This is a genomic window from Bradyrhizobium sp. Y36, assembly GCF_002531575.1.
In the GTDB taxonomy this organism is placed as follows: domain Bacteria; phylum Pseudomonadota; class Alphaproteobacteria; order Rhizobiales; family Xanthobacteraceae; genus Bradyrhizobium.
In genome coordinates this window covers 396,602-453,326 of the sequence record NZ_NWTI01000003.1, presented here as the reverse complement: position 1 = coordinate 453,326, position 56,725 = coordinate 396,602, and the positions used below count along the sequence as shown (strand labels likewise).

At 64.8% G+C, this 56,725-nt stretch carries 54 protein-coding genes (1 of these 54 only partly in view); 37 read left to right on the top strand and 17 right to left on the bottom strand.

Features of this window, described 5'->3' with window-relative positions:
* Positions 1-142: 142 nt before the first annotated feature.
* The 3 genes from frc to CO669_RS08750 all read right to left on the bottom strand — a co-directional run bounded on the left by frc (position 143) and on the right by CO669_RS08750 (position 3,975).
* Positions 143-1,420, bottom strand: coding sequence for a formyl-CoA transferase (gene frc, locus CO669_RS08760; RefSeq protein ID WP_097659370.1), 1,278 nt, complete (start codon positions 1,418-1,420; stop codon positions 143-145).
* Positions 1,421-1,485: 65 nt separating this feature from the next.
* Positions 1,486-3,219 (bottom strand): oxalyl-CoA decarboxylase, encoded by a 1,734-nt coding sequence (gene oxc / locus CO669_RS08755; protein WP_097659369.1) that lies wholly within the window; start codon positions 3,217-3,219, stop codon positions 1,486-1,488.
* A gap of 60 nt (positions 3,220-3,279) precedes the next feature.
* A complete protein-coding gene (locus CO669_RS08750; RefSeq protein ID WP_164936202.1) occupies positions 3,280-3,975 on the bottom strand; it encodes a GntR family transcriptional regulator in 696 nt (231 codons plus the stop codon).
* A 351-nt stretch (positions 3,976-4,326) separates the two neighbouring features.
* Here CO669_RS08750 and CO669_RS08745 point away from each other — a divergent pair, with 351 nt between their 5' ends.
* The 11 genes from CO669_RS08745 to CO669_RS08695 all read left to right on the top strand — a co-directional run bounded on the left by CO669_RS08745 (position 4,327) and on the right by CO669_RS08695 (position 17,346).
* The gene (locus CO669_RS08745; protein ID WP_097659368.1) at positions 4,327-6,456 is read left to right on the top strand and encodes an acetate--CoA ligase family protein; all 2,130 of its coding nucleotides are present in this window, start codon (positions 4,327-4,329) and stop codon (positions 6,454-6,456) included.
* A 112-nt stretch (positions 6,457-6,568) separates the two neighbouring features.
* Positions 6,569-7,411: an IclR family transcriptional regulator gene (locus CO669_RS08740; protein WP_198963903.1), complete on the top strand. Its 843-nt coding sequence runs from the start codon at positions 6,569-6,571 to the stop codon at positions 7,409-7,411.
* A 104-nt stretch (positions 7,412-7,515) separates the two neighbouring features.
* The gene (locus CO669_RS08735; protein WP_097659366.1) at positions 7,516-8,484 is read left to right on the top strand and encodes a Bug family tripartite tricarboxylate transporter substrate binding protein; all 969 of its coding nucleotides are present in this window, start codon (positions 7,516-7,518) and stop codon (positions 8,482-8,484) included.
* The gene (locus CO669_RS08730) at positions 8,481-8,966 is read left to right on the top strand and encodes a tripartite tricarboxylate transporter TctB family protein (protein WP_097659365.1); all 486 of its coding nucleotides are present in this window, start codon (positions 8,481-8,483) and stop codon (positions 8,964-8,966) included. The genes CO669_RS08735 and CO669_RS08730 overlap by 4 nt, the downstream gene beginning before the upstream one ends.
* Entirely contained in the window at positions 8,966-10,465 is a 1,500-nt protein-coding gene (locus tag CO669_RS08725) for a tripartite tricarboxylate transporter permease (RefSeq protein WP_097659364.1), read from the top strand. The genes CO669_RS08730 and CO669_RS08725 overlap by 1 nt, the downstream gene beginning before the upstream one ends.
* A 55-nt stretch (positions 10,466-10,520) precedes the next feature.
* Positions 10,521-11,321, top strand: coding sequence for an NYN domain-containing protein (locus CO669_RS08720; protein WP_097659363.1), 801 nt, complete (start codon positions 10,521-10,523; stop codon positions 11,319-11,321).
* An 84-nt stretch (positions 11,322-11,405) separates the two neighbouring features.
* Positions 11,406-13,208, top strand: a complete 1,803-nt coding sequence (locus CO669_RS08715; RefSeq protein ID WP_097659362.1) for an adenine deaminase — start codon at positions 11,406-11,408, stop codon at positions 13,206-13,208.
* Between the two features lie 151 nt (positions 13,209-13,359).
* On the top strand, positions 13,360-15,150 hold the full coding sequence (gcl, locus tag CO669_RS08710) for a glyoxylate carboligase (RefSeq protein ID WP_097659361.1): 1,791 nt from the start codon (positions 13,360-13,362) through the stop codon (positions 15,148-15,150).
* A gap of 12 nt (positions 15,151-15,162) precedes the next feature.
* Positions 15,163-15,948, top strand: coding sequence for a hydroxypyruvate isomerase (hyi, locus tag CO669_RS08705; RefSeq protein WP_097659360.1), 786 nt, complete (start codon positions 15,163-15,165; stop codon positions 15,946-15,948).
* A gap of 12 nt (positions 15,949-15,960) precedes the next feature.
* Positions 15,961-16,848: a 2-hydroxy-3-oxopropionate reductase gene (locus CO669_RS08700; RefSeq protein ID WP_097659359.1), complete on the top strand. Its 888-nt coding sequence runs from the start codon at positions 15,961-15,963 to the stop codon at positions 16,846-16,848.
* Positions 16,849-16,962: 114 nt separating this feature from the next.
* Entirely contained in the window at positions 16,963-17,346 is a 384-nt protein-coding gene (locus tag CO669_RS08695; protein ID WP_097659411.1) for a DUF1236 domain-containing protein, read from the top strand.
* A 43-nt stretch (positions 17,347-17,389) separates the two neighbouring features.
* On the opposite strand, the gene CO669_RS08690 is transcribed toward CO669_RS08695, so the two are convergent.
* The 3 genes from CO669_RS08690 to CO669_RS08680 all read right to left on the bottom strand — a co-directional run bounded on the left by CO669_RS08690 (position 17,390) and on the right by CO669_RS08680 (position 19,030).
* Complete coding sequence (locus CO669_RS08690) at positions 17,390-17,767, bottom strand: VanZ family protein (protein ID WP_097659358.1); 378 nt, start codon at positions 17,765-17,767, stop codon at positions 17,390-17,392.
* 77 nt (positions 17,768-17,844) lie between these two features.
* Positions 17,845-18,453: a thiamine pyrophosphate-dependent enzyme gene (locus tag CO669_RS08685; protein ID WP_097659357.1), complete on the bottom strand. Its 609-nt coding sequence runs from the start codon at positions 18,451-18,453 to the stop codon at positions 17,845-17,847.
* A 10-nt stretch (positions 18,454-18,463) separates the two neighbouring features.
* A complete protein-coding gene (locus tag CO669_RS08680; protein WP_097659356.1) occupies positions 18,464-19,030 on the bottom strand; it encodes a thiamine pyrophosphate-binding protein in 567 nt (188 codons plus the stop codon).
* A 246-nt stretch (positions 19,031-19,276) separates the two neighbouring features.
* Here CO669_RS08680 and CO669_RS08675 point away from each other — a divergent pair, with 246 nt between their 5' ends.
* The 3 genes from CO669_RS08675 (at position 19,277) to CO669_RS35925 (ending at position 21,221) form a co-directional block, all read left to right on the top strand.
* Positions 19,277-20,326, top strand: a complete 1,050-nt coding sequence (locus CO669_RS08675; protein ID WP_097659355.1) for a hydroxyacid dehydrogenase — start codon at positions 19,277-19,279, stop codon at positions 20,324-20,326.
* Between the two features lie 114 nt (positions 20,327-20,440).
* A complete protein-coding gene (locus tag CO669_RS08670) occupies positions 20,441-20,890 on the top strand; it encodes a flagellar basal body rod protein FlgC (protein ID WP_097659354.1) in 450 nt (149 codons plus the stop codon).
* A 118-nt stretch (positions 20,891-21,008) separates the two neighbouring features.
* Entirely contained in the window at positions 21,009-21,221 is a 213-nt protein-coding gene (locus CO669_RS35925; RefSeq protein ID WP_174718872.1) for a hypothetical protein, read from the top strand.
* Between the two features lie 3 nt (positions 21,222-21,224).
* On the opposite strand, the gene CO669_RS08660 is transcribed toward CO669_RS35925, so the two are convergent.
* The 3 genes from CO669_RS08660 to CO669_RS08650 all read right to left on the bottom strand — a co-directional run bounded on the left by CO669_RS08660 (position 21,225) and on the right by CO669_RS08650 (position 24,725).
* Positions 21,225-21,800: a GNAT family N-acetyltransferase gene (locus CO669_RS08660; RefSeq protein WP_198963902.1), complete on the bottom strand. Its 576-nt coding sequence runs from the start codon at positions 21,798-21,800 to the stop codon at positions 21,225-21,227.
* 6 nt (positions 21,801-21,806) lie between these two features.
* Positions 21,807-24,164 (bottom strand): Orn/Lys/Arg family decarboxylase, encoded by a 2,358-nt coding sequence (locus CO669_RS08655; protein ID WP_097659352.1) that lies wholly within the window; start codon positions 24,162-24,164, stop codon positions 21,807-21,809.
* Between the two features lie 81 nt (positions 24,165-24,245).
* On the bottom strand, positions 24,246-24,725 hold the full coding sequence (locus tag CO669_RS08650) for an Lrp/AsnC family transcriptional regulator (RefSeq protein WP_198963901.1): 480 nt from the start codon (positions 24,723-24,725) through the stop codon (positions 24,246-24,248).
* A gap of 143 nt (positions 24,726-24,868) precedes the next feature.
* Between CO669_RS08650 and ald the strand changes: the two genes are divergently transcribed.
* Positions 24,869-25,984: an alanine dehydrogenase gene (ald, locus tag CO669_RS08645; protein ID WP_097659410.1), complete on the top strand. Its 1,116-nt coding sequence runs from the start codon at positions 24,869-24,871 to the stop codon at positions 25,982-25,984.
* A 141-nt stretch (positions 25,985-26,125) separates the two neighbouring features.
* On the opposite strand, the gene CO669_RS08640 is transcribed toward ald, so the two are convergent.
* From CO669_RS08640 to CO669_RS08630, 3 genes are read right to left on the bottom strand one after another with little or no spacing between them, the layout of a single operon-like run.
* Complete coding sequence (locus CO669_RS08640) at positions 26,126-28,036, bottom strand: flavin-containing monooxygenase (protein ID WP_097659350.1); 1,911 nt, start codon at positions 28,034-28,036, stop codon at positions 26,126-26,128.
* A complete protein-coding gene (locus CO669_RS08635; RefSeq protein WP_097659349.1) occupies positions 28,033-28,674 on the bottom strand; it encodes a TetR/AcrR family transcriptional regulator in 642 nt (213 codons plus the stop codon). Before CO669_RS08635 ends, CO669_RS08640 begins: the two co-directional genes overlap by 4 nt.
* Positions 28,671-30,164 (bottom strand): AMP-binding protein, encoded by a 1,494-nt coding sequence (locus CO669_RS08630; protein ID WP_097659348.1) that lies wholly within the window; start codon positions 30,162-30,164, stop codon positions 28,671-28,673. The genes CO669_RS08635 and CO669_RS08630 overlap by 4 nt, the downstream gene beginning before the upstream one ends.
* 171 nt (positions 30,165-30,335) lie before the next feature.
* Between CO669_RS08630 and CO669_RS08625 the strand changes: the two genes are divergently transcribed.
* The 7 genes from CO669_RS08625 to CO669_RS08595 all read left to right on the top strand — a co-directional run bounded on the left by CO669_RS08625 (position 30,336) and on the right by CO669_RS08595 (position 36,660).
* Complete coding sequence (locus tag CO669_RS08625) at positions 30,336-31,595, top strand: ABC transporter substrate-binding protein (RefSeq protein ID WP_097659347.1); 1,260 nt, start codon at positions 30,336-30,338, stop codon at positions 31,593-31,595.
* A 90-nt stretch (positions 31,596-31,685) separates the two neighbouring features.
* Entirely contained in the window at positions 31,686-32,588 is a 903-nt protein-coding gene (locus tag CO669_RS08620) for a branched-chain amino acid ABC transporter permease (protein WP_097659346.1), read from the top strand.
* Positions 32,585-33,604 (top strand): branched-chain amino acid ABC transporter permease, encoded by a 1,020-nt coding sequence (locus tag CO669_RS08615; RefSeq protein WP_097659345.1) that lies wholly within the window; start codon positions 32,585-32,587, stop codon positions 33,602-33,604. The genes CO669_RS08620 and CO669_RS08615 overlap by 4 nt, the downstream gene beginning before the upstream one ends.
* A 2-nt stretch (positions 33,605-33,606) precedes the next feature.
* Positions 33,607-34,362, top strand: a complete 756-nt coding sequence (locus tag CO669_RS08610) for an ABC transporter ATP-binding protein (protein WP_097659344.1) — start codon at positions 33,607-33,609, stop codon at positions 34,360-34,362.
* Entirely contained in the window at positions 34,359-35,072 is a 714-nt protein-coding gene (locus CO669_RS08605) for an ABC transporter ATP-binding protein (RefSeq protein ID WP_097659343.1), read from the top strand. Before CO669_RS08610 ends, CO669_RS08605 begins: the two co-directional genes overlap by 4 nt.
* Before the next feature lie 166 nt (positions 35,073-35,238).
* Positions 35,239-35,457: a hypothetical protein gene (locus tag CO669_RS08600; RefSeq protein ID WP_014496622.1), complete on the top strand. Its 219-nt coding sequence runs from the start codon at positions 35,239-35,241 to the stop codon at positions 35,455-35,457.
* 144 nt (positions 35,458-35,601) lie between these two features.
* Entirely contained in the window at positions 35,602-36,660 is a 1,059-nt protein-coding gene (locus CO669_RS08595; RefSeq protein ID WP_097659342.1) for a YeiH family protein, read from the top strand.
* A 138-nt stretch (positions 36,661-36,798) separates the two neighbouring features.
* On the opposite strand, the gene CO669_RS08590 is transcribed toward CO669_RS08595, so the two are convergent.
* The 5 genes from CO669_RS08590 to CO669_RS08570 all read right to left on the bottom strand — a co-directional run bounded on the left by CO669_RS08590 (position 36,799) and on the right by CO669_RS08570 (position 41,430).
* Positions 36,799-37,671 (bottom strand): ABC transporter ATP-binding protein, encoded by an 873-nt coding sequence (locus tag CO669_RS08590; RefSeq protein WP_097659341.1) that lies wholly within the window; start codon positions 37,669-37,671, stop codon positions 36,799-36,801.
* The gene (locus CO669_RS08585; RefSeq protein WP_097659340.1) at positions 37,668-38,579 is read right to left on the bottom strand and encodes an ABC transporter permease; all 912 of its coding nucleotides are present in this window, start codon (positions 38,577-38,579) and stop codon (positions 37,668-37,670) included. Before CO669_RS08585 ends, CO669_RS08590 begins: the two co-directional genes overlap by 4 nt.
* A complete protein-coding gene (locus tag CO669_RS08580; RefSeq protein WP_198963900.1) occupies positions 38,576-39,997 on the bottom strand; it encodes an ABC transporter substrate-binding protein in 1,422 nt (473 codons plus the stop codon). The genes CO669_RS08585 and CO669_RS08580 overlap by 4 nt, the downstream gene beginning before the upstream one ends.
* A gap of 181 nt (positions 39,998-40,178) precedes the next feature.
* The gene (locus CO669_RS08575) at positions 40,179-40,955 is read right to left on the bottom strand and encodes a Crp/Fnr family transcriptional regulator (RefSeq protein WP_097659338.1); all 777 of its coding nucleotides are present in this window, start codon (positions 40,953-40,955) and stop codon (positions 40,179-40,181) included.
* Positions 40,956-41,133: 178 nt separating this feature from the next.
* A complete protein-coding gene (locus tag CO669_RS08570) occupies positions 41,134-41,430 on the bottom strand; it encodes a gamma-butyrobetaine hydroxylase-like domain-containing protein (RefSeq protein WP_198963910.1) in 297 nt (98 codons plus the stop codon).
* A 210-nt stretch (positions 41,431-41,640) separates the two neighbouring features.
* Here CO669_RS08570 and CO669_RS08565 point away from each other — a divergent pair, with 210 nt between their 5' ends.
* The 15 genes from CO669_RS08565 to mmsA all read left to right on the top strand — a co-directional run.
* Positions 41,641-42,414, top strand: coding sequence for a ferredoxin--NADP reductase (locus tag CO669_RS08565; protein WP_097659409.1), 774 nt, complete (start codon positions 41,641-41,643; stop codon positions 42,412-42,414).
* Between the two features lie 102 nt (positions 42,415-42,516).
* Positions 42,517-44,259: a fumarate reductase/succinate dehydrogenase flavoprotein subunit gene (locus CO669_RS08560; RefSeq protein WP_198963899.1), complete on the top strand. Its 1,743-nt coding sequence runs from the start codon at positions 42,517-42,519 to the stop codon at positions 44,257-44,259.
* Between the two features lie 31 nt (positions 44,260-44,290).
* Positions 44,291-44,524, top strand: a complete 234-nt coding sequence (locus tag CO669_RS08555; RefSeq protein ID WP_007593252.1) for a 4Fe-4S dicluster domain-containing protein — start codon at positions 44,291-44,293, stop codon at positions 44,522-44,524.
* A 2-nt stretch (positions 44,525-44,526) separates the two neighbouring features.
* Positions 44,527-45,504: a HEAT repeat domain-containing protein gene (locus CO669_RS08550; protein ID WP_198963898.1), complete on the top strand. Its 978-nt coding sequence runs from the start codon at positions 44,527-44,529 to the stop codon at positions 45,502-45,504.
* A 114-nt stretch (positions 45,505-45,618) separates the two neighbouring features.
* The gene (locus CO669_RS08545; RefSeq protein ID WP_097659334.1) at positions 45,619-46,791 is read left to right on the top strand and encodes a fumarylacetoacetate hydrolase family protein; all 1,173 of its coding nucleotides are present in this window, start codon (positions 45,619-45,621) and stop codon (positions 46,789-46,791) included.
* A gap of 379 nt (positions 46,792-47,170) precedes the next feature.
* Positions 47,171-48,136, top strand: coding sequence for a galactofuranose ABC transporter, galactofuranose-binding protein YtfQ (gene ytfQ / locus CO669_RS08540; protein ID WP_097659333.1), 966 nt, complete (start codon positions 47,171-47,173; stop codon positions 48,134-48,136).
* A 113-nt stretch (positions 48,137-48,249) separates the two neighbouring features.
* On the top strand, positions 48,250-49,794 hold the full coding sequence (locus CO669_RS08535; protein WP_097659332.1) for a sugar ABC transporter ATP-binding protein: 1,545 nt from the start codon (positions 48,250-48,252) through the stop codon (positions 49,792-49,794).
* The gene (locus tag CO669_RS08530; protein ID WP_097659331.1) at positions 49,791-50,783 is read left to right on the top strand and encodes an ABC transporter permease; all 993 of its coding nucleotides are present in this window, start codon (positions 49,791-49,793) and stop codon (positions 50,781-50,783) included. The genes CO669_RS08535 and CO669_RS08530 overlap by 4 nt, the downstream gene beginning before the upstream one ends.
* Positions 50,780-51,760: a galactofuranose ABC transporter, permease protein YjfF gene (yjfF, locus tag CO669_RS08525; RefSeq protein WP_097659330.1), complete on the top strand. Its 981-nt coding sequence runs from the start codon at positions 50,780-50,782 to the stop codon at positions 51,758-51,760. The genes CO669_RS08530 and yjfF overlap by 4 nt, the downstream gene beginning before the upstream one ends.
* Complete coding sequence (locus CO669_RS08520; RefSeq protein WP_097659329.1) at positions 51,757-52,533, top strand: FadR/GntR family transcriptional regulator; 777 nt, start codon at positions 51,757-51,759, stop codon at positions 52,531-52,533. The genes yjfF and CO669_RS08520 overlap by 4 nt, the downstream gene beginning before the upstream one ends.
* Positions 52,530-53,456, top strand: coding sequence for a Gfo/Idh/MocA family protein (locus CO669_RS08515; RefSeq protein WP_097659328.1), 927 nt, complete (start codon positions 52,530-52,532; stop codon positions 53,454-53,456). The genes CO669_RS08520 and CO669_RS08515 overlap by 4 nt, the downstream gene beginning before the upstream one ends.
* A 2-nt stretch (positions 53,457-53,458) precedes the next feature.
* On the top strand, positions 53,459-54,538 hold the full coding sequence (locus CO669_RS08510) for an aldose epimerase family protein (protein WP_097659327.1): 1,080 nt from the start codon (positions 53,459-53,461) through the stop codon (positions 54,536-54,538).
* The gene (locus CO669_RS08505) at positions 54,538-55,416 is read left to right on the top strand and encodes an SMP-30/gluconolactonase/LRE family protein (protein WP_198963909.1); all 879 of its coding nucleotides are present in this window, start codon (positions 54,538-54,540) and stop codon (positions 55,414-55,416) included. The genes CO669_RS08510 and CO669_RS08505 overlap by 1 nt, the downstream gene beginning before the upstream one ends.
* 73 nt (positions 55,417-55,489) lie before the next feature.
* Complete coding sequence (chvE, locus tag CO669_RS08500; protein ID WP_097659325.1) at positions 55,490-56,563, top strand: multiple monosaccharide ABC transporter substrate-binding protein; 1,074 nt, start codon at positions 55,490-55,492, stop codon at positions 56,561-56,563.
* Between the two features lie 127 nt (positions 56,564-56,690).
* A protein-coding gene (gene mmsA, locus CO669_RS08495; RefSeq protein ID WP_097659324.1) for a multiple monosaccharide ABC transporter ATP-binding protein crosses the window boundary here: on the top strand, positions 56,691-56,725 show its 5' portion. The gene runs 1,543 nt beyond the window's last position; only the first 35 of its 1,578 coding nucleotides appear in the window; its start codon is at positions 56,691-56,693; the stop codon falls past the right edge of the window.

The following is a 56,725-nucleotide window of genomic DNA, read 5'->3' as shown; positions in this document are numbered from 1 at the left end:
GAAACTTCCTCGCAGCCGTTCTGCTCGCCGCCACCCGTCTATGGGCTAGGTTTGAGTCCACTACCTAGATCGAAGTAGATCTTCCTTCAAACAAAAAGGCCGCCGAAACCGGCGGCCCTTCGTCGTTCACTGACAGGTCCGATTACTCCGCGGCCTGCTTCTGCGGCGGGTCGAGTGCGCCGGATTTGTGAATCTCGGCGACCTGATGATCGCTGAAGCCGAGCACCGAGCGCAGGATCTCGTCGGTATGCTCGCCGAGCAGCGGGGAGCGCTCGACGTCGCTCGGTGAGTCCGACAGCTTGATCGGGTTGCCGACCGAGATGTACTTGCCGCGGGTGGGGTGGTCGACCTCGACCACGGTGCCGGTCGCGCGCAGCGACTGGTCCTCGGCGATCTCCTTCATCGACAGGATCGGGCCGCAGGGGATGTCGTCCTTGTTGAGGATCTCCATCGCCTCGAATTTTGTCTTCGTCATCGTCCACTGTTCGATGCGAGCAAAAATCTCGTTGAGGCGCGGCAGGCGGGCCGCCGGCTTGGCGTAGTTCGGGTCGGTCTTCCAGGTGGGCTCGCCGATCACGTCGCAGATCTTCTCCCAGACCGGAGCCTGGGTGATGAAGTAGATGTAGGCGTTGGGGTCGGTCTCGTAACCCTTGCACTTCAGGATGCGGCCGGGCTGGCCACCGCCGGAATCGTTGCCGGCGCGCGGCACGGCATCGCCGAACGGAATGCCTTCGCCGAACTGGCTGTATTCCTTGAGCGGACCGTGGGCGAGGCGCTGCTGGTCACGCAGCTTGACGCGGGCGAGGTTGAGCACGCCGTCCTGCATCGCGGCGGTGACGCGCTGGCCCTTGCCCGAATGCGTGCGCTGATAGAGCGCGGTGACGATGCCGAGCGCCAGATGCAGGCCGGTGCCGCTATCGCCGATCTGCGCGCCGGTGACGAGCGGCAGGCCGTCGCGGAAGCCGGTGGTGGAGGCGGCGCCGCCGGTGCACTGCGCGACGTTCTCATAGACCTTGCAGTCTTCGTACGGTCCGGGGCCGAAGCCCTTGATCGAGGCGACGATCATCTTCGGGTTGATCGCCTGGATCTTCTCCCAGGGGAAGCCCATGCGGTCGAGCACGCCGGGGCCGAAATTCTCCACCAGCACGTCGCACTTCTTGATCAGCTCGGTGAGGACTTCCTTGCCCTTGGGATTCTTGGTGTCGAGCGTGATCGAACGCTTGTTGTGGTTGAGCATGGTGAAATACAGGCTGTCCACGTTCGGGATGTCCTGCAGCTGGCCGCGGGTGATGTCACCCACGCCCGGACGTTCCACCTTGATCACGTCGGCGCCGAACCAGGCCAGCAGCTGCGTGCAGGTCGGTCCGGACTGAACGTGGGTGAAGTCGAGAATGCGAACGCCCGTGAGCGCTTTGGTCATGCTGTTGCTCCGTACTCTGTGTCTGCCCCTGCGCCCGGCAGGGAGTAAAGGGTTGAGGGGTGGACTTACTTCTTCTTCTGCAGAACGCTCTGCGGATTGAGGTTGCCGATGCGGCCGCTCTCCGAGCCCGCGGCCGGATCGATCACCGCATTGATGAGCGTCGGCTTGCCGGACTTCATGGCTTCGTTGACGGCGCGCTTGAGCTCGTCGGGCGAGGTGGCATTCACGCCGACGCCGCCGAACGCTTCCATCATCTTGTCGTAGCGCGCGCCCTTGACGAACACGGTCGTCGCGGGATCGTCGTTGGCGCCATTGACGTCGGTGCCGCGATAGATGCCGTCATTGTTGAAGATGACGACGCAGATCGGAAGGTTGTAGCGGCAGATGGTCTCGACCTCCATGCCGGAGAAGCCGAACGCCGAGTCGCCTTCAACCGCGAGCACGGGGTGACCGGTCTCGAGCGCAGCGGCGATCGCCTGGCCCATGCCGATGCCCATCACGCCCCAGGTGCCGACGTCGAGACGCTTGCGGGGCTTGTACATGTCGATGACGCCGCGGGCGAGGTCGAGCGTGTTGGCGCCTTCGTTGACGAGGATCGCCTCCGGGTGCTCCTTGATGACGTTCTTCAGAACGCCGAGCGCGCCGTGATAGTCCATCGGCGATTTGTTGTTCATGAGCTTCGGCGCCATCTTGGCGACGTTCTCGTCGCGCTTGGTGGTGATCGCCTTGGTCCATTCCGCCGGCGGGGCGGTCCAGCCCGTAGCGATGGCCTGGTTGAAGGCCGAAACGACCGAGCCGATGTCGCCGACGACGGGTGCGACGATCTCGACATTGGAGTCCATCTCACGCGGCTCGATGTCGACCTGGATGAACTTCTTCGGGGTTTCGCCCCAGCTCTTGCCCTTGCCGTGCGAGAGCAGCCAGTTCAGGCGTGCGCCGATCAGCATGACGACGTCGGAGTCCTTCAGCACCGTCGAGCGAGCCGCGCCGGCACACTGCGGATGGGTGTCGGGAAGGAGGCCCTTGGCCATGCTCATCGGCAGGAACGGCACGCCGCTCTTCTCGACGAAGCTCTTGATCTCTTCATCGGCCTGCGCGTAGGCCGCGCCCTTGCCGAGGATGATGAGCGGACGCTTCGCCGCCTTGAGCACGTCGAGCGCGCGCTTCACCGAAGCGGGCGAGGGGATCTGCGCAGGCGCCGCGTCGATCACCTTGACCAGCGACTTCCGGCCGGCGTCGGCGTTCATCACCTGGCCGAACAGCTTTGCCGGCAGGTCGAGATAGACGCCGCCCGGACGGCCCGAGACCGCAGCGCGGATGGCGCGGGCGAACGCGATGCCGATGTCCTGGGCGTGCAGCACGCGATAGGCCGCCTTGCACAGGGGCTTTGCAATCGCGAGCTGGTCCATCTCCTCGTAGTCGCCCTGCTGGAGGTCGACGATCTCGCGCTCGGAGGAGCCCGAGACCAGGATCATCGGGTAGCAGTTGGTGGTGGCGTGCGCGAGCGCAGTGAGACCGTTGAGGAAGCCGGGCGCGGAGACCGTGAGGCAGACGCCGGGCTTCTTGGTGAGATAGCCGGCGATGCCTGCGGCGTAACCGGCGTTCTGCTCGTGGCGGAAGGAGATCACGCGGATGCCGGCGGCCTGCGCCATGCGGCCCAAATCCGTGATCGGGATGCCCGGCACATTATAGATGGTGTTGATGCCGTTCAGCTTGAGCGCGTCGATGACGAGATGGAAGCCATCCGTCAGCTCCTGCTCGGTGCCCGGTGCCTCGGACTTGGTCGCGGTGTTCAGCATGGGCCTTGTCTCCCTGGTCTCAATACTGGGGCGAGTTTTTCGCCCTTCTGGTGAACGTTGCTAAGTGAAGAGTTCCTGACCGTGCGCTTCGACGTAAGCGGCAAGGCCGAGGGTGTGGTCGCGGGCGCGCTTCTCGGCGAGCTCGGTGTCGCGGGCCTCCAGTGCTTCGATCATGCCGAGATGCTCGGGCAGGGAGGTCGCGGTGCGGTCCTTGCGTCCGATCGTCAGCTGGCGATAGCCGCGCACGTGGAGCAGGAGGTCGTTGGTGAGGTCGACCAGGACAGGGGATTCCGACAGCGAGATCAGCGCCTGGTGGAAGGCGATGTTGGCCTTGGAATATTCCTCGACGTGATCCTCGGGCAGGCGGTCCTTGCCGAAATCCTTGAAGAAGTCGCGCAGCGCCGTGATGTCCTTCTTGCGTGCGGTCGTGGTGATGAGGCGCGCGGCCATGCTTTCCAGCGCCGCCCAGGCGCGGATCATGTCGACGATCTCGCTCTTGGTCCGGCGCACCACCATGATGCCGCGGCGCGGAACCGTCTTCACGAAGCCATCTTGTTCCAGCATCGCGATGGCTTCGCGGATCGGGGTGCGGCTGACGCCGAGGCGTTCGGACAACGCGCGCTCGTCGAGCATCACCGGCTCGGGCGTCGAGTAGATGTCCATCTTGAGGATGGCTTCCTTCAAGGCGTCATACGCCTTGTTCTTGAAGCTGCTCTCCGGGGCAATGCGAACGATTGCGATGTCTGCCTCGGCCATGTTCGGCAACGCCTTGGTTGGTTTCCGTAGTGACACGACGAATCTCCTCCAGTGGGAGTCGTCTTTTACAGGAATATTAACGGGAAAGTTTTTGGCATACCACATGCCAGAATGTCAAGGCGGCTATTTTTTGCGGCGTTCTAAGCAACGCTGCAGCTTGACAAGTTGGCTTCTGGCATACCAAATGCCATCGCCAGCCATTTTTGATCCAAGGCGGCGGAGTAATCTTCGGCTTTATGCCGCTCCGGCCCGCGACATGGAACAGAGCGCGGCGAATGGCAAGCATCACGGGCAGCCGCAAAACACGCGCGCGCTTTGAAAAGAACGAACTGAGGTCAAGGGAGAAGCCACATGTCCAATTCCAAAGATGCCGTCCGCAAGGTGCTTGACCAGGTCAAGGCGGACAACCGCACCAGCCTGACGGCCCCGGAAGGCAAGCTGGTCTGCGACGCCTACGGCATTCCGGTGCCGAAGGAAGGCGTGGCCAAGTCGGCGGGCGAGGCCGGCAAGATGGCCTCCTCGATGGGCTTCCCTGTCGTCATGAAGATCGTCTCGCCGGATATCCTCCACAAGACCGAAGCTGGCGGCGTCATCGTCGGCCTCAAGAATGCTGAGGACGCCGAGAAGGCGTACGAGACCATTCTGTCCAATGCCAGGAAGTACAAGGCTGACGCCAAGATCGAGGGCGTCCAGGTGCAGCAGATGCTGGCCGGCGGCACCGAGGTCATCGTCGGTTCGATCACCGACGGCTCGTTCGGCAAGCTGGTCGCCTTCGGCCTCGGCGGCGTGCTGGTCGAGGTGCTCAAGGACATCACTTTCCGCCTCGCGCCCGCGACCAAGGAAGACGCGCTCTCGATGCTCGACGGCATCCAGGCACATGAGATTTTGAAGGGCGTTCGCGGCGGCGAGGCGGTGAACCGTACTGCTCTGGCCGACGTCATCGTCAAGGTGTCGCAGCTCGTCACCGATTTCCCTGAGATCGTCGAGCTCGACCTTAACCCGGTGTTTGCGACGGCGAAGGGCGCCACCGCCGCCGACGTCCGCATCGTCGTCGACTTTGCCTATGTGCCGAAGCCCAAGCCGCGCCCGACCGAAGAGATCGTCGCGGCCATGAACCGTATCATGCAGCCGAAGGCGGTCGCCGTGGTCGGCGCCTCCGCCGAGGACGGCAAGATCGGCAACTCCGTGATGAAGAACCTCATCAACGGCGGCTACAAGGGCGACATCTACCCGATCCATCCCAAGGCCGCCGAGATCCTGGGCTACAAGGCCTACAAGAGCGTCAAGGACGTGCCCGGCGTGATCGACACGGCCGTGTTCGCGATCCCCGCCAAGTTCGTCGCCGCTGCACTCACCGAGTGCGGCGAGAAGAAGATCCCGGGCGCGGTGCTGATTCCGTCGGGCTTTGCGGAAGCCGGTGCGCCGGAGCTTCAGGCCGAGATCGTCGAAGTCGGCAAGAAGTACGACATCCGCTTGATGGGGCCGAACATCTACGGCTTCTATTATACGCCCGCCAATCTCTGCGCGACCTTCTGCACCGCTTACGACGTCAAGGGCCACGCGGCGCTGTCGTCGCAGTCGGGCGGCATCGGCATGGCCATCATCGGCTTCTCGCGCTCGGCCAAGATGGGCGTGTCCGCCATCGTCGGCCTCGGCAACAAGTCCGACATCGACGAGGACGATCTGCTCGCCTTCTTCGAGCAGGACCCGAACACCAACCTGATCGCGCAGCACTGCGAAGACCTCAAGGACGGCCGCGCCTTTGCGGAAGCCGCCAAGCGCGTCTCCAAGAAGAAGCCGGTCGTCGTGCTCAAGGCCGGCCGCACCTCGGCCGGCGCCAAGGCGGCGTCCTCGCACACCGGCGCGCTCGCCGGCAACGACAAGATCTACGAGGACGTGCTGGCGCAGTCGGGCGTGATCCGCGCCCGCAGCCTGCGGCAGCTGCTCGAATTCGCCCGCGGCGTGCCGGTGCTGCCGACGCCGAAGGGCGAGAACGTGCTGATCATCACCGGTGCCGGCGGCTCGGGCGTGCTGCTGTCGGATAGCTGCGTCGACAACGGCCTGTCGCTGATGTCGATGCCGCCGGATCTCGATGCGGCCTTCCGCAAGTTCATCCCGCCGTTCGGCGCGGCCGGAAATCCTGTGGATATCACCGGTGGCGAGCCGCCGATCACCTACGTCAACACGGTGAAGCTCGGCCTCTCGGACGAGCGCATCCATTCGCTGATCCTCGGCTACTGGCACACCATCGTCACGCCGCCGATGGTGTTCGCCCGCAACATGGTCGAGGTGAAGAAGGAGATGGAGGCCAAGGGCTTCGTGAAGCCGATCGTCGCCTCGCTCGCCGGCGACGTCGAGGTCGAGGAAGCCGCCGAATATCTCTACCAGAACGGCATCCCGGCCTACGCCTATTCGACCGAGCTGCCGGTCGAGGTGCTGGGCGCGAAGTACAAGTGGGCGCGCGGGGCAGGGCTGCTCTAAGCTGTCAACAGAAAACGTCGCCCCGGTGACGGCCGGGGCGACGTTTCCCACGATGCGGGAAAGTTTCACGGCACGAGCGTCAATCGTCTGACTGGCTGATATGCAGGTCGCGATGAGGAAAAACGTGATGCGCCGCAGGACCGTCGAGCCGAAATCCACGGCCGACCATGAGCCTGAGACACGCGACGGCGGCGTGCAGTCGGTTGACCGCGCGCTGTCGATCCTGGAGACGCTGGCCGAGGACGACGAGGGCTACCGCCTCAGCGACCTTGCCGTGCGCACCGGCCTGTCGGTCTCCACCGTGCACCGCCTGCTCGCAACGCTCGAAAGCCGCCGCTTCGTTCAGTTCGACCGCGCCGAATCCAAATGGCACGTCGGCTCGCGCGCCTTCACGGTGGGCGCGAGCTTTGCGCGGCGGCGCAATTTCTCCACGCAGGCGATTCCGTACCTGCGCAAGCTGCGCGATCTCACCCGCGAGACCGCCAACCTCGCCGTGGTCGACGACGAGTTCATCATTGTGCTGACCCGGATGGAGAGCCGCGAGATCATGCGCTCGCTGACCCAGGTCGGCGGCCGCGTCGCCATGGTGACGTCAGGCGTTGGCAAGGCGGTGCTCGCGACCTATTCCGACGAGGACGTCGGCGCCGTCATCCGCCATCACGGCATGCCCCGCCTGACCGAGAAATCGATCGTGCGGCCGAGCGACCTGTTCAAGGAACTCGAAAAGATCCGCAAGCAGGGCTTTGCGCTCGACGACGAGGAAGCCTGCATGGGCCTGCGCTGTATTGCGGCGGTGGTCTACAACGACTGCGCCGAGCCGCTCGCGGCGATTTCCGTCTCCGGCATGACCAGCCGGTTGACCGATCAGAGGTTGCCGGAAATCGGGCAAATCGTCCGGGATGTTGCCGCCGAACTGACGGCTGCCCTCGGCGGGGTGATCCCGACGCCCCGCTGACCCGAAACCCCTGGGGGTGGCTGGACAGCATCGGCCGTTTTGGTTGATATGCGACCAAACGACACAATGCGGCAAACGTCCGCATGAGCCTGGAGAGCGTCCTTATGTTCCATTTTTCCGCGCGCCTTGTCGGCGCAGCCGTCGCGCTGACCCTTGCGGCAGCGACGCCATCCCTGGCCCAGCAGCTCGAGCTCAAGGTGATGGCGCCGGCGGCTCCCGGCGGCGGCTGGGACCAGACCGCGCGCTCGATGCAGCAGGCGCTGGTGGCCTCCGGTGTCGCGCGCAGCGTGCAGGTCACCAACGTTCCCGGCGCGGGCGGCAGTGTCGGCATCGCGCAATTCGTCAACGGTGCCAAGGGCGACGGCAACCAGCTGATGGTCAACGGCTTCGTCATGGTGGGCGCGCTCGCCATGAACAAGTCGCCGGTCACGCTGGAACAGGTGACGCCGATTGCACGCCTCACCGAGGAAATCCAGGTGATCGTGGTGCCCGCGAATTCGCCGATCAAGACCGCGCAGGATCTGGCCGCTGCGGTCAAGGCCGATATCGCCAAGGTGACCTTCGCCGGCGGCTCGGCTGGCGGCGTCGATCATGTGATGGCGGCATTGTTCGCCGGCGCCGTCGGCGCCGATGCCAAGAAGATCAACTACATCCCGTTCTCCGGCGGCGGCGAGTCGCTCGCCGCGATCCTCGGCGGCAAGGTCACCGCCGGCATCTCGGGCCTCAGCGAATATGAAGGGCAGATCAAGTCCGGCAAGCTGCGCGCGATCGGCGTGACCTCCGAGAAGCGTATCCCGGGCAGCGACATCCCGACGTTCAAGGAACAGGGGATCGATCTCGTCATCGCCAACTGGCGATCGGTGGTGGCGCCTCCCGGCATCACCCCGGAGCAGAAGAAGACGCTGAGCGAGGCGATCGAGAAGATGGTGAAGTCGGACGCCTGGAAGGAGATCCTCAAGCAGAAGGGCTGGGAGGACGCCTATCTCGGCGGCGACGCCTTCGCCGACTTCCTGAAGAAGGAAACCGTGCGGGTCACCGACGTGTTGAAATCGGTCGGCCTCGTCAAGTCATGACCTCCGGCGATCCGGCTCAGCCGCCGCGGCGCGTCGACCGCGCCGGCATCGTCATCGCTGCATTGCTTGCAGGCCTTGCCGCGGTGCTGGTCTTCGACGCGCGCGGCCTGTCATCCACCACGATGTACGGCATGGGGCCGGAGGCGATGCCGATCGTGGTCGCCAGCGGCCTCGCGCTGCTCGCGATCGGCAATTTCATCGATGCGCTGCGGGGCAATCTGCCGGAGCGTGAGAGCACCGATCCGGTTCCGGTGTTCCTGATCCTTGTTGGTCTTGGGCTGCTGATCGCCATCATCGGCTTTGGCGGCGGCTTCATCCTGGCGACATCGGCGCTGTTCGTGACGACGTCGGCGGCTTTCGGACGCCGCGCCATACTGGTGGATTCCATCATCGCCCTCGTGATGTCGATCCTGATCTATCTCGCGTTCGACCGGTTGTTGACGCTGAGCCTTCCGACCGGCCCGCTGGAGCGACTGCTGTGATGGACACTTTTGCGGCGCTGGCGCACGGCATGGCCGTCGCCATTCAGCCGATGAACCTGCTCTATGCGCTGATCGGCGTGTTCCTCGGCACGGCCGTCGGCGTGCTGCCGGGCATCGGCCCGGCGCTCACCGTCGCGCTGCTGCTGCCCGTCACCTACAAGCTCGATCCCGGCGGCTCGCTGATCATGTTCGCCGGCATCTATTACGGCGGCATGTATGGTGGCTCGACCACGGCGATCCTGATCAACACGCCCGGCGAGAGCGCCTCGATGGCGACCGCGCTGGAAGGCAACAAGATGGCCAAGGCCGGTCGCGGCGGTCCCGCGCTTGCGACCTCCGCGATCGGCTCCTTCGTCGCCGGCACCATCGCCACCATCGGGCTCGCCTTCCTCGCGCCGTGGCTGGTCGATTTCGCGGTGCGCTTCGGCCCCGAGGACTATTTCGCGCTGATGTGCGTCGCCTTCGTCACGGTGTCGGCGACCTTCGGCGATTCTCCGATCCGCGGCCTGACCAGCCTGTTCATCGGCCTGACGCTCGGCCTTGTCGGCATCGACAAGCTGACGGGGCAGGCGCGGCTCGCGTTCGGTGTCCCCGAGCTGCTCGACGGCGTCGAGGTGACGACGCTGGCGGTTGGCCTGTTCGCGGTCGGCGAGGCGCTCTATGTGGCATCGCGCCGCCACCACACCGAGGAAAAGCTCGAGCCGGTGCGCGGCTCGCTGTGGATGACGAAGGAAGACTGGAAGCGGTCGTGGAAGCCGTGGCTGCGCGGCACCATGTTCGGCTTCCCGATCGGCGCGCTGCCGGCCGGCGGCGCGGAGATCCCGACCTTCCTGTCCTATTCGACCGAGAAACGGCTCACCAAATATCCGGACGAGTTCGGCAAGGGCGCGATCGAGGGCGTGGCGGGCCCGGAAGCCGCCAACAACGCGTCCGCCGCCGGCACGCTGGTGCCGCTGCTGACGCTGGGGCTGCCGACCTCGGCCACGGCCGCGATGATGCTGGCGGGCTTCCAGCAATACGGCCTCAACCCGGGCCCGCTGCTGTTCGCCGAACGGCCCGACCTGGTCTGGGGCCTGATCGCCAGCCTGTTCATCGCCAACGTGATGCTGCTGGTACTCAATTTGCCGCTGGTCGGCCTGTGGGTGCGTCTGCTCGCCATCCCGCAGCCCTGGCTCTATGCCGGCATCCTCGTGTTCGCGACCATGGGCACCATCGCGGCAAAGCCGTCGGTGGTCGAATTGTCGATGCTGTCAGGCTTCGGCGTGCTCGGGTTCCTGATGCGCCGGTTCGATTTTCCGATTGCGCCCGTCGTCGTGGGCCTGATCCTCGGCCCGATCGCGGAGAGCCAGTTGCGCCGCGCGCTCGCGATCAGCCTTGGCGATCCCATGACGCTGCTGCAGAGCCCGATCTCGGCGACGCTGCTCGGCGTCGCGCTGATCGCGCTGCTGGCACCCTTCGTGCTAAAGGGCCTCGGGCGATTCAAGGCGAACGAGGATTAACCGTTCTGCCGCGGGCGTCTTCTAAATGCTGCCTCCAGCTTGTTGAGGAAACGCCATGCCGTCGGAACTCCGCTCGCCCCGTCTCGCCGTCCTGATCGATGCCGACAACGCCTCCGCCAAGATCGCCGATGGGCTGTTCGAGGAGATTGCCAAGATCGGCGAGGCCAGCGTCCGCCGCATCTACGGCGACTTCTCCAATGCCAGATCCAAGGGCTGGGCCGACATCCTGTCGAAACACGCCATCATCCCGCAGCAGCAGTTCGCCTATACGACCGGGAAGAATGCGTCCGACATCACGCTGGTCATCGACGCCATGGACCTGCTCCACAGCGGCCGGTTCGATGGTTTCTGCCTGGTGTCATCCGACAGCGACTTCACCCGTCTGGCCGCCCGCATCCGCGAGCAGGGCGTCGATGTCTTCGGCTTCGGCGAGCAGAAGACCCCGGAAAGCTTCCGCCAGGCCTGCCGGAGATTCGTCTACACGGAGAACCTGCTTGCCAGCACGGCGACCACCCAGGACGCCTCCTCGAGGTCTGCGCCGCTGCAGCCGCCCGAAGCGGCCACGCCGATCATCAAGAAGGTCATCACCCAGATGGAGAGCGAGGACGGTTGGGTCGCGCTCCGTGAACTCGGGCAACGGCTCGCCAACTTGGCATCCGATTTCGATCCAAGAACGTTTGGTTTTCGCAAGCTGAGCGACCTCGTGCGAAAGACGAATTCGTTCGAGATCGATGAGACAAACGGTCGGTCGGTGAGGATCAGGGTCAAGGCCGCTGCAGCGCCGGCACCGACAGCACAGAAGTCGCGCAGACGTCCAAGGTCGAGGGCGGCAGCCGGTTCGGCGCCCAAGGCGTAAGCAGGGTGCGCCGCTACATTTGAGTTTGCCCGGTTTGACGCAGGGCGTAACTACCGTTCGGCCGTAACGCCAAGCGAGGTTCCCATGACCAAGCTCACTCGTTTCTCCGTCGCGCCGTTGCACAGCATGACACGTCGCCTCGCCGACGTCGCCTCGGCCCGCGTCGCGCCCGATCTCGTCATCACGGGCGCGCGGGTGCTCTCAACCTATTCGGAGCGCATCCATCCGGGACGGGAAGTCTGGATCACCGGCGGCCGCATCTCGGCGGTGAAGCCTGCCGGAGCCGCGAGGAAGATTTGGAGCGGCGTGCCGCTCTATGACGCGGCCGGCGGCATCATCGCGCCGGGCCTGGTCGATCCGCATATCCACATCGAATCCTCGATGGTGACGGCCTGCGCCTATGCCGAGGCTGCGCTGCTGAACGGCACCACCACGATTTTCTGCGACAGCCACGAGATCGGCAACGTCATGGATGTTGCCGGCGTCGAGGCGATGCTGGAGGACGCGCGCGAGGCGCCGCTGTCGATCTTCCTGACGGTGCCGAGCACGGTGCCCGCGACCTCGGCGGAGCTGGAGACCGCGGGCGGGGATCTCACGCCCGACAAGATCGCCGGCCTGTTCGACCGCTGGCCCGAAGCGGTGGCGCTCGGCGAGAAGATGGACTTCGTTCCGGTGACGATGGGCGACGAGCGCAGCCACGCCATCCTCGCCGCCGCCCTGAAACGCGGACGTCCCGTGTCCGGACACGTCTATGGCCGCGAATTCGTCGCGGCCTATGCGGCGTCAGGCGTCACCGACACCCATGAGGCGATCGACCGCGACATCGCCGACGATCTGCTCGACGCCGGCGTCTGGGTTTTCCTGCGCGGCGGCCCGCCGACCACGCCCTGGCACTCGCTGCCGCAGGCGATCCGCACCATCACCGAGCTCGGCGCCTCGCACAAGCGAACGGCGGTATGCACCGACGACCGCGATGCCGACGATCTCCTGATGTTCGGTCTCGACTGGGTGGTGCGCGAAGCCGTGAAGGCGGGGATGTCGCCGGAGCAGGCCTGGTCGATGGGCTCGCTCCATGGCGCGACGCGCTTCGGCATGGATGGCGACATCGGTGGCCTCGGCGGCGGCCGTCGTGCCGATCTCGTGCTGATGGACGATCAGCTCAAGCCGCAATGCACCTGGTATGGCGGCGAGCTCGTGGTCGAGCACGGCAAGATCACTGACAGCCTCGATCAGGCGCTGTCGCGGCGCTACCAATATCCGAAGGCGGCTTATGCGACGGTGAAGCTGCCGGACAAGGTCAAGCTGACGCCGGAGCTTCCGGCGAAGGCGTGTACCGTCAACGCGATCAAGACCGCGCTGCCCGGCATCACGCTGATCCATGAGAAGGTCAAGATCGAGCCCGCAAAGGACTGGCCGTCGCTGTTCGCCCGCTACGGCCTCTGCTTCGTCACGGTGGTCGAGCGTCACGGCAAGTCGGCCGGCAACGTCGCTTACGGTCTGCTGAAGGATTTCGGCCTGAAGCGCGGCGCGGTGGCCTCCAGCGTCGGGCACGACAGCCACAACATCATCGTCGCCGGAACCAATGAGGGCGACATGCAGGTCGCGATTGCCGCGATCAGGGAACAGCAGGGCGGCGTCTGCGTGGTCGCTGACGGCAAGGTGAGGGCGCTGGTGCCGCTGCCGATCGCGGGCCTGCTCTCCGACAAGCGCGTCACCGAGGTGGCCGAAGAGGTCAAGGCGCTGAAGAAGGAATGGGCCGAGGCCGGCTGCACCATCCCCTACATGGGCTTCAATTTGATTCCCCTATCGGTCATTCCGGAAATTCGCATCACCGACAAGGGCCTGGTGCTGGTGCCGCAGATGGCGCTGGCGCCGCTGTTCGAGTGAACTGCTTTCACGGATATCTCGATCTAACCGATTGAGACCGCCGCGATTTTTCTGCGGCTGCCGCATCGTGGAAAATAAAATCGATCTCGTTGAGATCGCATCTCTCGCGCCTGATGATCTCGCTCGCTGACGTAAACAAGCGAGGTCCGATATGGCGAAGGTGCGAGCTATCGATGCAGCCGTGCGCATCCTGGAGAAGGAAGGCATCTCGACCGCCTTCGGCGTTCCCGGGGCTGCGATCAATCCGCTTTATTCGGCGCTGAAGAAGCGCGGCTCGATCCGCCACATCCTGGCGCGGCATGTCGAGGGCGCCTCGCACATGGCCGAGGGCTATACGCGCGCCAAGGCCGGCAATATCGGCGTCTGCATCGGAACCTCGGGGCCGGCGGGGACCGACATGATCACGGGGCTCTATTCGGCGATCGCCGATTCCATCCCGATCCTCTGCATCACCGGGCAGGCGCCGCGGGCGCGGCTCTACAAGGAGGACTTCCAGGCCGTCGACATCGAGTCGATCGCAAAGCCGGTGACCAAATGGGCGGTGACGGTGCGCGAGCCGGCGCTGGTGCCGCGCGTGTTCAGCCAGGCGTTTCATGTGATGCGCTCGGGGCGGCCGGGGCCGGTGCTGATCGACATGCCGCTCGACGTGCAACTCGCCGAGATCGAGTTCGACGACGAGACCTACGAGCCGCTGCCGGTCTACAAGCCCGCGGCGACCCGCAAGCAGGTCGAGAAGGCGCTGGAGATGCTCAACGCCGCCGAGCGGCCGCTGATCGTCGCCGGTGGCGGCATCATCAATGCCGATGCCTCGGACCTGCTGGTCGAATTCGCCGAGATCACCAACGTGCCTGTCGTGCCGACGTTGATGGGGTGGGGCGCTATCCCCGACGATCACGTGCTGATGGCCGGCATGGTCGGCCTGCAGACCAGCCATCGTTATGGCAACGCCACGATGCTCGAATCCGATTTCGTGCTCGGCATCGGCAACCGCTGGGCCAACCGGCACACCGGCTCGGTCGAGACATACACCAAGGGCCGCAAATTCGTTCACGTCGACATCGAGCCGACCCAGATCGGGCGCGTGTTCAATCCTGATCTCGGCATCGTCTCCGACGCCAAGGCTGCGCTCGAACTGTTCGTCACCGTCGCCAGGGAGTGGCGGCGGTCAGGCAGGCTCCGCGAGCGCCAGGCGTGGCCCGCGGCCTGCCGCGACCGCAAGACGACGATGCTGCGCAAGAGCCATTTCGACAACGTCCCGATCAAGCCGCAGCGCGTCTATGAAGAGATGAACAAGGCGTTCGGCCGCGACACCACCTATGTCACGGTGATCGGCCTGTCGCAGATTGCGGGTGCGCAATTCCTCGGCGTCTACAAGCCGCGCAACTGGATCAATGCCGGGCAGGCCGGGCCGCTCGGCTGGACGCTGCCCGCGGCGCTCGGTGTGCGTGCGGCGTGTCCAGAGCGCGAGATCGTCGCGCTCTCCGGCGACTACGACTTCCAGTTCCTGATCGAGGAACTCGCGGTCGGCGCGCAGTTCAATCTGCCCTACATCCACGTCGTCGTGAACAATTCCTATCTCGGCCTGATCCGCCAGGCCCAGCGCGGCTTCGACATGGATTACCATGTCCAGCTCTCCTTCGAGAACATCAACTCCCCGGAGATCGGTGCCTACGGCGTCGACCATGTCGCGGTGGCAGAAGGCCTTGGCTGCAAGGCGATCCGCGTCACCGACCCGAAGGACACGCAGGCGGCGTTCGCGACCGCCCGCGAGCTGTTGGCGAAGCACCGCGTGCCTGTCGTCGTCGAGTTCATCCTCGAACGCGTCACCAACATCGCGATGGGCACCGAGATCGACAACATTGTCGAGTTCGAGGAGGTGCTGGACCTGCCACTCGACGAGGTCGGAACCAAGCAGCCCGGCGTGCTGCAGCCGGCGGAATAGGGAAGAAGCACCATGCCGAAATTCGCCGCCAACCTCACCATGCTCTTCAACGAGATGCCGTTCCTCGACCGCTTCACTGCTGCGAAGGCGGCTGGCTTCTCGGGGGTCGAATATCTGTTTCCCTATGATTTCGACAAGGCGCAGCTGCGCGAGCAGCTCGAGGCCCACGGGCTGACACAGGTGCTGCATAATCTCCCCGCAGGCAATTGGGCCGGCGGCGAGCGCGGCATCGCGATCCTGCCCGACCGCACCGCCGAATTCCGCGACGGCGTGTTCCGCGCCATCGACTATGCCAAGGCACTCGATTGCGAGCAGCTCAACTGCCTCGTCGGCATCGCGCCCGTCGATGCCGATCCGCGTGAGCTTCAGGAAACGCTGGTGGGAAACCTGCGCTTTGCGGCTTCGACGCTGGCGCGGGAGAACATCAAGCTGCTGGTCGAGCCGATCAACACGCTCGACATTCCCGGCTTCTTCCTCAACGGCACCGAGCAGGCAATTCAGCTCATCTCCGAAGTGCGCTCGAGCAATCTTTTTGTCCAGTACGACATCTACCACATGCAGATCATGGAGGGCGACCTCGCCCGCACCATGCAGGAATATCTGCCTGAGATCGCCCACATCCAGCTCGCCGACAATCCCGGCCGGCATGAGCCCGGCACCGGCGAGATCAACTATCCCTTCCTGTTCCGCCATCTCGACGCGATCGGTTATCGCGGCTGGATCGGTTGTGAGTACAAGCCGCGCACCACGACGCTGGAAGGTCTCTCCTGGCATGCGGCACAGACGTTCGAGACGTGAGGATAACCTGACATGATCGACATCGGCTTCATCGGACTTGGCACCATGGGACGGCCGATGGCCGGCCATCTTCTGGCCGCGGGCCATCGCGTGCTCCTGCACGACGTCGCGCCTGTTGCACCCGAGCTGATCGCGGCGGGCGGCATTGCCTGCAAATCGGCCAAGGAGGTCGCGGAGGAGGCGGACGCCGTCATCATCATGGTGCCGGATACGCCGCATGTGGAAGCGGTGCTGTTCGGCAAGGACGGCGTTGCCGGCGGCATCTCCAAGGGCAAGATCGTCGTCGACATGAGCTCGATCTCGCCGCTGGCGACGAAGGAGTTCGCCAGGAAGATCGAGGCGCTGGGCGCGGACTATCTCGATGCGCCGGTGTCGGGCGGAGAGGTCGGCGCAAAGGCTGCGAGCCTCACCATCATGGTCGGCGGCCCGGAGCGGGCCTTCGGCACCATGAAACCGGTCTTCGACAGGATGGGCAAGAACGTCACCCATGTCGGCGCCAATGGTGACGGTCAGACCACGAAAGTCGCCAACCAGATCATCGTCGCACTGACCATCGAGGCAGTGAGCGAGGCCTTGCTGTTCGCATCCAAGGCCGGTGCTGATCCTGCGCTGGTGCGCAAGGCGTTGATGGGCGGCTTTGCCTCCTCACGCATCCTCGAGGTGCATGGCGAACGCATGGTGAAGCGCAATTTTGATCCGGGTTTCCGCATCGAGCTGCACCAGAAGGATCTCAATCTCGCACTCGAAGGCGCGCGTGCGCTCGGCCTGTCGCTGCCGAGCACGGCGGTGGCGCAGCAATTGTTCTCGTCGTGCACCGCGCATGGCGGCAAGGGTTGGGATCACTCGGCAATGGTGCGAGCGCTGGAACTGATGGCGGGTCACGAGATCGCCGCCGGCTGAACTGTTACGCGGTAACAGTCTCCTGATTTGCTACATCCTTTGGCACGCCGGAACTGGAACAATGATCCGGCCCCGCGGTTGAAGGCGCAGGACAATCACTGGAGACAAAACAACATGAAAACCCGTCTTGCGATTTCGTTGGCTGCCGCGGCGCTGCTGGCGTCGAGTGCAGCCTTTGCCCAGTCGACGACCGAACAGGGCGCCCGGGACGGCGCACGAGCGGGCGGCGACATCGGTGGCCCGATCGGCGCGATGGTCGGCGGCACCGTCGGCGCGGCCGTCGGCGCCGGCCTCGAAATTCCGAATGCGGTTCTTGGCGGCATTCCTCGCAGCGATTCCGTCGTGGTCGAGGAGCGTGTCGTCGTCGGCGAGCCGCTGCCGCCGACCGTGGTGCTGCGCCCTGTGCCGAATTACACCGAGTATCGCTATGCGGTCGTGAATGATCGCCGCGTGATCGTGGAGCCGCGGACCCGCCGCGTCGTCAAGATCATCGACTGATCGGCTGCGTTCTAGCTGTCGGGATGATGGGCCCTGCGGAGTGTCACTCCGCGGGGCCTTCGCTCGTGACGGCGGGGCCAGCGCGAAAGCGCGAGAACAGCCAATCGGCGCCGGCCGCGAGCGCAAAGCCGGTGCAGGCGGTGAGCGCGTCGACCAGGAAATCCTCCAGCCGGGCGTGGCGACCCGGTGCCCAAAATTGCATCAGCTCGAGCGCGCCGATCAGGACCACGGCGGCCGCCGCGACCAGCACGCGCCGGCGCCGATAGGCAAGGCCGAAGGCCAGGCCCACCAGGATGAATGCGAGTGCATGCTCGCCGTCCTGGCCGAGGTCGGAATGAGGCCGCAGGCCGGGGGGACCGAGGGTGGCGAAAGTCACGGCGGCCGCAAGCAGCCAGGCAATGGATCGAACCAAAATGGACATCCGTTGCGCTTAGCACGGATCGGCGGGGGGCCGGTACCGTCCTTGCATCAGATCGCCGTGTAGTTAATGACGAAACGTTAAAGTGGCTCGCGTACGCCGAGCCCGTGCATGAAGCGCTCCCGGATCTGGACGGGATCCCGCCGCGTGGCGCCGACGCCGGGCTTGTCGTCGATGCGGACGGCGATCAAATGGGGCTCGGTGGCGGCCATGGCCGCGTCGATCAGCCGTTCGAAATCCTCCTCGTCCGCGGCCCAGGCGCTGTTGGCAAGGCCAGAGCCGGTGGCGATGGCAACGATGTCGGCGACGCTGGCCGCGGGCGTCGGCTGTGCCCCGGTAATCTGGTAGATGCCGTTGTCCATCACGATCATGATCAGGTTCTTCGGCTTCAATGTCGCAATGGTCGAGAGCGCGCCGAGCTGCATCAGCAGCGAGCCGTCGCCTTCGAGCGCGAAGACGCGGCGGTCGGGCTGCGCCAGCGCCACGCCGAGCGCGATCGGGAAGGCGAGACCCATGCTGCCCAGCATGTAGAAATTCTGCGGACGGTGGCCGGCGGCCCAGAGGTCGAAATTGGTGTTGCCGATGCCGCCGATCACGGCTTCCTCGTGCTTGAGCCTGGCGATCAGGCGCGAGGTCACGTCGAAGCGGTTCATCACCTTGGTGTTGCGATTGTCCATTTTCGAGCTCATTTGGCGCGCCTCACTTGTCGAACGTCTTGCCGCCGGTGAGCAGCGGATTGAGGATCAGGGCCACGGGCGCCTGGGTCGTGACAGCCTGCTTGATCGAGCGGTCGGCGATGAATTCGAGCTCGTCGAGCCGGGTGATGGTGTGGTGCTCGAGCGCCAGCGAGTCCAGCACCGGGCGCATGGTGCGGCAGACCAGCGACTGGCCGTAGTTGAACTCGCCGAGCGTGCCGCGCTCGGAGACGAACATGATCAGCGGGATCTGGTAGGGCACCGCAAGCGAGGCCAGCACGTTGGCCAGCGTGGCAAAGCCCGAGGTCTGCATCAGCACCGCGCCGCGCCGGCCGCCCATCCAGGCGCCCGAGACGATGCCGACTGCCTCTTCCTCGCGGGCGGTGGCGAAGGTGGTGAAGAAGGGATCGGCGTGCAGGCTCTTGATCAACGGGGTCAGCACGCGGTCGGGCACGTAGGGAACGAGGCTGATCTCGTTCCGTTTCAGGGTTTGCAGGACGATGCCGTGCCAGCTCCCGTCACTGGATCCTTGTGCCGCCTGGGGCGAAGTCTGCTGTTGCGCAATCGCCATTGCGTTCTCCCTTGCGCCGCGCATGCTTCTTCTTCGGCCGTCGCGGCTGTCGGCCGAACTTGACGGAGCGGGCGGGATTGTCAACATGTCCGGGCCGGCACCGTGATCTGCGCCAAAGGGGCTGCCGTGGCCGGCACCGCTATGTCATAAGCGGCAATAATCAATGAGAGAACGGGAGGGACGCATGGACGGGGCGCGGTATGCGCTGGCCTTGCGGGTCTCCTCGAGAGAGCCGGAAGGGTCCTGATGTCCGTCAATAGCAAGCGCGTCTTCTACGTCAAATACCTGGCCAATCCGATCTATGTCGACATCCTGAAGGCGCGGCCTGACGTTCGGCTCGATCGCATCGAGAACGAGAGCCCCGAAGATGTCTACGCGCCGATCCTGAGCGCGGCGCATGTCTACCAGATCGGCGCGGCCCGCGACGAGCTTGCTCCGCATTTCCATGTCGATGCCGCCCTGCTGAAGCGGACGCCGAACCTGCTGCTGGTCTCCAGCAACGGCGCGGGCTTCGACCCCGTCGATGTCGAGGCCTGCACCAATGCGGGGGTACTGGTCGTCAACCAGTCCGGCGGCAACGCCCATTCGGTGGCCGAGCATGCGCTGGCGATGATGCTGACGCTGTCCAAGCGCATCATCCAGTCCGATCGCCGCCTGCGCCGGGAAGCCAACGTCAACCGCAACGACCTCGTCGGCAACGAGGTCGAGCACAAGACCGTCGGCATCATCGGTCTCGGCAATGTCGGCCGCCGCATTGCCGCCCTGTGCAAGGGGCTGCTCGGCATGAAGGTGCTGGCCTATGACCCCTATCTGTCCGCCGAGGTGATGGCCGAGCGGGGCGGCGAGAAGGTCGAGCTCGACGAGCTGTTGCGCCGCGCCGATTTCGTTTCGATCTCCTGTCCGCTCGACAAGGGCAGCCGCAACATGATCAGCACGCGCGAGTTTGCGCTGATGCAGCCGCATGCCTACTTCATCACCACGGCGCGCGGCTTCATCCACGACGAGGATGCACTGCTCCAAGCGCTGCGCGACAAGCGCATCGCCGGCGCCGGCCTCGACGTCTGGTCCAAGGAGCCGCCGCCACCGGAGCATCCGCTGCTCCAGTTCGACAATGTGCTGGCGAGCCCGCACACCGCGGGCGTGACCGTCGAAGCACGCCAGAACATGGGCCGCATCGCGGCCGAGCAGGTGCTGGACACGCTCGACGGCAAGCGCCCGCCGCGCATCATCAATCCCGAGGTCTGGCCGGCTTACGCGGCCCGTTTCAAGCAGGCCTTCGGGGTGATGCCGGGGTAGCGGCGCAGAGGTCAGCGCGCTCCGATCGTTGGTTACCGCGACGGAAAGGCAAAGCGCCGCATCTTATCGATCGGGGCAATGAACGCGTATCACTTGTCCTGTAATCGAAAGTCCATGAGCATATTCTCGATTGCGACATCCGGACTTTCTGCGGCGAGTTTGCGTGTGAACGTTGCCGCGAGCAACATCGCCAACGTTCAGACGACCGGCCCGCTGCCGGCGTCGGCCGGATCGAGCTCATCGGCCGTGACAGCGGGTTCGGGCATCGCTCCGACGTTTCCCGCGGCTTACGTGCCGTTGCGCGTCGATCAGGTCTCCCAATCGAGCGGCTCGACGCCCGGCGGCACGATCGCGACCGTATCGACGGTTTCGCCGAGCTATACCGCACAATCCGATCCAGGCGCTCCCTTCGCAAACCAGGATGGTCTGGTCGCAGCGCCGAATGTCGATATCGCCAACGAGTTCGCTCAACTGGCGGCCGCAAAGTACAGCTTCATTGCCAATGCGAAGGTCATTCAGGCCTATTCCGAGACGGAAAAGTCGCTGCTCGACATAACCGCATAAGCTCGGACTGCTGCCTGAATGGGCAGCGGGAACCTCGCTGTCCTTGATCCGCGTCAAAATCTCCATCCCCCAAGAGCCTAAATGGGATTAGAGTGCTGCCGGGGCAGCAGGAGGTCCCATGTCCACTTATGTCGTCAGGTTCATGAAGGACGTGCTCGGGGAGTACGGCCGGCAGAGCGAGGTCTGTCAGGGCACGCTCGAGATCGACGCCGCCGACGAGGACGAGGCCAGGGAGCGGGCGAAGGCGCGGTTTTGCAAGGACCAGGCGTTGTGTCACTGGTCGCTGCATGCCGATCGCATCCACGTCAGACCGGCTGACTTTCCCTCGTAGGGCCTACCGGCCGGGTGTCGTTGCCGGCGGCGGCGCGGTGACGCCCGCGCCGAGCGAGCGCTGCACCATGACGGTGTCGGACCAGCGGCCGTGGCGATAGGCGACGCCGCAGAGCAGCCCAGTGCGCGCAAAGCCGAACTTCTCGTGCAGCGCCAGCGAGGGCGCGTTGTCCGCATCGATATAGCCGATCATCTGGCGGAAGCCGGCCGCCGCGCAGGCGTCGATCAATTCCTGCAGCAGCAGCCGCCCAACCCCGCGGCCGAGATGGGCGTGATGGACGTAGATCGAGTGCTTGGCCGTGTAGCGATAGGCTGGTCGCTTGCGGAACAGCACGGCGTAGGCATAGCCGACCACCTCGCCGCGAAAGGTGGCGACCAGATGCGGCAGGCGGGTCTGCCTCAGGTTCTTGCGCCGGTCGCGCAAATCGTCCGGCTCGGGTGCGCCGGTTCCCTCGACATCGCGCGACACCCCATTGCGGACGTGATGGCGGTAGATCGCCAGCATCGCTTCGACGTCGCTCTCGCGTGACGGCCTGACCAGGACGGGTTCGTCACCCGCGCGCACGGCTGTTTCGCTCATCGGCACCTACTCGGCAACGACGTAAGTATAGAGTCCAATGCGACCGCTCGCATCGACCTCCTTGTAGACGCCCTGGATCTCGACGTCGAAGCCGGGAAACGTGTTGAAGCAGGTCTCGAACATCTTGAGGTAATCGATCATCGGTTTGGCCCGCTCGGTCAGGCGCTCGCCGGGCACGATGGTGGCGATGCCGGGCGGATAGACCACGAAAGGCGTGGTGGCGATGCGTCCCGTGATCGCCTCGATCGGCAGATAGTCGACGTCGTTGCGGAACAGATAGCGCGCGGCATCGCGGGGCGACATCGCGATCTCGGGCATGTGCTCAGGCATGAATTGCTTCGCCTGGAGCATGCTGACATTGGCGCCGCGGAAGAAGCGATGCATGTCGCCGCAGAGGTCGCGTAGCCGCACACCAGCATAGCGCGCCTGCCGCCGCTGGTGGAATTCCGGGATCGCGTCCGCCAGCAGCGCATTGTCGTCATGCAGCCTCTTGAATGCGACGAGGCCGGAGATCAGCGTGCCGGCCTTGCTCGCCTCGACACCGGGCGTCAGCAGGAACAGCAGGGAATTGAGGTCGTTCTTCTCGGGGACGATGCGGTTCTCGCGCAAATATTGGGCGACAACGGGTGCGGGGATGCCGTGCTCGGCATAGGCGCCGGTCGCACGGTCGAACCCGGGGGTGAGCAGCGTCAGCTTGTTCGGATCGGTCATGGCAAAGCCTTCCGCGAGATCGGGAAAGCCGTGCCAGTTGGTATCCGGAGAGAGTTGCCACAGCGCGGGATTGGTGGCGAGCTCGTCGGTTGAGAGCGTCTCCCAGGCGACGTTGTGCACGGCGCCCGGGCGGCTGACGTCGGGGATGGCGACCCGGTCGGGAACGAAGGGTTCGAAGAACCAGCGACGATCGGGATTCTGCTCCTTCTCCTCGAACTCCCGTCGCATCGCGCGGATCTTCTTGCGCAGCTCGATGCCGAGGCGGATCGTGTCGTCCCACAGCACTTCGCCGGAGCGGCCCTTCATCATCTGCGCGCCGACGTCGAGAGAGGCGAACAATGGATAGAATGGGGACGTGGAAGCGTGCTGCATGAAGCTTTCGTTGAAGCGGCGGTGTTCGACGCGTCGTTTCTGGCCACGGATGTGGCGGTCCTTGATGTGGATCTGTGAGGCCTGCGAAAAGCTCGCAAGCTGCTTGTGGGTCGATTGCGTCGCGATGATGCCCGGTGCTTCCGGGGAGAGATTGGCAAGGCCCATGGCAAAGCGGCCGGCGTAGAGCGGGTGGAATTTCATGAAGCCGGCCCAGGCCTCGTCGAACAGGATATATTCGCAGAGATGGCCGATGCGCTTGATGATCATCTCGGCGCTGTGGATCGAGCCGTCATAGGTGCATTGCTCGACCACGGCGACGCGGAATGGCCGTTCCTTGCGCCAGGCGTCCTTGTCTGTGACGAGCGGATGGTTGCGGATTGCCTCGCGCAGGGCCTTTTCGTCGAGGACGTCCCAGCGCATCGGGCCGATCAGGCCCCAGGCGTTGCGGACTGTCGGGACGTAGACCGGAATGCCGCCATTGATCATCAGCGCGCCATGATGGGCGGCCTTGTGGTTGTTGCGGTCGAACAGCACGAGATCGCCGTCGGTGACGAGGGCGCCGAGCGCGACCTTGTTCGAGGTCGAGGTGCCGTTGAGCACGAAATAGGTCTTCTCCGCGCCGAAGATCGCCGCGGCTTCCTTCTGCGCCTTCAGGGCCGGGCCTTCATGGGTGAGGAGGTCGCCGAGGTCCAGCACGGAATTGTCGAGATCGTCGCGGAACACGGATTCGCCGAGATGCTCGACGAAGACCCGGCCGATCGGGCTGCGGTTGTAGAACACGCCGCCATTGTGGCCCGGACAGGTCCAGAGCTGGTTGCCTTCCTCGGCATAGTCGACCAGCGCCCCGAAGAACGGTGTCTTCAGCGTCTCGGCGTATTGCTTGAGCCGGCTGATCAGATTCTTGGCGATGAAGGTCGGCGTCTCCTCGGACAGGAAGACATAGCCGTCGATGAAATCGAGCACCTCGACCGGCAGGTCCTCAAACCGCTTGCGCCGGATCAGGAGGATGATCGGGAAGTCGAGGCCGCGGCGGCGCATCAGATTGATCAGCGCCGAGGTCTTGCCTTCGAGGCCCTTTTTGCCCCAGTCCACCACCATGCAGCCGATCGCGGCATCGGTCTGCACCGCCATCTCGGCGTCCTCCAGCTTGCGGGCCCGGACCACCTCGAAGCCGGAGCGCTGGATCTCCTCGATGATCTGGTTGAAGCGGACGCCTTCGAGATCGTCGGCGTCGAACATGGGTGCGGCGAACAGAAAGTTGAAGCGCTTGAAATAGTCCATGGCCTGTCCCGAATGTGCAAGATGCACAGCTCTCGGCACATTCGATGACAGTTCGATGACAGCGGCGCCGGATGAGCCCGGCTAGCGCTTCGCCTCGCCGAACACCACAATCGGTACCGCGCGGTTGACGATCTCGCGCAGGGCGAAGCTCGATTGCACGCGCGCGACGCGCGGCAGGCGGGACAGCTCGGTGCGGTGGATGCGCTCGAAATCCTGGATGTCGCGGGCGAGCACGATGAGGATGTAGTCGTCAGTCCCCGACATCAGGAAGCAGCGTACGACGGAAGGGCATTTCACCACCTCCGCTTCGAAGGCCTTCAGCGCCTCGTCACTCTGGCTTTCCAGCGCGATGCGCACCAGCACGGTGGTGGTGAGGCCGAACCGGGTGAGGTCGAGCGCAGCCTGGTAGGCCTCGATGTAGCCGTCGTCCTCGAGCGCCTTCTGCCGCCGCGCCAGCGCCGTGCTGGATAGCCCGACCTTGTTGGCAAGCTCGGTGTGACTGGCACGCGCATTGGTCGTGAGTTCCGCGAGGATCGCGAGGTCTTTCCGGTCGAGGGCCAAGGTTTCGTTTCCAGCGTGAAAGGGCGGCTCGGCGCCGGAAACCGGCGCGGGCCTGCCGAAACTAGCGGATATTTGCACGAAACCAAACCGGCCCCGTCGCTACGATGAGGAGCGGAATCAATGCGTTGGCGAAGGAGCTCAGGATGCGCGTCGGTGTTCCCAGGGAGATCAAGGTGCAGGAATATCGCGTCGGGCTTACGCCGGGCGCCGTCCGTGAATACGTCGCGGCCGGGCATCAGGTGACGGTCGAGACCGGCGCCGGCGCCGGCATCGGCGCGTCCGACGAGGTGTATCGGCGGGCAGGGGCCGCCATTGCCGAGAGCGCCCGCGATGTCTTCGCCAGATCGGACATGATCGTGAAGGTGAAGGAGCCGCAGAAGAGCGAGTGGGCTCAGCTCCGCGAAGGCCAGATTCTGTTTACCTATCTTCATCTTGCGCCGGATCCGGAGCAGGCCAAGGGCCTGCTTGCCTCCGGCTGCACCGCGATCGCCTATGAGACCGTCACGGACGCGGGCGGTCACCTCCCGCTGCTCGCGCCGATGAGCGAAGTCGCCGGCCGCCTCGCCATCGAGGCCGCCGGCGCCGCGCTCAGGCGCTCGGCCGGTGGCCGCGGACTGCTGCTGGGCGGCGTGCCCGGCGTGCAGCCCGCGCGCGTGGTTGTGCTCGGCGGTGGCGTGGTCGGAACGCAGGCGGCACGCATGGCCGCGGGCCTCGGTGCCGAAGTCACCGTGATCGACCGTTCGATTCCGCGCCTGCGCGAGCTCGACGATCTCTTTGCCGGACGCGTGCGTACCCGCTTCTCGACCATCGAATCGGTCGAGGAGGAGGTGTTCGCCGCCGACGTTGTGATCGGCGCCGTGCTGGTGCCCGGCGCCAGCGCGCCGAAGCTCGTCACGCGCGCGATGCTGACATCGATGCCGCCCGGCGCCGTGCTGGTCGACGTCGCAATCGACCAGGGCGGCTGTTTCGAGACTTCGCACGCGACCACGCATACCGATCCGACCTATGAGGTCGACGGCGTCGTTCACTATTGCGTCGCCAACATGCCGGGCGCCGTGCCGGTGACCTCGAGCCAGGGCCTGAACAATGCGACGCTGCCGTTCGGCCTGATGCTGGCGAACAAGGGCTTTGCGGCGGTGCTGGAGAATCCGCATTTGCGCAACGGGCTGAACGTCCATCGCGGGCGGATTACCCACAAAGCGGTGGCGGAAAGTCTCGGGCTGGAGTTTGCCCCGGTCGAGAGCGGGCTGGCGGCGTAGGGGCCGCCGCTCCCGTCAAAGCGCGCGCAGCGAAGCGATCCAGAGTCCCTCCGCGGAAAGATCCTGGTTGCTTCGTTGCGCTCGCAATGACGGCGTGGTGACAGCGAGGTGCAATCGCCACAGCGGATCGGCAGCGGTGACTTACCCCTTCGTCAGCCTGTACTGCCCCAGATCCGGATCATGCGTCATCCGCCAGTAATCGACGAACCGCCATGGCATCGCCGAAAACACCCGGCCGCTCGAATTGCGGTAGTAGGTGCTCATGCCAGGATGGGTCCAGATCATGGCCTCGTGCTCGGCGTCGACCTTGCGGACATAGTCGTCGAGCACGTCCTGGCGGACGTCGATGGCGGCGAGGTTTTGCTCGATCATGGCGGCGAGACAGGCCGAGATGTAGCGGCTCTGGCATTCCGACTGGAAGATGACGCTGCCGCCATGGGCCGGTCCTGAATTCGGGCCGAGCATGCAGAAGAAGTTCGGAAAGCCCGGCACGGTGAGGCCGAGGAAGGCGGTCGGATTGTCGTTGGCCCAGGCCTGCCGCAAATCCTTGCCGTCGCGACCGCTGATGTTGAGGCGGGCCGCCATCTCCGTCACCTTGAAGCCGGTGGCGACCACGATGATGTCGGCGCGGCGGTGCTTGCCGTCGGCGGTGACGATACCGGTCTCGTCGAAATGATCGATCGTGTCAGTGACGAGCTCGACATTGTCTCGCATCAGCGTCTTGAACCAGTTGTTGTCGAGCAGGATGCGCTTGCCGTAGGGCGGATAGGTCGGCACGCACTTCTCGATCAGGTCCGGCCGACCCTGTAGTTCCGACAGGATGAAATCGGTCAGCTCCTGGCGGTGCCGGTCGTTACCCTTGTTGACCGCGCGCTCGGGGTGCGGCCAGGCCGGGTCCTTGCGCAGGAACGGCAGCAAGCCGTCGCCGTAGCGCCAGAACATGTTGAAGCGGTACCACTGCACATAGAACGGCAGATGCGACAGCAGCCAGCGTGCGCCCTCGCTGATCGGATCGGCATAGCCCTTCACCGGTCGCGCCCATTGCGCGCTGCGCTGATAGACCGTCACCGCGGCGACGCGGCCAGCGATCGACGGCACCAGCTGCATCGAGGTTGCGCCGGTGCCGATCACCGCGACATGCTTGCCGTCGAGCTTGATGTCATCCGACCACAGCGCCGAATGCAGGATCGTTCCCTTGAAGTCCTCCTCGCCCTTGAAGTGGGCGCGGGAGGGGTCGTTGAGCTGGCCGATGGCCGAGACCAGCGCGGTGGATTCGATGGTCTCTTCGCCGTCCTTGGTTTTCAGCGTCGAGATCCAGCGCTGCCTGCTGTCGTCCCAGCGCGACGAGGTCAGCTCGGTGTTGACGCGCAGATGATCGCGGATGCCGTATTCGTCCGCGACCTTGAGCAGGTAGCCGAGCAGCTCATCGCGCTGGCAGAAGTAGCGGGTCCACGCATTGCCTGAGCCGAACGAATAGGAATAGGAGTGGTTCGGCGTGTCGACGCCACAGCCGGGATAGCGGTTGATCCACCAGGTGCCGCCGAGTTCGGCGTTCTTCTCGACGATGGTGTAGGGGATGCCGAGCTGGCCGAGCGCGACGCCAAGCGCGATGGCGCAGACACCGGCGCCGACGATCAGCACATGCTGACCGGCAAGCGTCTCGTTGGACGGACGCACCGTCCATCGCGGCTCACGCGGTACGAAACCCATCTCCTCGCGCATCAGCGGCGCATATTCCGGCGCGACGTTCTCGCCGAGGCAGGCGCGCATCATCTTCAGCAGAAGTTCGTCGCCGGGATCGGTGATGACAGGCTTCGGCGTGCCGTCGGCAAACAGCCTGACCACCGCCGCGCGAATCTCGTCCTGGATCTGCCGGGGCACGCCGGCCTCGGGATCGGGGATGAGGCGGATATCGCGCTTGGGCAGGTAGGGCGGTTCGAGCCACTTCTCGTCGCCGGTCACGTGCACGAGCACCATCAGCAGGCAGCGGATGTCGCCCTCGGCGATCGCAGTCGTGAGATCGAACGGCTTTTGCGGAGATGCGATGTTCATGGCGTGTCCTGATCTCCGGATGCAATGAAGAGGCCGCGCGTCATCAGCTTGCGATAAGCCGAGATGACGTGGTCGGGCACGGCGGTGACGCCGCCTTGCGAATAGGAATAGCGGCGGCTGAGATAGCCGCGCGCGCCCATCAGCATGTGGACGATGGCCTCGAATTCCTCGTCGCTGTAATCGTGGCTCGCGCCCGCCGCTCGCGCGCGACGCAAGATGCGGACATAGGCGATCGAGATGTTGTCGAGGTGTTTCTGGTAGCCGATCGGCGCGAAGAACTCGGCCTCGTTGAGGATGCGCAGGAATTCCGGAACCTCGCGGATGAAGGCGAAGAAGGCGGAGAAGCGCGCGATCTCCTGCCGCGCCGCATCTGCCGTGCCGGTGCGGGCGCGGATGAACTCGACCATGTCGAGGCCGATCTTGGGCAGCAGCTGGTCGAGCAGCTCCTGACGGTTCTCGAAGTGATTGTAGAAGGTGCCTTGCGCGACGCCGGCTTCTTCCGTGATGCGGGCGACGGAGGCCTCCGCATAGCCATGCTTGCCGACGACCTTGGTCGCGGCGTCAAAGATCTTCTGCTTGGTCCAGGCATTGCGCTCGACGCGGTTGAGCTTCGTCACCTTGGCATTCGCTTGCGTCATTCAGACGTCTCCAGCTCGGCGCGCAGCACGCGCTTGAGGATCTTTCCACTCGGGTTGCGCGGCAGGCTGTCGCGGATGACGAGCTGCTTCGGCACCTTGAAGCTCGCCAACCGCGCGCGGCAATGATCGGTGAGGGCGGGGAGCTCGAGGCTGGCGCCCCCGGCCAGCACGACGACGGCGACGGGACGCTCGCCCCAGCGCGCATCGCGCAGGCCGATCACGGCGACCTCGCGTACCTCAGGCAGATCGTAGATGACGCGTTCGACCTCGGAGGAGGCGATGTTCTCGCCGCCGGAGATGATCATGTCCTTCTTGCGGTCGGTCAGGTACAGAAAGCCATCGTCGTCGAGATAGCCGACATCGCCGCTGCGGAACCAGTCGCCGAAGAAGGCCGATGCCGTTTTCTCCGGGTCCTTCCAATAGCCGCGCGTGATCTTGGGGCCGCGCAGGCAGATCTCGCCGTTGACGTTCGGCGGCAGTGTCTTGCCGCCCTCGTCGCGGATCTCGATCTCGACATGGGCGATGGCACGGCCGGTCGAGCCGATCTTCTCGATCTCGCGGCCGGCTTCCATGAAGGTGTCGCCGCCGACGGTCTCGGTGAGGCCATAGGCGTCGATATAGCGCGCGTTGCGGAAGAATTCAGAGAAGGCGCGGATGCGCAGCTCCGGCGTCTTCTCGCCGCCGCCGATCGCCCATTGCAGGCTGGAGACGTCGTAGCGGTCGCGGGTCGGGCAGGTGAGAATCGCGGTGGTCATCACGGGTGCGAACCAGGCGGCGTTGAGCTTGTCCGCGGCGATGGCCGCGAGCGCCGTCTCTGGTTCGAAATTGCGCTCGATGCGGATGAAGCCGCCGTGCCAGAGCACGGCGATGCCGGGCAGGTCGAGCGCGCCGACGTGATAGAGCGGGCCGACGACGAGAAGCCGCGTGTCGGCGCTGAGGCCGAGCGCGATGGTCTGGTCGGCCGACTTCCAGTAGAAATTATCGTAAGTGAGCATCACGCCCTTGGGGCGGTCGGTGGTGCCCGAGGTGTACATCAGGCGCATCAGGTCTGACGGCTGACGAACATGCATGGAGGCGGGCGGCGCGTCACCTGCGAGGTGCGTGATGCTCTGCTGCGCAGCTTCGTTCAGCAGGACAGTCTTCGTACCCGCGGCATTGGGGGCGAGCTCTTCATCGGCGATCAGCAGGCGTGCGCCGGCGTTGATGGCGATGTAGCCGACCTCGTCGCGGGAGAGGCGGAAATTGATCGGCAGGAAAATCGCCCCGAGATGGCTGGTGGCGAAGACGAGCTCCAGGAACGCCGCGCTGTTCTTCATGAGCACGGCGACGACATCGCCGGCGCCGATGCCCTGTGCGGCAAGCCAGCCCGCGACCCCGCGCACGCGCGCATCCAAGGCCGCGTAGGAAATCTCCTCGCCGCGATATTTCAGCGCAGGTCGCTCAGGCGTGCGCCGGGCATGGAAGGCGATGAAGCTCGACAGGTTGATCATGGCGCTTGTTTGGGCCGGTTGCCGGCCTCGTTCCCTCCGCGATGAATTCTGACTCGTAATTCATCTTTGGCTTGACGTCACCCCCCTACCTCTGAAATCCTCGGGAACACGGAGACGAGACGATCTCCAGCAAGGGACCAGGAAACGCCGACCCGAAAGAGGGAGGGGAAAATGACGAGAACCCGCACGCCGGGCATCAGCCGCCGTTCAACACTGGCGCTGATGGGCGCCGGTGCGATGACGTTTACCGCGCCGTGGGTAGCGCGCGCACAAGCCAAGACGATCAAGATCGGTATGCCGACGATCCTGTCAGGCCGCGTCGCGCAGCTCGGCACGTCCTCGCGCAATGCCGTGATGCTCGAAGTGGAGAAGGTCAACGCCGCCGGCGGCCTCGCCGGGCGTCAGATCGAGATGGTGGTCCGCGATTCCAAGGGCCAGCCGCAGGAAGCGGCCCGCGTCGCGCGCGAACTCGTCAACACCGACGGCTGCGAGCTGCTGCTCGACGGCGAAGCGTCCTCCGGATCGTTCGCGGTGCACGAGGTTGCACGTGACCTCGGCGTGCTCTGCATCCACACCTGCTCGGAAGCTTCCTCGCTCACTGCCGATCCGAAGCAGCACATCCCCAACGCATTCCGCTGCGTGCGGCAGGGCATCCATGATTCCATCGTCGGCGGCAGTTACGCCGCCGCGATCTCCAAGGCCAAGGGCCTGAAGAAGTGGGCGACGTGCTCGCCCGATTACGCCTATGGCCGCGACACCACCGGCGAGTTCACGCTTTACCTGAAGCGCTTTGCGCCCGATGTCGAGATCATCAGCGAGTCCTGGCCAAAGCTGTTCCAGCCCGATTACACCGAGGTGGTGACGAAGATTTTGCAGGCCAAGCCGCAGGCGCTGTATTCCTGCCTGTGGGGCGGCGATCTCACGTCCTACATCGACCAGGCCAACATCTACGCGATGTTCGGCCAGATGGAGGTGTTCGCGGTCAACATGGCCGACTACACCGCGCTCACCGTGGTGAAGAACCTGCCCAAGGGCATCCATTCCGGCAACCGCTACATCAAGACGTTTCCGACCACGCCGGAGAATGCCGCCTGGGGCGATGCCTACAAGGCCAAGTACAACGAATATCCGACCAACTGGTCGTGGCAGAACGCGACCGCGGTGATGTTCCTCGCCGAAGCCGCCAAAAAGGCGAACTCGGCCGACGGCAAGAAGCTCGCGGAAGTCCTGAAGGGCCTCACTATCAAATGCCCGTTCGGCGCCGACGGCACCGTGACGATGCGCGGCGACGACCACACGCTGGTCGGCTATGCCATCGGCTGGGGCACCACGATTCCGCAGGAGCCGTATGTGCCCGAGGTCAAGGCCGGCGACTGGAAGACCATCTTCGAGCTCGAAGCCGAGTGGAAGAAGAGCAAGGGCTACACCTGATCTGATGCGCGGCGGAGGCGGGCGACCGTCTCCGCCATTTTCGTTTGGTCCTCCGCGTCATCTCAGGCGCGCGACAATGAAAGTGCTCCCGTGGATCTCGATGCGCTTGCCGGCTGCCTCTCCAGCTCCGCCTGCCTGGTGACGCAGACCACCAGCGGCCTCATCATCGGCATGCTGCTGTTCCTGGTCGCGGTCGGGCTGACCTTGATCTTCGGCGTGCTCAAGGTGGTCAATTTCAGCCACGGCGCCTTCTACATGTTCGGCGCCTATTTCGCGATGACGGCCTACCAGCTCACCGGCAGCTTTGCGCTGGCGATGCTGGCGGGCGCGGCCGGGACTGCGATCCTTGGCCTGATCTTCGAGCGCGTCTTCATGAGCCGCGTCTATGGCGCGGACGTCTTGATGCAGCTGCTCGTCTGCTATGCCTTTGTGTTGATCTTCGACGATGTGGTGCGCATCATCTGGGGACCGGAATTCAAGTCGATGGGCATGCCGTCCGCGTTCCAGGTGATGCCGCTGTTCATCGCCGGCGGCGTGGTGCCGCCTTATTATCTGCTGCTCATCGGCGTCGCGCTCGTCGCGGCCATCGTGCTCGGTGCTGGCCTGTCGCGCACGCGCATCGGTAAGGTGATCCGCGCCGCCGCGCATAATCCCGGCATGGTCTCCGCGCTCGGCATCAACACCGGCCTGATCTATGGCGGCGTGTTCGCGCTCGGCGGAATGCTGGCAGGCCTTGCCGGCGCGCTCGCGGCGCCAGTGCGCTCGCTGACGCCGGGAATGGGATTTTCCGTGCTGATCGAATCCTTCATCGTCACGGTGATCGGCGGCATGGGCTCGATCCTCGGCGCGCTGATCGGCGCGCTGCTGCTTGGCTTGATCCGCTCGTTCGGCTCGCTCGGCTTTCCTCTGTTCACGGAAGGCTTGATGTATCTGTTCATGGTGATCGTGCTCGTCTCCAAGCCAACCGGCCTGTTCGGCAAGGAGGCGGCATGACCGAACTCGAGGCCGGCCGCGCCCAGGCACTGCCATCGGTGCGCAGCGGCGCGGCGCTGCGGCGCTATCGCGATCTGCTGATCGCGGTCATTGCGTTCGCCGTGCTGGCGAGCCTGCCGCTGTTCACGGGCAGCAAGGCGCTGCTCGATTTCATCATCCGCTGCTCGGCCTACGGCCTGTTCGCGACCTCGCTCAATCTCCTGGTTGGCTACACCGGCCTGACCTCGTTCGGCCATGGCATGTTCTTCGGGCTCGGCGCCTACAGCTTCGGCCTGATCATGCAGAAGCTCGGCGTGCCCATTCCGGTCGCCTTCGTCGCGACGCTGGCGATCACTGCCGTGATCGCTGCGATCATCGGCGCGATCTGCGTGCGGCTGAAGGAGATCTATTTCGCCTTCGTCACGCTCGCCTTCCAGATGCTGATCCATTCGACCATCCTGTCCTGGGCTTCCTTCACCGGCGGCGACCAGGGCCTGCGTGGCGGCATTCCGCGGCCGGTCTTTCTCGGCATCGATCTCGCCAACCACGTCCATCTCTATGTCACGAGCTGCGCGCTGCTGATCCTCGGCCTGCTCGCGATGCGCCAGATCGCGCAATCGCCGTTCGGCTACACGCTGCGCATGATCCGCGACAATGCCGCGCGCGCGAGCTTTCTCGGCATCGACGTCTGGCGCGCAAAGCTCACCGTGTTCGTGCTGGCGGCGCTGTTCGCGGCGATGGGCGGCATGGTGATGGCGCTGTTCGTCTCGGGCGCCTATCCGGAATTCGCCTACTGGACCATCTCGGGAGAAGCGATCTTCATCAACATGCTCGGCGGCGTCTCGACCTTCCTCGGGCCGATCGTCGGCACGGTCCTGCTGCTTCTGCTCAACGACACCGTGACGCGCTTCACCGAATATCATGGCATCGTGCTCGGCGTGGTCATCCTGTTCTTCGCGCTGGGCCTGCGCAAGGGCCTGCTGGACTTCGTCGCCGAATGGTTCGCGCACCGGCGCGACGCTGGCGAGGGGCGCTAGCCATGCTTGAGATCCGCAACCTCGCAAAATCCTTTGGCGGCGTGAAGGCGACCAACGACGTCACGCTCGACTTCCCCGACGGCTCGCTCACGGCCGTGATCGGTCCGAACGGCGCCGGCAAGAGCACGTTCTTCAATCTGATCACCGGCGCGCTCAAGCCTGACAGCGGTCAGGTGCTGCTCGACGGCGTCGATCTCGCCGGGCGATCGCCGCCGGAGATCGTGCGCCACGGCATCGGCCGCGCCTTCCAGGTCGCGAGCATCTTCAAGTCGTTGACGGTGCAGGAAACCATGCTCGCGGCCGTCAGCGCCGACCAGCGTTCGTCCGCGGTCCTGCACAAGCGCTTTCCGCTGCCGGAGACACGCGACCGCGCCGAGCACGTGATGGAGCTGCTGGGCCTTGCCGGCAAGCGTCATCGCACCGCTGCGACGCTTTCGCATGGCGACCAGAAATTGCTCGACATCGCGCTGGCGCTGGTGCTCGAACCAAAGGTATTGCTGCTGGACGAGCCGACTGCCGGCATGGGTCCGGAAGAACGCTGGCGCATGATCGACAAGGTGCGCGAGCTCTGGGAGACCCAGAAGATCACCGTCGTGTTCATCGAGCACGACATGGACATCGTGTTCAAGATCGCGCCCAAGATCGTCGTGCTGTGCTACGGGCGCATCCTCGCCACGGGCACGCCCGACGAGATCCGCAACAACAGCGCCGTGATCGATGCCTATCTCGGCACCGAACATGCGGGAGCCGCCGCATGAGCGCCGTCGTCATCGAAGTCGCCGATCTCGACGTCTATTACGGCACCAGCCAGATCCTGTTCGGCGTCGGCCTGTCGGTGCGGCAGGGCGAGACCATGGCGCTGCTCGGCCGCAACGGTGCCGGCAAGTCGACGACGATGAAGGCGATCATGGGTCTTGCGCCGCCGCGTCGGGGCAAAGTGAGCCTGCGCGGTGCGGTGATCTCCGGCCAGAAGCCGCACACGATCGCGCGCGCGGGTCTCGGCTTCGTGCCGGAGGACCGCCAGATCTTTCCGGAGCACAGCGTCGAGGACAATCTGGTCATCGGTCGCAAGAAGGGACCTGAGGGCCAGGACGAATGGCCGATCAAGCGGATCTATGAGGTCTTCCCGCTGCTGGAGCCGCTGCGCCATCGCATCGCCGGACGCCTCTCCGGCGGCGAGCAGCAGATGCTGGCGATCGCGCGCACGCTGATGGGCAATCCCGCGCTGCTGCTGCTGGACGAGCCGAGCGAGGGCCTTGCGCCGATCATCGTGCAGCGGATCGGCGAGCTGCTGCGCCAGCTTCGAAGCATTGGATCAACCGTGCTGATCGCCGAGCAGAACATGCATTTCTGCCTCGGCCTTGCCAGCCACGCCACGGTCATCGACAAGGGCCAGATCGTCTATGCCGCGGGAATCGACGCGCTGAAGGCCGATGATGCCATCCGGCGGCGCTACCTGGCGCTGTAGACCGGACGCCGGTGCCTAAGTAGGCCGGAAGAAGAAAACTATTGTCCCGGGCAAGTCCGGCGGAAGGAGATTCCCCTCGCAGGGGCAAAAACGCCAATCGCTTCCATTGCCGTTTGGGTGGGAAACGACGACATTCCCATTTGAAATTGATGGATTGGCCACGGTCATGGAACGCACTGGATTTGAGCCTTTCGGCGAGCAGCTGGTGTCCGCAACGGATGCCCAGCCGAAATCGCGTGCCTCAAAGCTCCTGCTGCGGGCCGGCACCACGGTGTTCTGGTCGCTTGTCGCCGGCATCGTGCTGGCCCGTGCGGCCTTCTTCGAGCCGGGCATCTATGACGGCTTCAGCCGGGTTGCTTCGCTCGCCAAGAGCCTGATCTTCTAAGGCTTGCCTTCTGAGGCTGGCCTGATCGTCTGACCACGATTATTCCGGGCTGGGGACAGAACTTCTCTCGGCCCTGATATGCCGAAAACTTATTCCCCATTGAGCCGACGCTGCGTATAAATATTTCTCCTCTGGGAGAGATTTGTGTCGCAGAATCAAGCATCCAGCCCGGCCGACGCCAAGCCGACCACTGCCGCGAGCCGCGTCGTCGCGCTGATTCCCGGCATTCTGCTCTGTATTGCCGTGGCCGGCGTTTCGGCCCTGCTCGAGCACCTGGAACTGGGGGTCTTCGAGCACCCCTATGTCGAGGCGCTGGTGATGGCGATCCTGCTCGGCATGGCGCTGCGCAGCTTCTGGAAGCCGGCTCCGCGCTGGCAGGCCGGCATCGCCTTCAGCGCCAAGCAGCTGCTTGAGGTGGCCGTCATGCTGCTGGGAGCCTCGATCAGTTTCGCCGCCATCGCCGCTTCGGGTATTGCGCTGCTGGCCTCGATCGCCGCGGTCGTCGTGATCGCGCTCTGCGTGTCCTTCGGCCTCAGCCGGCTGCTCGGCCTGTCGACGCGGTTGTCGATCCTGATCGCATGCGGCAACTCGATCTGCGGCAATTCGGCGATTGCGGCGGTGGCGCCCATCATTGGCGCCAACAACGACGAGATCGCATCCTCGATCTCCTTCACCGCGATCCTCGGCGTGATGATGGTCCTCGGCCTGCCGCTGTTGATCCCGCTTCTGCAACTGTCCGCCACGCAATATGGCATCCTCGCGGGCCTGACCGTCTATGCGGTGCCGCAGGTGCTCGCCGCGACGGTGCCGGCGGGGCTCGTCTCGACGCAGATCGGCACACTGGTGAAGCTGATGCGCGTGCTCATGCTGGGGCCCGTCGTCGTCGGCCTGTCGCTGGTCGCCTCGCGCTGGCAGAGCGATGCCAAGAAGACCAATGTCGGTTTCTTCCGCCTGGTCCCCTGGTTCATCCTCGGCTTCCTCGCGCTCGCGACGCTGCGCTCCCTCGAGATCGTACCGGGCACTGTGGTGGCGCCGATCACGAAGATCACCGGCTTTCTCACGGTGGTGTCGATGGCCGCTCTCGGTCTCGGCGTCGACGTGAAGGTGCTTGCCAATGTCGGGGGCAGGGTGACGGCCGCGGTGACGCTGTCGCTGATGCTGCTGCTCGGCATCAGCATCGCACTGGTGCACTGGTTCAAGTGATCAGGGCAACCCTGCCGTAGGGTGGGCAAAGGCGCGAAGCGCCGTGCCCACCATCTGTTTCTGATTGCAAAAGGTGGTGGGCACGCTTCGCTTTGCCCACCCTACGAGACCGTCATCGCCGTGAGGGGGACGGCCCAATCAAATCACATCCGCCAGCGAATGGCCGTGCAGCTCGATGTTGAGCCCCTGCATGCCCATGTCGCTGATCTCGCCGCCCATCGCCTTCAGGCTCTCCTCGCGGATCAGGGACATCAGCCCGCGGCGGAGCGCCAGGAATTCCGACGACATCATCATCGATTGCTGCCGCGGCCGCTCCAGCGGGATCGGGATCTCCGCCTTGATCGAGCCGGGGCGTGCGGTCATGCAGTAGACGCGGTCGGACAGGAAGATCGCCTCGTCGATGTCGTGGGTGACGAACAGCACCGAGATCTTCAGCCGCTGCCACATGTTGGTGAGGATCTGCTGCATGATGACGCGCGTCTGCGCGTCGAGCGCGCCGAAGGGCTCGTCCAGCAGCAGCACCTTCGGCCCCGTCGCCAGCGCACGGACGATGCCGACGCGCTGCTTCATGCCGCCGGAGAGCCTTTCCGGATAGTGCTTCTCGAAGGCCTCCAGACCCGCGAGCCCCAGCAGGGTGCGCGCGGCACGCTCGCGCTGGGAACGCGGCATGCCGCGCATCTTCAGGCCGAACTCGACGTTCTCGCGCACCGTCTTCCAGGGAAACAGGGAATATTGCTGGAACACCATGCCGCGCTCGGCGCTGGGGCCGTTCACACGCTCGCCGTCGACGGTGACGATGCCGGTCGTGGGCTTGAGAAAGCCGGCGACCGCATTGAGCAGCGTCGACTTTCCGCAGCCGGACGGGCCGACGATCGAGACGAACTCGCCAGGCTTCACGTGGATCCGGGTGTCGGTGACGGCTTGCACCGCGCCCTCGATGGTCTCGTAGGCGAGGGAGAAGTTCTTGACCTCGATATGGCCTTTCGGCGTGTTGACCGAGACCTCGCTCATTTTGCGCTCCACGGCATCACCAAACGTCCCGCGCCCCTGATCAGGACGCTCGATCCGAGCCCGAGCACGCCGATCGCGATCATGCCGAGCGCGATGTCAGCGTATTGGACAAGGGAGTAAGCTTCCCAAGTGAAATAACCGATGCCGTACTGCCCGGAGATCATCTCGGCGGCGATCAGCGACACCCAGGCGACACCCATGCCCACGGTGAGACCGGTGAAGATGTGCGGCAGCGAGGCCGGGAAATACACCTCGCGGAAGATCGAGCGCTCGCGGGCGCCGAGACATTGCGCGGCGCGCACCAACACCGGATCAACCAGCGACATGCCGTGCAGCGTGTTGACCAGGATCGGGAAGAACGAGCCGAGGAAGGTGATGAAGACGATGCTCTGCTCGTTGGTCGGCCACAGCATGATCGCCATCGGCACCCAGGCGATCGCCGGGATTGGACGCAGCACTTCGGCCACGGGGAAGACGATCTCATGCACCAGCTTGAAACGGCCCATGATCAGGCCGAGCGGCACGCCGACGACGGCCGCCAGCGAGAACCCGATGAAGATGCGCCGGCAGCTGAGCAGGATGTGCATCAGGAATTTGGGATCGTGGATCGCCTTGCTGAAGCTCGCATAGACCGCGAGCGGCGAGGGCACGTTGGTGAAGCGCACGAAGAACACGACGCGATAGGTGGTGAGCAGGTGCCAGACCAGCAGGAAGGCGAGCAGCGAGATCACCCCGATCGCGGTCGCGCGCAGGCCGGCCCGGTTGAGCCGGTACCAGCGCAGTGCGAGCGTGCCGAAGGAAGGTGGCGCGGTGGGCGGGGTGACGACGGCGGGCGTGGAGCCCGCCTCTGCAAGTGCTGTTGCCGGCATGCTGTGCTCGGGATGTCTGGCGAGGGCGGGGCTGCTCACGTCTTGCCTCCGCCGACGGCGGCCTTCACCGCGTCGTCGAAGCCGAGCACCTTGCCGCTGATCTTGGCGGCATAGGCTTCGGCGTCCTTCTTCAGCAGGAACGGGGCAACGTCGCCATTGCCGACCGCGAAGAAGGCCTGGTCGGCGAACAGCTTGATGCCGCGCGTGGTGTCGAAGACATAGGCGACGTTGATCTTCTTGCCCTTGGCCTTGTAGTCGGCGTAGGCGCCGAGGGTGCAAGCGGTGGACGAGAAAGGCATGATGCCGGCATCGTCGACCCAGACTTCCCCGGCCTTGCGCGGATCTGCGATCGGCTTCTTGCAGAAGGCGTCCTCGCCCGAGATCTCGTAATTCTTCGTGCTTGCAAGCTGCGCGTCGTAGTCGAGCTTCATCTCGGCATAGGCCTTGCGGATGTAGCTGTCGTCGACCCATTTCTTCGGATCGAACTCCTTCATGCGGCCGAGATTCTGCAGCACCTTGACGTCGGTCGTGGCGGCATCGATCAGCGCCGGCTTGACTGTCGGGTCGGTCGTCATATTGCCGCTGGGCCCTAGGAAGATGTAGACGACTTCCTTGTTGATGCCGGTCCATTCCTGGATTTTCTCCGCGGCCAGCTTGGGGTCGTCGCGCAGCCACTGGTTCGCGGCGATCAACGCCTTGAAATAGGCGACGACGACTTCCGGATACTTCTCGGCAAAATCGGTGCGGACGACGATGCCGTGGAAGGTCGGCAGATTCGTCTCGACGCCGTCAAAGATCTTTCGTGCGAAGCCACGGAACGGCAGCAACTCGGCGAAGGGGACGAAGTCGGCGTGCGCGTCGATCTTCTTCTCCTGGAGATTGGTCGAGCCAACCTCCGGGCTCTGGCTGACGAGCTGGAAGAAGTCGGAGGCATAGCCGCGATCCTGCATCGCTTTGAGCACCATGCCGTGCGCGGCGGAGCCGAAGGGTACGCTGACGAGCTTGCCCTTGAGATCGGCGAGGTCGAAATAGGGCGAGTCCTTGTGGACGACGAGGCCGTTGCCCGAGCCGGAGAGGCTGTAGGCCGCGATGCCCATCAGGCGGCTCTTGCTCTCGGGGTTACTCTCGAAGGTGAAGCCGTTCACGATCAGCGGATAGTCGCCCATCATGCCGATCTGCAGCTTGTTCGCCATCATCGCATTGGTGACGGGCGGACCGGAGGTGAAGTTCTGCCACTCCAATTCGAACTTGATGTTGGCGTATTTGCCGTCTTTCGGCAGGTACTTCTCCAGGAGATGCAACTGGCGGATGACGACGCCGGCGGTCACGGTGTTGGTCGTGGTGTCCTGCGTTCCGATGCCGAGCGTGACGGTCTCCGCCGAGGCCGGCTGCGCAGTGAATATCGCCAGCGACGTCACCGACATCGCGATCGAGAGCGTGGGAAGATGGCGGACCATTCTCATCCTCATTCGGTTGGATGTGCTGTGATTGCCATGATTGGGTGAGGGAGGGGACACGGCAAATCCGGAATGGCGACGGCAGTCGATTAGTTGCCGGGAAAAGGTGATTGCATACTCCTTGAGCAGTCCTGCACTATAAAGCCGCTTGCCTGTGCATCGGCCTTGGCCGCAAATTCCTCTAGTCGGATGCGTGGCCGCGCATCTCCTCCAGCACGTCGGTGCGGCAGACCAGGATCTGCGACCGCTTGGTCAACACGATTCCCTTCTCCTGCATGCGCTTCAGGCTGATCGTGACCCATTGCCTGGTGGCGCCGACCATGTGAGCGATGTCGGCATGGGTGAAGGCGGCTGCGATCACGGTGCCGTCGGCGTCCTCGACGCCGTAGAGTTCGACGAGATGCAACAAGAGATGTGCAAGGCGCTGGGTGATCGAGCGCGTTCCCAGCATCTGCGCCAGGGCCGAATAGCATTTGCCCTTGAAGGTGAGGCCTTCGATCAGGCCGATCGCAAGATTCGGGATCTCCGCCGCAAGGGACCGCAGCTCCTTGCCGGGCAGGTGCACGACGCTGCAATTGCTGGAGGGGACGCCAGACCATTGATGCACGGTGCCTTCGAACACTTCGGGTCCGCCGACGAAATTGCCGACATGCCAATAGGCGAGTGTGATCTCGCGCCCCTGTGGCGAGGTGTAGAACACCCGGATGCGGCCGCTCTCGATCAGCCAGATGCCGTCATGCTTGCCGCCCTGGCTGAACAAGGTCTGGCCGCGATTGAGCACTTTTCGCCGGCCCTGCTTCAGAACCAACTCCCGCTCGCGCGGCGAGAGCTTGTCCATCAGCGGCGGCGGCCCACCGATCCATCGCTGGTTCTCAGTAAGCAGTAGCGAGGAACTACCCGCAGGCCGGACTGCCGGGGGAACGGCCCCGCGAACCACATTCGCCGCCTGCAACATCATCTGCCTCCGGAACGTTCAAACCGTTCTAAAGAGGAGCAATGTCCGTGCCAGCTTTACGCCGCCGTCATCGCCCGGCTTGACCGGGCGATCCAGTATTCCAGAGACTGCCATGGCTTACGGAGAGGCCGCGGCGTACTGGATGCCCCGGTCAAGCCGGGGCATGACACCGAATACTGGGTCAGCGCCCCGCCAGGCTCAGCAGATACGTCTTCGGATAGATCCCCCTGTTATGCCCGTCCGAGAACGCGATGTTCAGCCCGTAGCCGAGATCGCCGATCTCGGTGATCGCAATCCCCGGAAATGTCTCCGGGAAGCGGCCGTCGAAGCGGGCGCGGGTGCAGTGCGCGCATTTGCATGACAGGCGGAGGGTTTCGGCCGGCACGCTCAGCGAATCGTCCTGCGCGGTGCGGACGAGCAGCGTTGCGAGATCATCGCTCGCTTCGTACTCGGACACGGTCGGGGCCACCGGAGTCATGGTCATGAGGAACCTCCAACTTCTGTCTATGTCGGAGCGGGCATGCGTGAATAGCAACTAATTGCCGGTGTTGGCGCGTCGCCCCGCCTGTCGCTGCCTCGCCTTCAATCACCGCCCGCGAAATGTGAAACTAATCGACCGGGAAATTCACTTCCGAATTGCCGGACTCTCCTCTCTCCGTGACCTTGGCATCATCGACAAGGAGAGATGATGAGCGCATTTCAGAAGGAAACGGTTTTGTCGGTCCGGCACTGGACCGAAGCCCTGTTCAGCTTCACCGCGACGCGCGATCCCGGCTTTCGGTTCCAGAATGGCCAGTTCGCGATGATCGGACTGGAGGTCGAAGGCAAGCCCTTGATGCGGGCCTACAGCATGGCCAGCGCCAATCACGAGGAGGCGCTCGAATTTTTCTCGATCAAGGTGCAGGACGGTCCGCTGACCTCGCGCCTGCAGAAGATCCGGGAAGGCGACATCATCCTGGTCGGCCGCAAGGCCACGGGCACGCTGATCACCGGCAATCTCATTCCGGGAAAACGCCTGCTGCTGCTCTCGACGGGAACGGGCCTTGCTCCCTTCGCCAGCCTGATCAAGGACCCTGATGTCTACGAGAATTACGAGACCATCGTGCTCGCTCACGGTTGCCGCCAGGTCTCCGAGCTCGCTTATGGCGAGCACGTCGTCGATGGCCTGCGCAATCACGAGTTCTTCGGCCCGCTGATCCGCGACAAGCTGGTCTACTACCCGACCGTCACCCGCGAGCCGTTCCGGAACCGCGGCCGCATCACCGACCTGATCGCGTCGAACCAGCTGTTCGACGACATCGGCCAGGGCGGCCTCGACATCGAGACCGACCGCATCATGCTGTGCGGCAGCCCGGCGATGCTCGAGGAGCTGCACGCCATGTTTGACGAGCGTGGCTTCGTCGAGGGCAACCACAGCCAGCCCGGCCATTTCGTCATCGAAAAGGCCTTTGTCGAGCGCTGAGGCGCAAATCGCGTCCCGGCGACAACTAATTGCTATCGCCGCGACGCCCCCTGAACAAGTCTGATGCAAAGGCGCCGAAGATCGGCGAACCAGGAGCAAGTGATGTCACTAGATCAGATCGTCGACGGACTTTCGGAGGTTTCCTGCGATGTGCTGGTGATCGGCGGCGGCACCGCCGGCCCGATGGCGGCGCTGAAGGCGAAGCTGAAGAACCCGAAGGCCAACGTCGTCCTGCTCGAAAAGGCCAACGTCAAGCGCTCCGGCGCGATCTCGATGGGCATGGACGGGCTGAACAATGCCGTCATTCCCGGATACGCGACGCCGGAGCAGTACACCAAGGAAATCACCATCGCCAATGACGGCATCGTCGACCAGAAGGCGGTCTATAAATATGCGCAGAACTGCTTTGGCATCATCGAGGAGCTCGACAGCTTCGGCATCCGCTTCCTGAAGAACGAGAACGGCGACTATGCCGTCAAGAAGGTGCACCACATCGGCACCTACGTGCTGCCGATGCCGAACGGCGAGACCGTGAAGAAAGCGCTGTATCGCCAGCTCCGCCGGGCCCGCATCCTGATCTCGAACCGTTACATGGCCACGCGGCTTTTGAAGTCCGCCGACGGCCGCATCGCCGGCGCAGTGTCGGTCAACACCCGCACGGCCGAAATGCTGGTGATCAAGGCCAAGGCCGTGATCCTCTGCATGGGCGCCGCCGGGCGACTGGGCCTGCCGACCTCCGGCTACATGTTCGGCACCTACGAGAACGCCGCCAATTCCGGCGATGGCTACGCCATGGCCTATCACGCCGGCGCCGCACTCGCGAATCTCGAATGCTTCCAGATCAATCCGCTGATCAAGGACTACAACGGCCCGGCCTGCGCCTATGTCGCCGGTCCCTTCGGCGCCTATACGGCGAATAACGAGGGTTCGCGCTTCATCGAATGCGACTACTGGTCCGGTCAGATGATGCTGGAATTCTACAACGAGCTGCTGTCGGGCAAGGGCCCGGTGTTCCTCCAGCTCAAGCATCTGCACCCCGACACCATCTCCGAGATCGAATCCACGCTGCACAAGGTCGAGCGTCCGACCCGCGGTCTGTTCCAGCAGGGGCGCGGGGTCGACTATCGCAGCGAATCGATCGAGATGCACATCTCCGAGATCGGCTTCTGCTCCGGCCACAGCGCCTCCGGCGTGTTCGTGGACGACAATGCCCGCACCACCGTGCCGGGCCTCTATGCCGCCGGCGACATGGCGAGCGTGCCGCACAACTACATGCTTGGCGCCTTCACCAATGGCTCGGTCGCCGGCATCGACGCGATGGAGTTCGCCGACAGCCATGATTTTGCAGAGTTCGACGCGGCGGATGTTGCCATGGAGCGCGATCGCGTGATGGCGCCGACCAAGCGCGAGGACGGCATCCCGCCGAACCAGATCGAGTACAAGACCCGGCGCCTGGTCAACGACTATCTGCAGCCGCCGAAGGTCACCCGCAAGTACGAGCTCGGCATGCGCCGTCTCGCCGAAACGCGGGAGGACATGCAGGAGCGCATGATCGCGCGCAATGCGCACGAGCTGCTCCGCGCGCTCGAAGTGCAGTCGATCATGGACTGCGCCGACATGGCCGCGCACGCCTCGCTCTACCGCGAGGAGAGCCGCTGGGGCCTCTATCACTGGCGCACCGATTTCCCGGAGAAGGACAACGAGAACTGGTTCTGCCACACGCTGCTCTCCAAGCAGGACGGCAAGATGACCAGCGAGAAACGCGCCGTCGAGCCCTATGTCGTCCCGATCGCCGACGACGAGAAGGACCTCTACGACAAGCAGCGCATCCGCGCCTCCGCCTGACACACCGCAACAGAACAACAGGAGACATCACATGCCTCTCGCGTCCTATCAGACTTCGGTTCCGGTGGTCGTCGACGATGCCAAATGCATCGCCGACAAGGGTTGCACGGTGTGCGTCGACGTCTGCCCGCTCGACGTCTTGCGCATCAGCGACATGACCAACAAGGCCTATATGGCCTATGACGAGTGCTGGTACTGCATGCCCTGCGAGGCCGATTGCCCGACCGGCGCCGTCACCGTCAACATTCCCTATCTGTTGAGGTGAGCATGTCGAGCCCGTTCGAAACCTACGACGATCTCGAAGACGCCGACGAGCGGCTTCAGGCCGCCGACCCCGCCGAGCGCCGCGTCGCCATCATCGCGCTCGGCCATTCCGGCGATCCGGCCGCGGTCGGCCATCTCGCCAATATGGTCGCCGATCCCGATGCTGGCGTGCGCCAGCAAGTCGCAATGGCGCTCGGCGAGTTCGACGGGCCGGAGGCGGCAAGCGCGCTGGTCAAGCTGCTTGTCGACCCCGAAAGGATCGTGGCGGCGGCCGCGGCCGACAGCATGGCCGAGTTCAAGGATCCCGCCTGTGCGGAGATCATCCTGCCGCTGGTGAAGCATGCTCACGCCTTCGTCCGCATGGGCGCGCTGCGCGCCCTGAAGGAGCTGCGCTGCAAGGACACGCTGAAGCCGGCGCTGGAAGCGCTGCAGGACAGCGATGCCGCCGTGCGCGTTCAGGCGATCGGGGTGATCGGCTTCCTCAAGCTGGAAGAATCCATCCCCGCGCTGACGGCACTGATCAACGACCCCGACGCGCATGTTCGCCGCGCCGCCGTCAGTGCGCTGGCCTTCTCGCAGATGAAGCCGGCCGCGGAGACGATCACGCGCGCTCTGAAGGATTCCGACTGGATGGTCCGCGAGATGGCCGCGGAAACCTTGGGCCTCAACGTCAACGGTTCGCTCGCTGCCGACCCACTGGTCACGTGTCTTGCCGACGAGTTCTGGCAGGTGCGGCTGAAGGCGATCCGGAGCCTCGGCCGCATGAAGATCGAGCGCGCGGTGCGCCCGATCGGCAATTGTGTCAATCACGATCAGGCCAATTTGCGTAAAGAGGCCGCCGCTGCGCTCGGCGAAATCGCCCATCCCGACGGCGAGGTGTTCCTGGCCGTCATTGCCGACGATCCTGATCCCGATGTGCGCAAGAATGCGCGTTGGGCGCTGCAGCAGATCGCGGCGCGAAAGGCGCGGGCAGGGGCATAGCAACGGGGCATCCTGCCGCTCTGGACTTCCCCCGCCAGACGTTTATTGGTCTTCGCCAATGGGATCGGCCGCTATGAACGCGGCCGGTCCTTAGAAACAGCGAGGACGCCGGCCATGACGACACTGTCCGTTAAAGACCTTCTCCCCGAAGATGGAACGAGGGGGACGCTGGTCGGCCGCGTCTGGCTGCCGCAGGTCAATGGCCCGGCCGTGGTCGCCGTGCGCGGCGACGGCGTCTTCGATGTCACCGCAAAATTTCCGACCGTCAGCGCGCTATGCGAAGAGGACAATCCCGCCAAGGCGCTTGCCGCGACCGCGGGCGAACGGATCGGCGATCTCGAAGCGATCGTGGCCAACACCGCCCCTGACGGACGCGACCTCAGCAAGCCGTGGCTGCTGGCGCCGGTCGATCTCCAGACCCTGAAGGCCGCCGGCGTCACCTTCGCGATCTCGATGCTGGAGCGCGTCATCGAGGAGCGCGCCAAGGGCAATCCGGCCTCGGCTGAAGCGATCCGCAAGGAAGTGACGCGCCTGATTGGCGACGACCTGTCGAAACTCAAGCCGGGCTCGGACCAGGCGATGCACCTGAAGCAGGTGCTGATCGACCAGAACGCCTGGAGTCAGTACCTCGAAGTCGGCATCGGCCCCGATGCCGAAGTCTTCACCAAGGCGCCGACCATGTCCTCGGTCGGCACCGGCATGGACGCGGGCCTGCATCCGAAATCGACCTGGAACAACCCCGAGCCGGAGCTGGTGCTGTTCGTCTCCAGCCGCGGCAAGATCGTCGGCGGCGCGCTCGGCAACGACGTGAATCTGCGCGACTTCGAGGGACGCTCGGCGCTGCTGCTGTCGAAGGCCAAGGACAACAATGCGTCCTGCTCGATCGGCCCGCTGCTGCGGCTGTTCGACGACACCTTCACGCTCGACGACGCGCGCAAGCTCGATATCAGCCTGAACGTGACGGGCACCGACGGGTTCGTCCTCGACGGCCATTCCTCGATCAGCAAGATCAGCCGCGATCCGACCGACCTTGTCGCGCAGACCATCGGCAAGATCCATCAATACCCAGATGGCTTCGTGCTGTTCCTCGGCACCATGTTCGCACCGGTCAAGGATCGCGATGCGCCGGGGCAGGGGTTCACCCACAAGCGCGACGACATCGTCACGATCGCAGCGCCGGAGCTCGGCAAGCTCGTCAACCGCATGCGCACCAGCGACACGTGCGAGCCCTGGACCTTCGGCATCGGTGCGCTGATGAAGAATCTGGCGCAGCGGAAGCTGATCTAGCGCCGCTCCGTTTTCAGCTCGCACAAGCGAGTTGGCAGGAAGTCGTCATGCCCGGGCTTGTCCCGGGCATCCACGTTCTTCGTGCCGTATGGCAAAGGCGTGGATGGCCGGGACAAGCCCGGCATGACGGAGCGTGGCGCCCCGCCGACCCGCACAATTTCCTTCATCTTATCGTTGCATCACCGGAACAAAATCGCGCCGAGCGTGTCATCAAACCGCTCGACGCTCCTCCCGTGCGTTTTTGCCCCCAATAGTCAAATAATATGACTAGTCGGAACCCTCCTCCTGTGAAATAGTGCCTTCCGCCGCCTCAAGGGCCGGCCTGAGGGTGCCATGCTACCAATCGGCGCCCCGGATAACATCTTGGGAGACACGCCTGATGACCCTCAAAGCCCTCTTTGCGGCCAGCGCCACGGCCGCGCTGCTGCTCGCGCTGCCGGCCAATGCCGGCCAGCTCACCATCGGCTTCTCGCAGATCGGATCGGAATCCGGCTGGCGCGCAGCCGAGACCTCGGTCTCCAAGCAGGAGGCCAGCAAGCGCCAGGTCAACCTCAAGATCGCCGACGCGCAGCAGAAGCAGGAGAACCAGATCAAGGCGATCCGTTCCTTCATCGCGCAGAACGTCGATGCGATCTTCCTCGCGCCGGTCGTCTCGACCGGATGGGATTCTGTGCTGAAGGAAGCCAAGGAGGCCAAGATCCCGGTCGTGCTGCTCGACCGTGACATCGATCCCTCCGGCAAGGAGCTCTATCTCACCGCCGTGACCTCCGACAGCGTGCATGAAGGCGAGGTGGCCGGCGACTGGCTCGCCAAGACCGTCGGCACCAAGCCCTGCAACATCGTCGAGCTGCAAGGCACGGTCGGCGCCAGCGTCGCGACCAATCGCAAGAAGGGCTTTGACACCGCCGTCGCGAAGCATGCGAACCTGAAGGTGGTGCGCAGCCAGACCGGCGACTTCACCCGCGCCAAGGGCAAGGAGGTGATGGAGAGCTTCATCAAGGCCGAAGGCGGCGGCAAGAACATCTGCGCGGTCTACGCGCACAACGACGACATGATGGTCGGCGCGATCCAGGCGATGAAGGAAGCCGGCCTCAAGCCGGGCAAGGACATTCTCACCGTCTCGATCGACGCGGTGCCCGATATCTTCAAGGCGATGGTCGCCGGCGAAGCCAACGCCACGGTCGAGCTGACGCCGAACATGGCCGGCCCCGCGCTCGATGCCGTCGCGGCCTTCAAGGACAAGGGCACGGTTCCGCCGAAATGGATCCAGACCGAGTCCAAGCTCTATACGGCCGCGGACGATCCGCAGAAGATCTACGACAGCAAGAAGGGCCTCGGTTACTGAGGCGGGCTTCGCCGGACCGCAGCTTGCGGTCCGGCACCCCCCTTCGAAACCGCCGCGCGACCGCATAGGCTGGTGTCCGCTTCAATGCGGGCGCCTTCGGGAGTGACTTTGCCATGCAGAACAGCCTTGATCCCGCTATGCCCCTGCTCGAGGTGCGCGGGATCAGCAAGAGCTTCGGCGCCGTGCACGCGCTGCAGGAGGTCGACTTCACGCTGCGCGCCGGGGAAATCCATGCGCTGCTCGGCGAGAACGGCGCCGGAAAATCCACGCTGATCAAGGTCGTCACCGGCGTGTTCCCGCGCGACGCCGGCATCGTCAGGATTGGCGGCGAGGACATCGCGCCGCGCTCGGCCAAGGCTGCGCTGGCAGCGGGCATCGCCACCGTCTACCAGGAAGTCAACCTGCTGCCGAACCTCTCGGTGGCGCAGAACCTGTTTCTCGACCGCCAGCCGATGCGCTTCGGCATCGTGCGCGAAGGCGAGATGCGCCGCCGTGCCAAGGCGCTGCTGGCGGATTTCGGCCTCGACATCGACGTCGCCGCGCCGCTCGGCAGCTATTCCGTCGCCATTCAGCACGTCACCGCGATCGCCCGCGCGGTGGATCTCTCCGCGCGCGTCCTGATCCTGGACGAGCCGACCGCGAGCCTCGACCGCCACGAGGTCGAGATCCTGTTTCGCATCATGCGGCAGCTCGCCAAGCGCGGCATCGGCATCGTCTTCGTCAGCCATTTCCTCGATCAGGTCTACGAGATCTCCGACCGCATCACGGTGCTGCGTAATGGCCGCCTGGTCGGCGAGCGTGAGACCGCCTCGCTGCCCCGGCTCGAGCTGATCCGGCTGATGCTCGGCCGCGAACTGGCCGAGACCACCAGTGCACGGGCATCAGCGGGCGAGCATAAGGCCCGCGAGGTCTGCGCCAGCTTCGAGAATTTCGGCAAGGCCGGCTATGTCGCGCCGTTCAATCTCGAGCTGCGTCATGGCGAGGTCGTCGGCCTCGCCGGTCTGCTCGGCTCGGGCCGCACCGAGACGGCGCGGCTGGTGTTCGGCGCCGAGCGCGCCGATCGCGGGCAGGCGAGGGTGGAGGGCACGCCCGTCCGGCTGCAGTCGCCGCGCGACGGCGTCCGCCACGGTTTCGGCTATTGCCCGGAGGAGCGCAAGACCGAGGGCATCGTCGCCGAGCTCACCGTGCGTGAGAACATCGTGCTCGCGCTCCAGGCCAAGCGCGGCCTGCATCGGCCGCTGTCGCGCCGTGAGCAGGACGAGATCGCGCGCCGCTATGTCAAGATGCTCGACATTCGTCCGGCCGATCCCGAGCGTCCCGTCGGCCTGCTCTCCGGCGGCAATCAGCAGAAGGTGCTGCTGGCGCGCTGGCTCGCGACCTCGCCGCGGCTCCTCGTGCTGGACGAGCCGACCCGCGGCATCGACGTCGGCGCGCATGCCGAGATCATCCGCCTGATCCGCGAGCTCTGCGACGACGGCCTCTCGCTGCTGGTGATCTCCTCCGAGCTGGACGAGATTGTGACCTATTCGGACCGCGTCGTGGTGCTGCGCGACCGCGCCCATATCGAGGAGCTCGCGGGCGAGGCGATCGACGTCGGCAACATCCTGGCGGCCATTGCCGCCGACAGCGTCGCTGTTGCGCTCGAGGCCCACACATGACGGCGCTGTTGCCGCGTCGCGGCCTTGCCCAGATCCTGGCGCTGATCGTCATTCTCGCGGTCGATCGCGTGGTGTCGCCGCAGTTCTTCGACCTCCGCCTCCAGGACGGTCGTCTGTTCGGCAGCCTGATCGACGTGCTCAACCGCGGCACGCCGGTGGCGCTGCTCTCGCTCGGCATGGTGCTGGTGATCGCGACGCGCGGCATCGATCTCTCGGTCGGCGCGGTCATGGCCATCTGCGGCGCGATCGCGGCAAGCCTTGCCGACACTCATGGCCTACCCGTGGTGCTGGCAGCCGCGCTCGGCGCCGGCCTTGTCTGCGGATTGTGGAACGGCTTCCTCGTCGCCGTGCTCGGCATGCAGCCGATCGTGGCGACGCTGATCCTGATGGTGGCGGGCCGGGGGATCGCCCAGCTCATCACCGAGGGGCGCATCGTCACCTTCTCCTCGCCGGATCTGGTCTGGCTCGGCAATGGCTCGGTGCTCGGCCTGCCGGTGCCGGTCGTGATTGCCTTAGGGATGCTGATTCTCACCGGAGCAGTGGTGCGCGGCTCCGCGCTCGGGCTTCTGATCGAGGCGACCGGCGGCAATGCGCGCGCCAGTGAGCTTGCCGGCGTCGGCACCCGCGCGATGATCATAGCCGTCTATGTCTGGTGCGGCGTCTGTGCCGCGCTCGCCGGCGTGATCGCGGCGGCCGACATCATGGGCGCGGATGCCAACAATGCCGGCCTCTGGCTCGAGCTCGATGCGATCCTCGCCGTGGTGATCGGCGGCACCTCGCTGTTTGGCGGCCGCTTCAGCCTCGTGCTCGCGGTGCTGGGCGCGCTGATCATCCAGACCATGAACACCGGCATTCTGCTGTCGGGCTATCCGCCGGAGTTCAATTTGCTGGTCAAGGCGGGGGTGGTGCTCGCGGTGCTGCTGTTGCAATCGCCGAAGCTGTCGGGCTTTGCGGGCATCGCCACGCGGCTGCGGGGGACGAAAGCATGAGAGGCCTGCCGCCCGTCCTCATCACGGCGATCGTGCTCGTGACAGGCTTTGCGGCCTGCGCGATGCAATTCCCCAACATTGCCTCGACCCGCGTGGTCGGCAACCTCCTCACCGACAACGCCTTCCTCGGCATCGTCGCGACCGGCATGACCTTCGTCATCATCTCCGGCGGCATCGATCTCTCGGTCGGCTCGGTGATCGGCTTCACCACCGTGTTCGTGGCGCTCGCGATCGAGCGCTGGGGCGTGCCGCCGCCGGTCGCCTTCGTCGCCATCCTCGTGCTCTCGGCGGCCTTTGGCGCGGCGATGGGCGCGGTGATTCATATCTTCGATCTACCGCCGTTCATCGTGACGCTGGCCGGCATGTTCCTGGCGCGCGGCGCGAGCTTCCTGCTCTCCACCGAATCGGTACCGATCACCGCGCCTGTCTATTCGACGGTCTCTGACTTCGCGCTGCGCATGCCCGGCGGCGGGCGGTTGACCGCGATTGCGATCATCATGCTCGTCATCGTCATCGGCGGCGCCCTGCTGCTGCATCTGACGAGATTTGGCGCCAACGTCTACGCGCTCGGCGGCAGCCGGGCCACCGCGAGCCTGATGGGCGTTGCGGTCGGCAAGATGACGGTGAAGATCTACATGCTGTCGAGCCTTCTCGCAGGGATCGCCGGCATCGTCTTCTCCTTCTACACCAGCGCCGGCTACTCGCTCTCCGCCGTCGGCGTCGAGCTCGACACCATCGCTGCGGTCGTCATCGGCGGCACGCTGCTCACGGGCGGACAGGGCTCGGTGATCGGGACCTTCCTCGGCGTGCTGATCCAGGGAATGATCCAGACCTACATCAATTTCGACGGCACGCTGTCGAGCTGGTGGACCAAGATCGCGACCGGCGTTTTGCTGTTCGCCTTCATCGCCCTGCAGCAGGCTCTGGTCGCGCTCGCGCGTCGGCCGGCGGCGAAACGCGCGGGAGCCGCCCCATGACCTCGCGCATCGTCGTCATCCCGACGCGACGGGCTCACTCCAACCATGCGGAGGTCGCCCGCTCGATCGGCGTCGACATCATCGCCGGCCGCTACGCGGAAGGCACGCGCCTGCCGGGAGATGCCGAGATGATCGCGATGTTCGGCGTGTCGCGGCCGGTGTTGCGGGAGAGCGTCAAGACCCTCGTCGCCAAGGGGCTGCTCACCACCAAGGCGCGCGTCGGCACCGTCGTGCGCGAACGCGCGGCCTGGAACATGTTCGACGCCGACGTGCTCGCCTGGCACCTCGATGCCGGCATCGACAAGCGTTTCCTCAATGACCTCGCCGAGATCCGCCTCGCGGTCGAACCGCGCGCGGCGATGCTGGCGGCCGCGCAGCGGTCGGAGGAAGATCTTGCCGAGCTTCGGCGCAGCATGGAGCGCATGCGGCTCGAGGCATCCGACTCGGTCGGCTTTGCCGATGCCGACCTCGCGCTTCACGTCGCCGTGGCGCGCGCTTCGGGCAATCTGTTCATGCGTTCGATCGGCCACGTCATCGAGGCAGCCCTGCGCGCCTCGTTCCTGCTGAGCGCCCCCGTGGAATCGAAGGACCGCGACACCGTGCTGCTCTGGCACCAGAAGATCGTCGATGCGATCGCGGCAGGCAATGCGGAGGCCGCGTCGGAAGCGATGGTCTTCGTCATTCACAACGGCATGCACCGCCATGAAGGCACGGTCGTCGAGATCGCGCCGGCAGGGGCGCTGCCCTCCGTGGAATCTGGAGAAAGATCGTGACTGAACTTCGCATCGCCATCGTCGGCTTCGGCAAGATCGCGCGCGACCAGCATGTCGGTGCAATCGCCGCCGTGCCGGGCGCGACGTTGACGGCGATCGCGAGCCGCAATGCCTCGTTGCCGGGGCTGCCGCATTTCGCCACCATCGAGGAGCTGTTGGAGAAGGGGCCGCCGGTCGATGCAGTCTCGCTCTGCACGCCGCCGCAGGTGAGACGCGCGCAAGCCGCCGCGGCGCTCGCGGCCGGCAAGCACGTCATGCTGGAGAAGCCGCCGGGCACCGGCGTCGCCGAGCTCGATCCGCTTGTCGCGATGGCGGCGAAGGCAAAGCGAACGCTGTTTGCGACCTGGCATTCGCGCCATGCGCCGGCGGTCGAGCCCGCGCGGCAATGGCTCGCGGCGCGAGGCATCAAGTCGGTGCACATCAACTGGAAGGAAGACGTTCGCGTCTGGCATCCCGGCCAGAGCTGGATCTGGGAGCCGGGCGGCCTTGGCGTGTTCGACCCTGGCATCAACGCGCTGTCGATCCTGACCAGGATTCTGCCCAGGCCGGTGTTCGTCACCGCGGCCGAGTTGGCCTTTCCCGCCAATTGCCAGGCGCCGATTGCGGCGAACCTGACCCTGACCGACATCGACGGCCTGCCTGTGACCGCCGAATTCGACTTCCGCCAGACCGGGCCGCAGAGCTGGGATATCCTGGTCGAGACCGACCAGGGCCGGCTGACGCTGTCTGGCGGTGGCCGGCGCATGGCGATCGACGGCAACACCATTGCCGAGGCGCCCGATGAAGAATATCGGGAGCTTTACCGGCGCTTCGTCGAGCTCGCGGCGACCGGCGCAAGCGACGTCGATTTGACGCCGCTTCGTCTCGTCGCCGACGCCTTCCTGCTCGGCAAGCGCACGATCGTCGAACAGTTTGTGGATTGATCATGGCCGGCTCAGGGAAAATAGAAAAAGACGTCTTCGGAACGCAGCCTGACGGTCGCAAGGTCGCGCGCATCGTGCTGCGCGGGGAGGGCGGCTTCGAGGCCCGCATCATCACCCACGGCGCGGTGCTCCAGGCGCTGATCGCGCCGGATGCCAAGGGCGGTTATGACGACGTCGTGCTCGGCCATGACGGCCTTGCCGGCTACCTCGCCGAGCGGAAGTTTTTGGGCGCCACCGTCGGCCGCTACGCCAACCGTATCGCCAAAGGACAGTTTTCGCTCGACGGCGAAACGGTGCAACTCCCGGTCAACAACGGCCCGAATGCGCTGCATGGCGGCCTCGACGGTTTCGACCGCAAGCTCTGGGATATCGCGGAGATCGACGAAGGCGCCGAGCCCGCTGTGACGCTCACCTATACGAGTCCGCATGGCGAGGAGAACTATCCCGGCAAGCTCGATGTCCGCCTGACCTACCGCATAACCGGCCCGTCCGAGCTGTCACTCGAGATGAAGGCGCGAACCGACCGGCCGACCATCGTCAACCTGACCAACCACAGCTTCTTCAACCTCGAAGGCGCGACGTCAGGCACGCCGATCCTTGATCACGAACTTACGGTCGCCGCCGAGCATTTCCTCGCCATCGATCCCACCGCGATCCCGCTGTCCGGTCCGCCGCGCGCCGTAGCCGGCACGCCGTTCGATTTCCGCGACACCCAAGCGGTCGGTGCGCGCATCCGCGAAAGCCATGAGCAATTGCGTAACGGCCGGGGCTATGACCACACCTACTGCCTCGGGCGTGATGGGAAGCTCGCATTCGCCGCGCGGCTGGAGGCGCCGCGCTCGGGACGCATCATGGAGCTGCTGACCAATCAGCCGGGGCTCCAGGTCTACTCCGGCAACTATCTCGACGGCACGATTTCGGGGAAGGGCGGCAAGCTCATCCGGCAGTCGGATGCCATGTGCCTGGAGCCGCACATCTGGCCCGATGCACCGAACCGGCCGGATTTCCCGAGCCCGCGCCTCGATCCGGGCCAAGTCTATCGCCATCACACGGTCTATCGCTTTGCAGTGAGAGCGCCATGATGGAACAGGTCGCCACCTCCATTCTCTCGAACGATCCCTGCCATCTCGGCGAGGGCCCGACCTATGACGTGACCACCGACACCGCCTGGTGGTTCGACATCCGCGAGGGCCGCCTGTTCGAAGCGCAACTCGGCCGGGATAATATCCGCGTCCATGCGCTCGGCCGGATGGCGAGCGCGCTCGGGCGTATCGATGCCGAGCGGCAATTGATCGTCGCCGATGATGGTCTCTATATCCGCAAGCTCGCCGACGGTGCGATGACGCTGTTCCTTCCGCTCGAAGCGGACAATGCCGTCACGCGTTCCAACGATTGCCGCGTGCACCAGTCCGGGACGTTCTGGATCGGGACCATGGGCAAGAAGGCCGAGCCGAAGGCAGGCGCGATCTACGCGCTCCATCGCGGCAAGATCTCGACGCTGTTTCCCGACATCAGCATTCCCAATTCGATCTGCTTCTCGCCCGATGGCGCCACCGGCTATTTCACCGATACCCCGCGCGCCGTGCTCTATGCCGTGCCGCTCAATCCGGACACCGGCCTGCCGCGCGGCGAACCGGAGGTCTTGCTGCGCCACTCCGGCATCGGCGGCCTCGACGGTTCGGTGTGCGACTCCGACGGCAACATCTGGAATGCCTGCTGGGGCGCGAGCCGCATCGACGTCTATTCGCCACAAGGCGAGCGGCTGCGCTCACTGAGCGTGCCGGCGAAACAGGCAAGCTGTCCCGCTTTCGTCGGCTCCGATCTGTCGCGCCTCCTGGTCACGTCCGCCTGGCAGGATATGGACGCAGCCACAAGCGCCGCCGATCCGCAGGCCGGTTACACCTTTCTTTTGGAGGCATCCGCGCGCGGTCGCGCGGAGCCCGACGTCAAGCTCGCATAGGAGACACGAAAGCAGCCCACGACCACGTTCTCGTTGAAACAAAGAAACAGTCTGACACCCAAGGGAGTGAAACATGCTGAAACTGAAGACGACATTCCTCGCGCTGGCGTTGGCCGGCGCTGCGATGATGGCGACAGGCCTCACCGCCTCCGCCCAGGACAAGGCGACCGTCGGGATCGCGATGCCGACCAAATCCTCGGCGCGCTGGATCGACGACGGCAACAACATGGTCAAGGTGCTGAAGGAGCGCGGTTACAACACCGACCTGCAATATGCCGAAGACGACATTCCGAACCAGCTCTCGCAGGTCGAGAACATGGTGACCAAGGGCGCGAAAGCCCTGGTGATTGCCGCGATCGATGGCACCACGCTGTCCGACGTGCTCAAGCAGGCCAAGGCAAAGGGCATCACCGTGATCGCCTATGACCGCCTGATCCGCGGCACGCCGAACGTCGACTATTACGCGACCTTCGACAATTTCCAGGTCGGTGTGCTGCAGGCGCAATCGATCGAGCAGGGGCTTGGGCTGAAGGACGGTAAGGGTCCGTTCAACATCGAGCTGTTCGGCGGCTCGCCCGACGACAACAATGCCTACTTCTTCTACAACGGTGCGATGAGCGTGCTGAAGCCCTACATCGACAGCGGCAAGCTCGTCGTCGCCTCGGGCCAGATGGGCATGGACAAGGTCGCGACGCTCCGCTGGGACGGCGCCACCGCCCAGGCCCGCATGGACAATCTGCTCAGCGCCTACTACGGCAACAAGAAGATCAACGCCGTGCTGTCGCCCTATGACGGCATCTCGATCGGCATCATCTCCTCGTTGAAGGGCGTCGGCTATGGCAGCGCCGACCAGCCGATGCCGGTCATTTCGGGGCAGGACGCCGAGGTGCCCTCGATCAAGGCGATGCTGCGCGGCGATCAGTATTCGACCATCTTCAAGGACACCCGCGACCTCGCCAAGGTGACCGCCGACATGGTCGACGCCGCGCTCGGCGGCAAGCAGGTCGCGGTCAACGATACCAAGACCTATGAGAACGGCGTCAAGACCGTGCCGTCCTACCTGCTCAAGCCGGTCGTGGTCTACAAGGACAATTGGGAGAAGGTCCTGGTGGAAAGCGGCTACTACAAGAAAGCGCAGTTCCAGTAGATTTCTCGTGCCGTCGTTCCGGGGCGCCCGAAGGGCGAACCCGGAACCTCGAGATTCCGGGTTCGATGCTTTGCATCGCCCCGGAATGACGGCGGGGATGCAAAGGTTCCAAGGGACACCAACGCCAATGACCGCCATGCTGGAGATGCGCAACGTCAGCAA

Coding starts and splice junctions, on each gene's coding strand:
- frc (WP_097659370.1), bottom strand. CDS start 1,420: ATGACCAAAGCGCTCACGGGCGTTCGCATTCTCGACTTCACCCACGTT.
- oxc (WP_097659369.1), bottom strand. CDS start 3,219: ATGCTGAACACCGCGACCAAGTCCGAGGCACCGGGCACCGAGCAGGAG.
- CO669_RS08750 (WP_164936202.1), bottom strand. CDS start 3,975: ATGGCCGAGGCAGACATCGCAATCGTTCGCATTGCCCCGGAGAGCAGC.
- CO669_RS08745 (WP_097659368.1), top strand. CDS start 4,327: ATGTCCAATTCCAAAGATGCCGTCCGCAAGGTGCTTGACCAGGTCAAG.
- CO669_RS08740 (WP_198963903.1), top strand. CDS start 6,569: ATGAGGAAAAACGTGATGCGCCGCAGGACCGTCGAGCCGAAATCCACG.
- CO669_RS08735 (WP_097659366.1), top strand. CDS start 7,516: ATGTTCCATTTTTCCGCGCGCCTTGTCGGCGCAGCCGTCGCGCTGACC.
- CO669_RS08730 (WP_097659365.1), top strand. CDS start 8,481: ATGACCTCCGGCGATCCGGCTCAGCCGCCGCGGCGCGTCGACCGCGCC.
- CO669_RS08725 (WP_097659364.1), top strand. CDS start 8,966: ATGGACACTTTTGCGGCGCTGGCGCACGGCATGGCCGTCGCCATTCAG.
- CO669_RS08720 (WP_097659363.1), top strand. CDS start 10,521: ATGCCGTCGGAACTCCGCTCGCCCCGTCTCGCCGTCCTGATCGATGCC.
- CO669_RS08715 (WP_097659362.1), top strand. CDS start 11,406: ATGACCAAGCTCACTCGTTTCTCCGTCGCGCCGTTGCACAGCATGACA.
- gcl (WP_097659361.1), top strand. CDS start 13,360: ATGGCGAAGGTGCGAGCTATCGATGCAGCCGTGCGCATCCTGGAGAAG.
- hyi (WP_097659360.1), top strand. CDS start 15,163: ATGCCGAAATTCGCCGCCAACCTCACCATGCTCTTCAACGAGATGCCG.
- CO669_RS08700 (WP_097659359.1), top strand. CDS start 15,961: ATGATCGACATCGGCTTCATCGGACTTGGCACCATGGGACGGCCGATG.
- CO669_RS08695 (WP_097659411.1), top strand. CDS start 16,963: ATGAAAACCCGTCTTGCGATTTCGTTGGCTGCCGCGGCGCTGCTGGCG.
- CO669_RS08690 (WP_097659358.1), bottom strand. CDS start 17,767: ATGTCCATTTTGGTTCGATCCATTGCCTGGCTGCTTGCGGCCGCCGTG.
- CO669_RS08685 (WP_097659357.1), bottom strand. CDS start 18,453: ATGAGCTCGAAAATGGACAATCGCAACACCAAGGTGATGAACCGCTTC.
- CO669_RS08680 (WP_097659356.1), bottom strand. CDS start 19,030: ATGGCGATTGCGCAACAGCAGACTTCGCCCCAGGCGGCACAAGGATCC.
- CO669_RS08675 (WP_097659355.1), top strand. CDS start 19,277: ATGTCCGTCAATAGCAAGCGCGTCTTCTACGTCAAATACCTGGCCAAT.
- CO669_RS08670 (WP_097659354.1), top strand. CDS start 20,441: ATGAGCATATTCTCGATTGCGACATCCGGACTTTCTGCGGCGAGTTTG.
- CO669_RS35925 (WP_174718872.1), top strand. CDS start 21,009: ATGTCCACTTATGTCGTCAGGTTCATGAAGGACGTGCTCGGGGAGTAC.
- CO669_RS08660 (WP_198963902.1), bottom strand. CDS start 21,800: ATGAGCGAAACAGCCGTGCGCGCGGGTGACGAACCCGTCCTGGTCAGG.
- CO669_RS08655 (WP_097659352.1), bottom strand. CDS start 24,164: ATGGACTATTTCAAGCGCTTCAACTTTCTGTTCGCCGCACCCATGTTC.
- ald (WP_097659410.1), top strand. CDS start 24,869: ATGCGCGTCGGTGTTCCCAGGGAGATCAAGGTGCAGGAATATCGCGTC.
- CO669_RS08640 (WP_097659350.1), bottom strand. CDS start 28,036: ATGAACATCGCATCTCCGCAAAAGCCGTTCGATCTCACGACTGCGATC.
- CO669_RS08635 (WP_097659349.1), bottom strand. CDS start 28,674: ATGACGCAAGCGAATGCCAAGGTGACGAAGCTCAACCGCGTCGAGCGC.
- CO669_RS08630 (WP_097659348.1), bottom strand. CDS start 30,164: ATGATCAACCTGTCGAGCTTCATCGCCTTCCATGCCCGGCGCACGCCT.
- CO669_RS08625 (WP_097659347.1), top strand. CDS start 30,336: ATGACGAGAACCCGCACGCCGGGCATCAGCCGCCGTTCAACACTGGCG.
- CO669_RS08615 (WP_097659345.1), top strand. CDS start 32,585: ATGACCGAACTCGAGGCCGGCCGCGCCCAGGCACTGCCATCGGTGCGC.
- CO669_RS08610 (WP_097659344.1), top strand. CDS start 33,607: ATGCTTGAGATCCGCAACCTCGCAAAATCCTTTGGCGGCGTGAAGGCG.
- CO669_RS08605 (WP_097659343.1), top strand. CDS start 34,359: ATGAGCGCCGTCGTCATCGAAGTCGCCGATCTCGACGTCTATTACGGC.
- CO669_RS08600 (WP_014496622.1), top strand. CDS start 35,239: ATGGAACGCACTGGATTTGAGCCTTTCGGCGAGCAGCTGGTGTCCGCA.
- CO669_RS08590 (WP_097659341.1), bottom strand. CDS start 37,671: ATGAGCGAGGTCTCGGTCAACACGCCGAAAGGCCATATCGAGGTCAAG.
- CO669_RS08580 (WP_198963900.1), bottom strand. CDS start 39,997: ATGGTCCGCCATCTTCCCACGCTCTCGATCGCGATGTCGGTGACGTCG.
- CO669_RS08575 (WP_097659338.1), bottom strand. CDS start 40,955: ATGATGTTGCAGGCGGCGAATGTGGTTCGCGGGGCCGTTCCCCCGGCA.
- CO669_RS08570 (WP_198963910.1), bottom strand. CDS start 41,430: ATGACTCCGGTGGCCCCGACCGTGTCCGAGTACGAAGCGAGCGATGAT.
- CO669_RS08565 (WP_097659409.1), top strand. CDS start 41,641: ATGAGCGCATTTCAGAAGGAAACGGTTTTGTCGGTCCGGCACTGGACC.
- CO669_RS08560 (WP_198963899.1), top strand. CDS start 42,517: ATGTCACTAGATCAGATCGTCGACGGACTTTCGGAGGTTTCCTGCGAT.
- CO669_RS08555 (WP_007593252.1), top strand. CDS start 44,291: ATGCCTCTCGCGTCCTATCAGACTTCGGTTCCGGTGGTCGTCGACGAT.
- CO669_RS08550 (WP_198963898.1), top strand. CDS start 44,527: ATGTCGAGCCCGTTCGAAACCTACGACGATCTCGAAGACGCCGACGAG.
- CO669_RS08545 (WP_097659334.1), top strand. CDS start 45,619: ATGACGACACTGTCCGTTAAAGACCTTCTCCCCGAAGATGGAACGAGG.
- ytfQ (WP_097659333.1), top strand. CDS start 47,171: ATGACCCTCAAAGCCCTCTTTGCGGCCAGCGCCACGGCCGCGCTGCTG.
- CO669_RS08535 (WP_097659332.1), top strand. CDS start 48,250: ATGCAGAACAGCCTTGATCCCGCTATGCCCCTGCTCGAGGTGCGCGGG.
- CO669_RS08530 (WP_097659331.1), top strand. CDS start 49,791: ATGACGGCGCTGTTGCCGCGTCGCGGCCTTGCCCAGATCCTGGCGCTG.
- yjfF (WP_097659330.1), top strand. CDS start 50,780: ATGAGAGGCCTGCCGCCCGTCCTCATCACGGCGATCGTGCTCGTGACA.
- CO669_RS08520 (WP_097659329.1), top strand. CDS start 51,757: ATGACCTCGCGCATCGTCGTCATCCCGACGCGACGGGCTCACTCCAAC.
- CO669_RS08510 (WP_097659327.1), top strand. CDS start 53,459: ATGGCCGGCTCAGGGAAAATAGAAAAAGACGTCTTCGGAACGCAGCCT.
- CO669_RS08505 (WP_198963909.1), top strand. CDS start 54,538: ATGGAACAGGTCGCCACCTCCATTCTCTCGAACGATCCCTGCCATCTC.
- chvE (WP_097659325.1), top strand. CDS start 55,490: ATGCTGAAACTGAAGACGACATTCCTCGCGCTGGCGTTGGCCGGCGCT.